Source organism: Massilia sp. MS-15 (assembly GCF_020176695.1).
In the GTDB taxonomy this organism is placed as follows: domain Bacteria; phylum Pseudomonadota; class Gammaproteobacteria; order Burkholderiales; family Burkholderiaceae_D; genus Telluria; species Telluria hydrophila.
The window spans coordinates 171,110-226,506 of the sequence record NZ_JAIWIA010000007.1; the positions used below are offsets into that span (position 1 = coordinate 171,110).

At 68.7% G+C, this 55,397-nt stretch carries 53 protein-coding genes (2 of these 53 running past the window's edge); 33 read left to right on the plus strand and 20 right to left on the minus strand.

The window, feature by feature from the left end; all coding sequences use genetic code 11:
- The 6 genes from LCI23_RS04470 to LCI23_RS04495 all read left to right on the plus strand — a co-directional run.
- Positions 1 to 2,174 carry the 3' portion of a carboxy terminal-processing peptidase gene (locus LCI23_RS04470; protein WP_224944700.1) on the plus strand. Its footprint begins 157 nt before the window's first position, so the window shows 2,174 of its 2,331 coding nt (coding positions 158-2,331); the start codon falls outside the window, past its left edge; the stop codon is at positions 2,172 to 2,174.
- A 270-nt stretch (positions 2,175 to 2,444) separates the two neighbouring features.
- Complete coding sequence (locus LCI23_RS04475) at positions 2,445 to 3,512, plus strand: PEP-CTERM sorting domain-containing protein (RefSeq protein ID WP_224944702.1); 1,068 nt, start codon at positions 2,445 to 2,447, stop codon at positions 3,510 to 3,512.
- 129 nt (positions 3,513 to 3,641) lie between these two features.
- A complete protein-coding gene (locus LCI23_RS04480; protein ID WP_224944705.1) occupies positions 3,642 to 4,844 on the plus strand; it encodes an acyl-CoA dehydrogenase family protein in 1,203 nt (400 codons plus the stop codon).
- 10 nt (positions 4,845 to 4,854) lie between these two features.
- Positions 4,855 to 6,015 (plus strand): acyl-CoA dehydrogenase family protein, encoded by a 1,161-nt coding sequence (locus LCI23_RS04485; protein ID WP_224944707.1) that lies wholly within the window; start codon positions 4,855 to 4,857, stop codon positions 6,013 to 6,015.
- An 11-nt stretch (positions 6,016 to 6,026) separates the two neighbouring features.
- Positions 6,027 to 6,509: a MaoC family dehydratase gene (locus LCI23_RS04490; protein WP_224944710.1), complete on the plus strand. Its 483-nt coding sequence runs from the start codon at positions 6,027 to 6,029 to the stop codon at positions 6,507 to 6,509.
- Positions 6,487 to 6,942: a MaoC family dehydratase gene (locus LCI23_RS04495; RefSeq protein ID WP_224944712.1), complete on the plus strand. Its 456-nt coding sequence runs from the start codon at positions 6,487 to 6,489 to the stop codon at positions 6,940 to 6,942. Before LCI23_RS04490 ends, LCI23_RS04495 begins: the two co-directional genes overlap by 23 nt.
- Positions 6,943 to 7,041: 99 nt before the next feature.
- Here the strand turns inward: LCI23_RS04495 and LCI23_RS04500 are convergent, their stop codons facing one another.
- The 3 genes from LCI23_RS04500 to LCI23_RS04510 form a co-directional block, all read right to left on the minus strand.
- The gene (locus LCI23_RS04500) at positions 7,042 to 8,268 is read right to left on the minus strand and encodes an acyl-CoA dehydrogenase family protein (RefSeq protein ID WP_224944715.1); all 1,227 of its coding nucleotides are present in this window, start codon (positions 8,266 to 8,268) and stop codon (positions 7,042 to 7,044) included.
- Between the two features lie 16 nt (positions 8,269 to 8,284).
- Complete coding sequence (locus LCI23_RS04505; RefSeq protein WP_224944717.1) at positions 8,285 to 9,349, minus strand: phosphotransferase; 1,065 nt, start codon at positions 9,347 to 9,349, stop codon at positions 8,285 to 8,287.
- 65 nt (positions 9,350 to 9,414) lie between these two features.
- Positions 9,415 to 10,149 (minus strand): histidine phosphatase family protein, encoded by a 735-nt coding sequence (locus LCI23_RS04510; RefSeq protein ID WP_224944719.1) that lies wholly within the window; start codon positions 10,147 to 10,149, stop codon positions 9,415 to 9,417.
- Positions 10,150 to 10,309: 160 nt separating this feature from the next.
- Between LCI23_RS04510 and LCI23_RS04515 the strand changes: the two genes are divergently transcribed.
- From LCI23_RS04515 to LCI23_RS04590, 16 genes are all read left to right on the plus strand, one after another.
- A complete protein-coding gene (locus LCI23_RS04515) occupies positions 10,310 to 12,013 on the plus strand; it encodes a GspE/PulE family protein (protein WP_224944721.1) in 1,704 nt (567 codons plus the stop codon).
- Positions 12,013 to 13,248, plus strand: coding sequence for a type II secretion system F family protein (locus LCI23_RS04520; protein ID WP_224944723.1), 1,236 nt, complete (start codon positions 12,013 to 12,015; stop codon positions 13,246 to 13,248). The genes LCI23_RS04515 and LCI23_RS04520 overlap by 1 nt, the downstream gene beginning before the upstream one ends.
- On the plus strand, positions 13,245 to 13,754 hold the full coding sequence (locus tag LCI23_RS04525; RefSeq protein ID WP_224944726.1) for a Tfp pilus assembly protein FimT/FimU: 510 nt from the start codon (positions 13,245 to 13,247) through the stop codon (positions 13,752 to 13,754). Before LCI23_RS04520 ends, LCI23_RS04525 begins: the two co-directional genes overlap by 4 nt.
- 66 nt (positions 13,755 to 13,820) lie before the next feature.
- Complete coding sequence (locus tag LCI23_RS20610; protein ID WP_307727700.1) at positions 13,821 to 14,276, plus strand: type II secretion system protein; 456 nt, start codon at positions 13,821 to 13,823, stop codon at positions 14,274 to 14,276.
- 11 nt (positions 14,277 to 14,287) lie between these two features.
- Complete coding sequence (locus LCI23_RS04535; RefSeq protein ID WP_224944728.1) at positions 14,288 to 14,836, plus strand: prepilin-type N-terminal cleavage/methylation domain-containing protein; 549 nt, start codon at positions 14,288 to 14,290, stop codon at positions 14,834 to 14,836.
- Positions 14,826 to 15,416, plus strand: a complete 591-nt coding sequence (locus LCI23_RS04540) for a prepilin-type N-terminal cleavage/methylation domain-containing protein (protein ID WP_224944730.1) — start codon at positions 14,826 to 14,828, stop codon at positions 15,414 to 15,416. The genes LCI23_RS04535 and LCI23_RS04540 overlap by 11 nt, the downstream gene beginning before the upstream one ends.
- Entirely contained in the window at positions 15,413 to 16,294 is an 882-nt protein-coding gene (locus tag LCI23_RS04545) for a prepilin-type N-terminal cleavage/methylation domain-containing protein (RefSeq protein WP_224944732.1), read from the plus strand. The genes LCI23_RS04540 and LCI23_RS04545 overlap by 4 nt, the downstream gene beginning before the upstream one ends.
- Positions 16,291 to 16,761 carry an agglutinin biogenesis protein MshP gene (locus LCI23_RS04550; RefSeq protein WP_224944739.1) on the plus strand — a complete coding sequence of 157 codons (471 nt, stop codon included), beginning with the start codon at positions 16,291 to 16,293 and terminating at the stop codon, positions 16,759 to 16,761. Before LCI23_RS04545 ends, LCI23_RS04550 begins: the two co-directional genes overlap by 4 nt.
- Positions 16,761 to 19,853 (plus strand): DUF6701 domain-containing protein, encoded by a 3,093-nt coding sequence (locus LCI23_RS04555; protein ID WP_224944741.1) that lies wholly within the window; start codon positions 16,761 to 16,763, stop codon positions 19,851 to 19,853. Before LCI23_RS04550 ends, LCI23_RS04555 begins: the two co-directional genes overlap by 1 nt.
- A 140-nt stretch (positions 19,854 to 19,993) precedes the next feature.
- Positions 19,994 to 20,935 (plus strand): type IV pilus biogenesis protein PilM, encoded by a 942-nt coding sequence (pilM, locus tag LCI23_RS04560; protein ID WP_224944743.1) that lies wholly within the window; start codon positions 19,994 to 19,996, stop codon positions 20,933 to 20,935.
- On the plus strand, positions 20,932 to 21,579 hold the full coding sequence (locus LCI23_RS04565; RefSeq protein WP_224944745.1) for a PilN domain-containing protein: 648 nt from the start codon (positions 20,932 to 20,934) through the stop codon (positions 21,577 to 21,579). Before pilM ends, LCI23_RS04565 begins: the two co-directional genes overlap by 4 nt.
- Positions 21,576 to 22,274: a hypothetical protein gene (locus LCI23_RS04570; protein WP_224944747.1), complete on the plus strand. Its 699-nt coding sequence runs from the start codon at positions 21,576 to 21,578 to the stop codon at positions 22,272 to 22,274. The genes LCI23_RS04565 and LCI23_RS04570 overlap by 4 nt, the downstream gene beginning before the upstream one ends.
- Positions 22,271 to 22,666 carry a hypothetical protein gene (locus LCI23_RS04575; RefSeq protein WP_224944749.1) on the plus strand — a complete coding sequence of 132 codons (396 nt, stop codon included), beginning with the start codon at positions 22,271 to 22,273 and terminating at the stop codon, positions 22,664 to 22,666. The genes LCI23_RS04570 and LCI23_RS04575 overlap by 4 nt, the downstream gene beginning before the upstream one ends.
- Position 22,667: 1 nt before the next feature.
- Positions 22,668 to 24,485 carry a pilus (MSHA type) biogenesis protein MshL gene (gene mshL, locus LCI23_RS04580; protein ID WP_224944750.1) on the plus strand — a complete coding sequence of 606 codons (1,818 nt, stop codon included), beginning with the start codon at positions 22,668 to 22,670 and terminating at the stop codon, positions 24,483 to 24,485.
- A complete protein-coding gene (locus LCI23_RS04585; RefSeq protein WP_224944751.1) occupies positions 24,485 to 25,381 on the plus strand; it encodes an ExeA family protein in 897 nt (298 codons plus the stop codon). Before mshL ends, LCI23_RS04585 begins: the two co-directional genes overlap by 1 nt.
- Positions 25,378 to 26,547: a lipopolysaccharide assembly protein LapB gene (locus LCI23_RS04590; protein WP_224944752.1), complete on the plus strand. Its 1,170-nt coding sequence runs from the start codon at positions 25,378 to 25,380 to the stop codon at positions 26,545 to 26,547. The genes LCI23_RS04585 and LCI23_RS04590 overlap by 4 nt, the downstream gene beginning before the upstream one ends.
- 20 nt (positions 26,548 to 26,567) lie before the next feature.
- Here the strand turns inward: LCI23_RS04590 and LCI23_RS04595 are convergent, their stop codons facing one another.
- Together LCI23_RS04595 and LCI23_RS04600 are read right to left on the minus strand one after the other, a co-directional pair.
- Entirely contained in the window at positions 26,568 to 27,725 is a 1,158-nt protein-coding gene (locus LCI23_RS04595; protein WP_224944753.1) for a pyridoxal phosphate-dependent aminotransferase, read from the minus strand.
- 7 nt (positions 27,726 to 27,732) lie between these two features.
- Positions 27,733 to 28,185, minus strand: coding sequence for a putative toxin-antitoxin system toxin component, PIN family (locus LCI23_RS04600; protein WP_374041141.1), 453 nt, complete (start codon positions 28,183 to 28,185; stop codon positions 27,733 to 27,735).
- Positions 28,186 to 28,265: 80 nt separating this feature from the next.
- On the opposite strand from LCI23_RS04600, the gene yaaA reads away from it, so the two are divergent.
- Positions 28,266 to 29,036, plus strand: coding sequence for a peroxide stress protein YaaA (yaaA, locus tag LCI23_RS04605; protein WP_224944938.1), 771 nt, complete (start codon positions 28,266 to 28,268; stop codon positions 29,034 to 29,036).
- Positions 29,037 to 29,051: 15 nt separating this feature from the next.
- Here yaaA and LCI23_RS04610 read toward each other — a convergent pair whose 3' ends face one another.
- The gene (locus LCI23_RS04610; protein ID WP_224944757.1) at positions 29,052 to 29,891 is read right to left on the minus strand and encodes an outer membrane protein assembly factor BamD; all 840 of its coding nucleotides are present in this window, start codon (positions 29,889 to 29,891) and stop codon (positions 29,052 to 29,054) included.
- 97 nt (positions 29,892 to 29,988) lie between these two features.
- Between LCI23_RS04610 and LCI23_RS04615 the strand changes: the two genes are divergently transcribed.
- Both LCI23_RS04615 and pgeF read left to right on the plus strand, forming a co-directional pair.
- Positions 29,989 to 30,993 carry an RluA family pseudouridine synthase gene (locus LCI23_RS04615; RefSeq protein ID WP_224944759.1) on the plus strand — a complete coding sequence of 335 codons (1,005 nt, stop codon included), beginning with the start codon at positions 29,989 to 29,991 and terminating at the stop codon, positions 30,991 to 30,993.
- A complete protein-coding gene (gene pgeF / locus LCI23_RS04620; RefSeq protein ID WP_224944948.1) occupies positions 30,993 to 31,769 on the plus strand; it encodes a peptidoglycan editing factor PgeF in 777 nt (258 codons plus the stop codon). The genes LCI23_RS04615 and pgeF overlap by 1 nt, the downstream gene beginning before the upstream one ends.
- Positions 31,770 to 31,802: 33 nt before the next feature.
- Here pgeF and LCI23_RS04625 read toward each other — a convergent pair whose 3' ends face one another.
- On the minus strand, positions 31,803 to 32,021 hold the full coding sequence (locus LCI23_RS04625; protein WP_224944761.1) for a hypothetical protein: 219 nt from the start codon (positions 32,019 to 32,021) through the stop codon (positions 31,803 to 31,805).
- Positions 32,022 to 32,067: 46 nt separating this feature from the next.
- On the opposite strand from LCI23_RS04625, the gene phaC reads away from it, so the two are divergent.
- The 4 genes from phaC to LCI23_RS04645 all read left to right on the plus strand — a co-directional run bounded on the left by phaC (position 32,068) and on the right by LCI23_RS04645 (position 37,412).
- Entirely contained in the window at positions 32,068 to 33,819 is a 1,752-nt protein-coding gene (gene phaC / locus LCI23_RS04630) for a class I poly(R)-hydroxyalkanoic acid synthase (RefSeq protein ID WP_224944764.1), read from the plus strand.
- A gap of 248 nt (positions 33,820 to 34,067) precedes the next feature.
- Positions 34,068 to 34,631 carry a polyhydroxyalkanoate synthesis repressor PhaR gene (gene phaR / locus LCI23_RS04635; protein ID WP_224944768.1) on the plus strand — a complete coding sequence of 188 codons (564 nt, stop codon included), beginning with the start codon at positions 34,068 to 34,070 and terminating at the stop codon, positions 34,629 to 34,631.
- A 143-nt stretch (positions 34,632 to 34,774) separates the two neighbouring features.
- Complete coding sequence (gene rimO, locus LCI23_RS04640; RefSeq protein WP_224944777.1) at positions 34,775 to 36,226, plus strand: 30S ribosomal protein S12 methylthiotransferase RimO; 1,452 nt, start codon at positions 34,775 to 34,777, stop codon at positions 36,224 to 36,226.
- A 25-nt stretch (positions 36,227 to 36,251) separates the two neighbouring features.
- Positions 36,252 to 37,412: a cystathionine beta-lyase gene (locus LCI23_RS04645; protein ID WP_224944779.1), complete on the plus strand. Its 1,161-nt coding sequence runs from the start codon at positions 36,252 to 36,254 to the stop codon at positions 37,410 to 37,412.
- Between the two features lie 52 nt (positions 37,413 to 37,464).
- On the opposite strand, the gene LCI23_RS04650 is transcribed toward LCI23_RS04645, so the two are convergent.
- Both LCI23_RS04650 and trxC read right to left on the minus strand, forming a co-directional pair.
- On the minus strand, positions 37,465 to 37,827 hold the full coding sequence (locus LCI23_RS04650; protein WP_224944781.1) for a hypothetical protein: 363 nt from the start codon (positions 37,825 to 37,827) through the stop codon (positions 37,465 to 37,467).
- A gap of 100 nt (positions 37,828 to 37,927) precedes the next feature.
- A complete protein-coding gene (trxC, locus tag LCI23_RS04655; protein ID WP_224944783.1) occupies positions 37,928 to 38,371 on the minus strand; it encodes a thioredoxin TrxC in 444 nt (147 codons plus the stop codon).
- Between the two features lie 134 nt (positions 38,372 to 38,505).
- Here trxC and LCI23_RS04660 point away from each other — a divergent pair, with 134 nt between their 5' ends.
- From LCI23_RS04660 to LCI23_RS04675, 4 genes are all read left to right on the plus strand, one after another.
- Positions 38,506 to 39,348 carry a DUF72 domain-containing protein gene (locus LCI23_RS04660; protein ID WP_224944786.1) on the plus strand — a complete coding sequence of 281 codons (843 nt, stop codon included), beginning with the start codon at positions 38,506 to 38,508 and terminating at the stop codon, positions 39,346 to 39,348.
- Positions 39,342 to 40,157 carry a Mut7-C ubiquitin/RNAse domain-containing protein gene (locus LCI23_RS04665; protein ID WP_224944788.1) on the plus strand — a complete coding sequence of 272 codons (816 nt, stop codon included), beginning with the start codon at positions 39,342 to 39,344 and terminating at the stop codon, positions 40,155 to 40,157. The genes LCI23_RS04660 and LCI23_RS04665 overlap by 7 nt, the downstream gene beginning before the upstream one ends.
- Before the next feature lie 27 nt (positions 40,158 to 40,184).
- Positions 40,185 to 40,622 (plus strand): hypothetical protein, encoded by a 438-nt coding sequence (locus LCI23_RS04670; protein ID WP_224944790.1) that lies wholly within the window; start codon positions 40,185 to 40,187, stop codon positions 40,620 to 40,622.
- An 83-nt stretch (positions 40,623 to 40,705) separates the two neighbouring features.
- The gene (locus LCI23_RS04675; protein WP_224944793.1) at positions 40,706 to 41,095 is read left to right on the plus strand and encodes a cupin domain-containing protein; all 390 of its coding nucleotides are present in this window, start codon (positions 40,706 to 40,708) and stop codon (positions 41,093 to 41,095) included.
- A gap of 70 nt (positions 41,096 to 41,165) precedes the next feature.
- Here the strand turns inward: LCI23_RS04675 and LCI23_RS04680 are convergent, their stop codons facing one another.
- From LCI23_RS04680 to LCI23_RS04730, 11 genes are all read right to left on the minus strand, one after another.
- Complete coding sequence (locus LCI23_RS04680) at positions 41,166 to 41,564, minus strand: hypothetical protein (protein ID WP_224944795.1); 399 nt, start codon at positions 41,562 to 41,564, stop codon at positions 41,166 to 41,168.
- Between the two features lie 309 nt (positions 41,565 to 41,873).
- Positions 41,874 to 43,226 carry an SGNH/GDSL hydrolase family protein gene (locus tag LCI23_RS04685; RefSeq protein ID WP_224944797.1) on the minus strand — a complete coding sequence of 451 codons (1,353 nt, stop codon included), beginning with the start codon at positions 43,224 to 43,226 and terminating at the stop codon, positions 41,874 to 41,876.
- 249 nt (positions 43,227 to 43,475) lie between these two features.
- Complete coding sequence (gene serB, locus LCI23_RS04690; protein WP_224944799.1) at positions 43,476 to 44,324, minus strand: phosphoserine phosphatase SerB; 849 nt, start codon at positions 44,322 to 44,324, stop codon at positions 43,476 to 43,478.
- A gap of 20 nt (positions 44,325 to 44,344) precedes the next feature.
- Complete coding sequence (gene mfd, locus LCI23_RS04695; protein ID WP_224944800.1) at positions 44,345 to 47,791, minus strand: transcription-repair coupling factor; 3,447 nt, start codon at positions 47,789 to 47,791, stop codon at positions 44,345 to 44,347.
- A gap of 116 nt (positions 47,792 to 47,907) precedes the next feature.
- Positions 47,908 to 48,783, minus strand: a complete 876-nt coding sequence (locus tag LCI23_RS04700; protein WP_224944801.1) for an HDOD domain-containing protein — start codon at positions 48,781 to 48,783, stop codon at positions 47,908 to 47,910.
- 225 nt (positions 48,784 to 49,008) lie between these two features.
- On the minus strand, positions 49,009 to 49,212 hold the full coding sequence (locus LCI23_RS04705; protein ID WP_224944802.1) for a hypothetical protein: 204 nt from the start codon (positions 49,210 to 49,212) through the stop codon (positions 49,009 to 49,011).
- A 163-nt stretch (positions 49,213 to 49,375) separates the two neighbouring features.
- On the minus strand, positions 49,376 to 49,651 hold the full coding sequence (locus tag LCI23_RS04710; protein WP_224944803.1) for a hypothetical protein: 276 nt from the start codon (positions 49,649 to 49,651) through the stop codon (positions 49,376 to 49,378).
- Between the two features lie 146 nt (positions 49,652 to 49,797).
- Positions 49,798 to 51,570: a bifunctional diguanylate cyclase/phosphodiesterase gene (locus tag LCI23_RS04715; protein ID WP_224944949.1), complete on the minus strand. Its 1,773-nt coding sequence runs from the start codon at positions 51,568 to 51,570 to the stop codon at positions 49,798 to 49,800.
- Positions 51,560 to 52,930, minus strand: coding sequence for a sensor domain-containing diguanylate cyclase (locus LCI23_RS04720; protein ID WP_224944810.1), 1,371 nt, complete (start codon positions 52,928 to 52,930; stop codon positions 51,560 to 51,562). The genes LCI23_RS04715 and LCI23_RS04720 overlap by 11 nt, the downstream gene beginning before the upstream one ends.
- Positions 52,931 to 52,962: 32 nt before the next feature.
- A complete protein-coding gene (locus LCI23_RS04725) occupies positions 52,963 to 53,355 on the minus strand; it encodes a phosphonate transporter (RefSeq protein WP_224944812.1) in 393 nt (130 codons plus the stop codon).
- Between the two features lie 182 nt (positions 53,356 to 53,537).
- On the minus strand, positions 53,538 to 55,397 hold the 3' portion of the coding sequence (locus tag LCI23_RS04730; protein ID WP_224944950.1) for a penicillin-binding protein 1A. 480 nt of this gene lie beyond the right edge of the window; 1,860 of the gene's 2,340 nt are visible here — the last part of the coding sequence; its start codon lies beyond the right edge, outside the window — the gene reads right to left on this strand; the stop codon is at positions 53,538 to 53,540.

Sequence of the window (55,397 nt, forward strand, 5' to 3'; positions counted from 1 at the left end):
CGGTGGCCGCCTCGCTGCAGCTGAAACCCCTCGCCGAACAGACCCAGGCAGCCCTGTGGGCTTCGCGCGTGCTGGGCCGCTACCATTACAAGGCGATGCCGCTCGACGACGCCATGTCGCAGAAGATCTTCGACAATTTCTTCGAGACCCTCGACAACCAGAAGCTGTACTTCACCCAGGCTGACATGGATGGCTTCGCGCCCATGCGCACCAGGATGGATGACGCGATCAACAACGAGAACCTGTCGGTGCCGTTCGCCATCTACAACCTGTACCAGCAGCGCTTCACCGAGCGCATGAACTACGCGCGCCAGCTGCTCAAGACCCGGCCCGACTTCAGCCTCGATGAATCGTTCGAGCTCGACCGCGAAAAGTCGCCCTGGGCCAAGAGCGAGGATGAAGTGCGCGACCTGTGGCGCAAGCGTGTCAAGAACGACTGGCTGCGCCTGAAGCTGGCGGGCAAGGAAGAAAAAGCGATCCGCGAGACCCTCGACAAGCGCTACGAGAACAACATCACGCGGATTCGCAAGCTGAACAACGAGGATGTGTTCCAGATGTTCATGGACTCGTACGCCACCGCGATCGAGCCGCACACCAACTACCTCGGTCCGCGCTCGGCCGACAACTTCGACATCGCGATGCGGCTGTCGCTGGAAGGCATCGGCGCCGTGCTGCAGACGCGCGACGAGTACACCATCATTCGCGAGATCGTGCCGGGCAGCCCGGCGGCCCTGTCGGGCAAGCTGAAGGTGGGTGACCGCATCGTCGGCGTGGCCCAGGGCAACGGTCCGTTCACGGACGTGCTGGGCTGGCGCATCGACGACGTGGTGCAACTGGTACGCGGCAAGAAAGACTCGACCGTGCGCCTGGACGTGGTGCCCGGCGATGCCGGCCCCGACGCCAAGCATGTCACCGTCACCATGGTGCGCAAGAAGATCAGCATGGAAGAGCAGGCCGCCAAGAAGTCGGTCATCGAGGTCCAGGATGGCGCCGCCAAGCGCCGTGTCGGCGTCATCTCGCTGCCGACCTTCTATCTCGACTTCGAGGCGCGCCGCCGCGGCGACAAGGACTTCCGCAGCGCCACCCGCGACGTGGCCCGCATTCTCGGCGAACTCAAGAAAGAGAAAGTCGACAATGTCCTGATCGACCTGCGTAACAACGGCGGCGGTTCGCTTACCGAAGCGATCGAACTGACCGGCCTGTTCATCGACAAGGGTCCGGTGGTGCAGCAGCGCGATGCCCAGGGCCGCATCGAGGTGGAAGCCGACCAGCAGCCCGGCCTGGCCTGGGACGGCCCGATGGGCGTGCTGATCAACCGCGGCTCGGCGTCGGCTTCCGAGATCTTCGCGGCCGCGATCCAGGATTATGGACGCGGCCTCGTGATCGGCGAACCAAGCTTCGGCAAGGGCACGGTACAGACCCTGGTCGACCTCGACCGCTTCTCGCCGGCCGAGAAAGTGCGCTACGGCGAACTGAAGATGACCATCGCCCAGTTCTTCCGTATCAACGGCGGCACCACCCAGCTGCGCGGCGTGACGCCGGACATCAAGCTGCCGGTGCTGTCGGATGTGGACAGCTTCGGCGAGTCCTCGTATGACAATGCCTTGCCCTGGGTGGCGATCAAGCCGGCCAACTACGTGCCTGCGGGCGACCTGAAGGAGCTGATCGGCCCGCTGCAGCAGCGCCATCAGGCGCGCATTGCCAAGGACAAGGAGTTCCAGTTCCTGCAGGAAGACATCGCCGAAGTGCTGCGCATCCGCAAGGAGAATTCAGTCTCCCTGAACGAAGCGGTGCGCCGCAAGGAATTCGATGCCCAGGATGCACGGGCCAGGATGCGCGAAGCCCGACTGGCCGGCGCCAGCGGCACCAGCAGCGACGAACCGGTTGCCGGTCCGGCCAGCAAGGAAGCGCGCGGCAAGGTGCCGGAGCCGACCAAGCCGGCCAAGGCCGTGACCGCCGTGCGCGGCGCTCCGCGCCAGGACGACGGCCTGCAGTTCGACGAGCGCGATCTGCAGTCGGAACTGGCGGCCGAAAAGGCGGCCAAGGACGCCAAGGACATCCTGCTGCAGGAAGCGGCTCACGTCCTGGCCGACGAAGTCGGCATGCTGCGCACCGATAGCCGCATGGCATCGCGCGCCATGCCCTACATGGCGTCGCCACGCGCCGGAAATTAAGGGCTGGCGCCAAAGGCGCCAATTCCCTACCGGGTCACCGGCTCATGGCCGGGTCTTGCTGATGCGAGACCCGGCCATGTTCGTTTAATGCTGCTTATGTGCGTTATCGCACGTTACAAAAGGAAAGAAATTTCTTCAAATCACGGTTTTTATCGATTTTCATGCCCCGCGCGCGCTTGAGTTCGATCAAACGCTGTCATTTTTACAGCTGTGATAGCATGAATCTACCATTGCAATAGTCATAATTGATCAAGCTTAGGAGTGAACGCCATGAGAATCCGTAGCCTCGTCATTGCCGTACTGCTGGCCAGTGCCGGTACCGCCCACGCAGATACCTTGCCCACCCAGGCCTCGTCATCGAGCTTCGTGACCGGATGGACTACCGGTAACGGTACTAATGTACTTGCTTCCGGTGTCCTGCAAGGCAACCTGAACCTGGTTGGCGGCGTGGCGCACAGCGCCAACGCAAGCCTGATGGACCTCCTGATGGGCAAAGTGGCAGGTACGGTCGGGCAGGTCGATGGCCAGACCAGGCTGTTCTTCCAGCGCGGCATCGAGGCCAACTACCTGCTGGCTTCGGGCCATGGCATCCTCGCTGCGACGCTCGGACCGGGCACCTCGGTGGTCGGCTCGGCCGACGGCGCCATCATCTCGAGCGGCCTGATCCCGCCACCGGCCGGCATGCCCGCCGAAGCCGGACAGGGCGGTGGCTCGGGCGGCAAGCCGGGAGCTGGCGGGTCGAACGGCGGCGCGGGCGGCGGCAAGCCGGCCAACGGCGGCGGCCAGGGCGGTAATGGGAATGGCCAGGCCGGCGGTAGTGGCAGCGGCAACGGCGCGGGCGATCCCAACGCCAACGGCAACCACGGCAACGCCAACGGTATCAACAACGGCACCGCCAGCAATGGCAACGGTAACGGCAACAACGGTAACGGCAATGGGAATGGCGGCAGCAACGGTGCCGGCAGCGGCAATGGCTCCGGTGGCGGCGGCGCCGTCGGCAACGGCAACAACGGCAACAACGGCAACAACGGCAACAACGGCAACAACGGCAACAATGGTAACGGAAGTGGTGGCGGCTCCGGTGGTGGCAACGGCAACGGCAACGGCAACGGCAACGGCAACGGCGGGGAAGCCGGTGGGGGCGATGGGGCCCCGGGCGGCACCGAAGACGATCCGACCGGCGATGTTCCCGGCACGGGCGGCCTGCCGGGCCAAGCCGGTCCCCTCTTGCCAGCGCCAGGGGCCGAGCCGGCCCAGGTGCCCGAACCTTCCAGCATCGCCCTGATGCTGCTTGGCATGGCCGGCGCCGGCGTCTTCGCCCGCCGCCGCAAGGGCTGATCGCGCTTCCAGCGGGATGGCAGCGGCCATCCCGCACCTTTGCAAACTTCCCAACGCAGCGCCAAACCTGTCGGGTACAATCCTCGTGAACGACCGTGCTTTTTAAGGCGGCAAGCACAAGGAGACGACATGGACCTGCACTACACGGACGAGGACCTGGCCTTTCGCGACCAGGTCCGCGCCTTCCTCGATACCCATTTGCCGAGCGAGATACAGGCCAAGGTGCGCAAGCACCTCAGGCTGGGCAAGGATGACTACGTGCGCTGGCACCGACTCCTCGCCAGGCAGGGCTGGGTGGCGCCGGGCTGGCCCGTGGAATTCGGCGGACCCGGATGGACGCCGGTGCAGCGCCACATCTTCGAGGACGAGTGCGCCCGCGCCGGCACCCCGCGCATCATGCCCTTCGGGATCGACATGGTCGCGCCCGTCATCATGGCCTTTGGCAGCCAGCAGCAGAAGGACTACTTCCTGCCGCGCATCCTGTCCTGCGAGGACTGGTGGTGCCAGGGCTACTCGGAGCCGGGCGCGGGCTCGGACCTCGCCTCGCTCAAGACCACGGCCGTGCGCCATGCCGACCCCGGGGGCGACTACTACCTCGTCAATGGCCAGAAGACCTGGACCACGCTGGCCCAGCATGCCGACATGATCTTCTGCCTGGTGCGTACCGATCCTGCCGTGCGCAAGCAGGAAGGCATCTCCTTCCTGCTGATCGACATGCATTCGCCCGGCGTCACGGTGCGGCCGATCATCATGCTCGACGAAGACCATGAAGTGAACGAAGTCTTCTTCGACAACGTCCGGGTACCGGCGGCCAACCTGGTGGGCGAGGAAAACCGCGGCTGGACCTATGCCAAGTACCTGCTGGGCCACGAGCGCACCGGCATCGCGGCGGTCGGGCGCAGCAAGCGCGAGCTGGCTTTCCTGAAGCGCCTCGCGCGGCGCGAGCAGAAGAACGGCCGTCCGCTGCTGGAAGACCCGCTGTTCGGCGCCAAGGTGGCCGAACTCGAGATCGAGCTGATGGCGCTCGAGATGACGGTGCTGCGGGTGCTGGGCAGCAGGCGCCAGGCGCCCGGCCCCGAAGCCTCGCTGCTGAAGGTGCGTGGCACCGACATCCAGCAAAGCCTCACCGAACTGATGCTGGAAGCGGCCGGCCCGATGGCGCTGCCTTTCGATCCGGCCTACCTGGAAGGCGAGCATGAACACAGCGTCGGCGGCGACGACGATGCCGCGCCGCTCGCCTCGTACTACTTCAACTACCGCAAGACCTCCATCTACGGGGGCTCGAACGAAATCCAGCGCAACATCATCACCCAGATGATCCTGGGGCTGTAAGGAGAATCCCATGCACTTCGACTTCAACGAAGAACAGCGCCAGTTCGCCGATGCGCTCAAGCGCTGGATCGGACGCGACTACGGTTTCGAACAGCGCCGCGCGATCATCGGCTCCGAGGCCGGGACCTCGGCCGCGGCCTGGGCCACCCTGGTGGAGCTGGGGATGACGGCGCTGCCGGTGCCCCAAGCCCAGGGCGGCTTCGACGGCGGCGCGCTCGACCTGTTCGTGGTGATGCGCGAACTGGGTCGCGGCCTGGTGGTGGAGCCCTACCTCGCGACCGTGCTGGGCGCGCGCTTCCTGATGCTGGCCGGGGCGGACACGGCCCACGCCACGGCGTTGCTGGAACGCGTCGCTGCCGGCGACCTGAAACTCGCCTGCGCGCTCGGCGAGCGCCAGTCGCGCCACGATCTGCGCGACATCGCCACCCGCGCCGAGCGCGATGGCGCAGGCTGGCGCCTGTCGGGCCGCAAGAGCGCCGTCGTGCATGGCGCCGAGGCGGGCGTGCTGGTGGTCTCGGCGCGCAGCAGCGGCGCGCAGCGCGACGAAGCCGGCATCAGCCTGTTCGCGGTGCCGGCCGATGCGCCGGGGCTGGAGCTGCGTGGCTACCGCACGCTCGATGGCCTGCGCGCCGCCGAGGTGGTGCTGGACGGCGTGCGGCTGCCCGCCGAGGCCCTGCTGGGCGCGCCCGATGCGGGCTGGGAACTGCTCGACGCCGGCGCCGACCATGGCGCCAGCCTGCTGTGCGCCGAAGCGCTGGGTGCGATGGAAGCGCTGTTCGAAGCCACCCTCGACTACCTCAAGACGCGCCAGCAGTTCGGCGTCCCGATCGGCAAGTTCCAGGCGCTGCAGCACCGCATGGCCGACATGTACCTGCACCTGGAACAGGCGCGCTCGATGGCCATGCTGGCCGCCGTCAAGCTCGACACCCTGGGCAGCGCGGACGGTGCCGAGCGCCGGCGCGTGGTGTCCGCCGCCAAATACCGCGTGGGGCAGGCGGCGCGCTTCGTCGGCCAGCAGGCGGTACAGCTGCATGGCGGCATGGGCGTGACCGACGAACTGGCCGCCGCCCACTACTTCAAGCGCCTGTCGATGATCGAGCTGACCCTGGGCGACCGCGACCATCACCTGGCGCGCTTCATGGCGCAGCCGGGCTTCCAGCTCGCCGCATGAACGAGGACGGCATGAAGCAGACCTGGTATTTCGAGGATTTCTTTGCGGGCCAGGAGATCGACCTGGGCGAGCGTTGCGTGAGCGAGGAAGAGATCGTCGCCTTCGCCCGTGCCTACGATCCCCAGCCCTTCCACGTCGACCGCGAGGCGGCTGGCGCGTCGATCTACGGCGGCGTGATCGCCAGCGGCTGGCATACCTGCAGCATGATGATGCGGATGGTGGTCGATGGCCTGATGTGCGCCGCCTCGAGCATGGGTTCGCCCGGCCTGGACGGCGTGCGCTGGCTGCGGCCGGTGCGCGCCGGCGACACGCTGCGGGTGCGCTACCTCACCACCGCCGTCAAGGCCTCGGCTTCGAAGCCCGACCGCGGCGTGGTGTGGTCGAAGTGGACCGCCACCAACCAGCACGGGGAAGAAGTCTGCACCATCGAAGGCATGGGCATGTTCGGACGCCGGCCCGCGGGAGGCGGCGATGCCGGTCACGATCCCGTTTGACGGTTTGCCTGCCCTGGTCGGGACCGAGCTTGGCGTGTCGTCCTGGTTCGAGGTCGGCCAGCAGCGCATCGATACCTTTGCCGAGGCCACCGGGGACCGGCAGTGGATCCATGTGGATCCGCAGCGCTGCGCGCGCGAATCGCCTTTCGGCGGCCCGGTGGCGCACGGCTTCCTGACCCTGTCGCTGCTGCCGGCGATGCTGGAAAGCGCGCTTGCCATCGACGGCATGCGCATGGGCCTGAACTACGGCCTGGACCGGGTACGCTTTCCGGCACCCCTGCCGGCCGGCAGCCGGGTGCGCGGACGCTGGACGCTGGCGGCGTGCGATCCGGTCGACGGTGGCGTGCAGCTGACCTGGAGCGTGACGGTGGAAGCGGAGGGCGGCGGCAAGCCGGTCTGCGTCGCCAGCTTCCTGGTGCGCGCCTTCGCGTAGGGTGGGCGGCTCCACCGGGAGGGGGGAGAGAAGGCTGCGGGTGCGCCGCCCACGCGGTCAGGCAGCGCTAGCGCAGCCGATACGGCGCAGCCACCCATCCTACGGCTGCCCGTACCTGGCCAGCTCCAGCTTGGCGATCGCGTTGCGGTGCACCTCGTCCGGCCCGTCCGCCAGCCGCAGCGCGCGGTTGCCGGCCCACTGGTAGGCCAGCGGGAATTCCTCGGACACGCCGGCCGCGCCATGCGCCTGGATCGCCCAGTCCAGCACGTCCTGCGCCACGTTCGGCGCCAGCACCTTGATCATGGCGATTTCGGCCTGCGCCCCCTTGTTGCCCACCGTGTCCATCATGTAGGCGGTCTTCAGCGTCAGCAGGCGCGCGGTGTCGATGCGGATGCGGCTCTCGGCGATGCGTTCGCGCCAGACGCCCTGTTCCGACAGCTTGCGCCCGAAGGCGATCCGGGTCTCGAGGCGCCGGCACATCAGTTCCAGCGCGCGCTCGGCCACGCCGATGGCGCGCATGCAGTGGTGGATGCGGCCCGGACCCAGGCGCCCCTGGGCGATCTCGAAGCCGCGTCCTTCGCCCAGCAGCATGTTGGCGGCCGGCACCCGCACGTTCTCGAACAGGATCTCGCAGTGCCCGTGCGGCGCGTCGTCATAGCCGAACACGGGCAGCGGGCGCAGGATGCGGATGCCCGGGGTATCGGCCGGCACCACGATCATCGATTGCTGGCGGTGGCGCGCCGCCTGCGGGTCGGTCTTGCCCATCACGATGAAGACCTTGCAGCGCGGATCGCCCGCGCCGGAGATCCACCATTTGTGGCCATTGATGAGGTAGTCGTCGCCATCGCGTTCGATGCGGGTGGCGATGTTGGTCGCGTCGGAAGAGGCGACCTCCGGCTCGGTCATCGCGAAGGCGGAGCGCATCTCGCCGCGCAGCAGGGGTTCCAGCCACTGCGCCTTGATCCCGTCACTGGCATAGCGTTCCAGCGTCTCCATGTTGCCGGTATCCGGGGCCGAACAGTTGAACACCTCGGGCGCCCAGGGCACGCGGCCCATGATCTCGCACAGCGGCGCGTAGTCGAGGTTGGACAAGCCTTCCGGCGCCCGGCTGGAGCTGGGCAGGAACAGGTTCCACAGGCCGGCCGCGCGCGCCAGCGGTTTCAGGCGCTCGATGAGCGCCAAAGGCAGCCAGCGCGTGCCGCGCTCGCGCGCGTTGGCCGCGATCTCCTCGCCGAAGGCGCGTTCGTTGGGATAGATATGCTCGTCCATGAAGGCGAGCAGGCGCGCCTGCAGTTCCTGGCAGCGCGGCGAATAGGCGAAGTCCATGGGTGTCCTTGTCGGTTTATCGGCTGCGGGCCGCGAAGCCCCACGCCATCTCGGCCATCGGGCGCGCGGCCTTGCCGTTCTCCAGGGCCTGGGCGCTGGCGGCGGTACCGTCCACGTAGCGCTTCATGATGCCCTGCATGATGGCGGCCAGGCGGAACATGTTGTAGGCAAGGTAGAAGTCGAAGTCTTCGCTGCGGATGGTCTTGCCAGTGCGTTCGCAGTAGCGCGCCACGTAGGCGTCCAGCGAAGGGATGCCGAGGGCGGCCAGGTCCAGGCCCGCGATGCCGCGGAAGCGCCCGGGGGGGATGTGCCAGCTCATGCAGTGGTAGGAAAAATCGGCGGCCGGGTGGCCGAGCGTCGACAGCTCCCAGTCCAGCACCGCCAGGATGCGCGGCTCGGTCGGGTGGAAGATCATGTTGTCGAGGCGGTAGTCGCCGTGCACGATGCTGGTGTCCTCGCCCGCCGGAATGTGCTGCGGCAGCCACTCGATCAGGCGGTCCATCGCCTCGATCGGTTCGGTGCTGGAAGCCTGGTACTGGCGCGTCCAGCGCTCGATCTGGCGCGCGAAATAATTCCCCGGCTTGCCGTAGTCGCCCAGGCCGAGCGCCGCGTAGTCCGCCGTGTGCAGCAGGGCGATGACGCGGTTCTGCTCGTCGTAGACGGCGGCGCGCTCGGCTGGCGACATGCCTGGCAGCGACTGGTCCCACAGCACCCGGCCCTCGACGCATTCCATCACGTAGAAGGCGCGCCCGATCACGGCTTCGTCCAGGCACAGGGCGTACTGGCGCGGCACCGGGAAGCCGGCGCCGTGCAGCGCGCCCATCACGCGGAACTCGCGGTCGATCGCATGGGCCGACGGCAGCAGCTTCGCGGCCGGGCCCGGCTTGGTGCGCAGCACGTAGCGCATGCCGCCGGCGCTCAGCCTGAAGGTGGGGTTGGACTGGCCGCCGCGGAACTGTTCCACGTCCGGGGCGCCGCCCGGGTAGCCCTCGACATGCTGCGCCATCCAGGCGCCCAGCGCGGCCGCGTCGAAGCGCTGGCGCTCGGACACCGGCTTGGTGCCCATCATTTCCTCGTACATGGGGTCTCCGTTCTTCTGTTTGTCCCGCATTCTAGCCCGTTCCAGAGAAAAAAGGTACGGACGTGCTATTTCCCGGCGGGCGCAGGACGGCGGCTCCTGCGGTACTGGCGGTACAGCAGTTCCATCGTGGTCGCGCGGGCGTCCGGCTGCAGCGGGGCCGGGGGCAGGTAGTTGACCAGGCGTACCACCCAGTCGCGTGGCTCCGCTCCGACGTCGAGCGCATTGATGCAGCCCGCCGACTGGGCCAGGCCGCCCAGGAACAGGCGCTGGCCGGTCAGCGCGAAGGACAGGATGGCGCAGTTCACGCCGCCGTGCAGCACCAGGAGGCTGGTGTCCCAGTCCTCCAGCGCGCGCAGGCGGGCGAGGGCGGGGTGGACCCGGTCCATCAGTTCGCCCACCGATTCCCCGCCCAGGAAGCGCTGCCCTTCGTCGACCACGCCTTCGAAGGCGCCGGTGAAGGCGCGCCGCAGTTCGCCATCAGGGATCTGCGACAGGCGGCCGCCGCGGATCTCGTGCAGCGCCGGCCAGGCCTCGGGCGTGATCGCCTGGCCACTGGCGGCCAGCACCCGCTGCGCCGTTTCCACCGTGCGCGGCAGGCCCGATACGATGACCCGGTCGAAGCGCACGCCGGCGGCGCGGAAGGCCTGCCCGGCCGCATCGGCCTGGTCGCGGCCGTCCGCGTTCAGGGGCACGCTTTCGGGCAGGTAGGGATTGCCGCCCTCGTCGAAGTAGCTGACGCTGCCGTGGCGCATCAGGTAGATGCGGCGCCGCTGGCCGGGTGCGGGGAGGGTGTCGTTCATCGGCTTCCTTGGACTGTCGCTTGGCCTGGCCATCTTACACGCGATGCCGTTCCATCGAGGCGAAACCGCGACATTTTCCCGTTGGCAGCGTTTTTCGGCGGTTTCGGGCCGGGGTTCTGGCATAAAATATTTGCTGCAAGGCATAAATCAAGGAATGTTCATGGCAAGGCCGGAAAAAATTCGACTCGGCGAAGTGCTGATCCAGCAAAAGCTGCTGTCGGAAGAACAGCTCGAACAGGCGCTGGCGGACCAGAAGCGCACCGGGCGCAAGCTGGGACGGGTGTTCGTCGAGAGCGGCTTCGTCACCGAGGACCAGATCTCGAGCGCCCTGGCGCGCCAGCTGAACATTCCCACCATCAACCTCAAGTTCTACAACATCCACCCGGACCTGGTGCGGCTGCTGCCGGAGACGGCCGCGCGGCGCTTCCGCGCGCTGGTGCTGGAAGACCGGCGCGAGAGCGTGCTGGTGGGCGTGTCCGATCCGACCGACCTGTTCGCCTACGACGAGATCGCGCGCCTGCTCAAGCGCGGGGTCGAACTGGCCGTGGTCAATGAGACCGAGGTGCTGGCCGCGATCGACCGCATCTACCGCCGCACCGACCAGATCACCGACTTCGCGCGCGAGGTCGAGCAGGACGTGGGCGACGCCTCGGTCGATTTCGGCGCCCTGGCCGCCAATCCGGGCCTGGAAGAAGCGCCGGTGGTCAAGCTGCTGCAGTCGGTATTCGACGACGCGGCCCAGGTGCGCGCTTCCGATATCCACATCGAGCCGCAGGACGGGCGCCTGCAGATCCGCTTTCGCATCGACGGCGTGCTGCACCTGCAGACCGAGGCCGATATCAAGGTGGCGATGCCGCTGGCCCTGCGCCTCAAGCTGATGGCCGACCTCGACATCTCGGAAAAGCGCCTGCCGCAGGATGGCCGTTTCGCGGTCAAGGTGCGCAACCAGCGCATCGACGTGCGCCTGTCGACCATGCCGACCCAGTACGGCGAATCGGTGGTCATGCGTCTGCTGGGCCAGTCCGGCAACCAGCTGCGCCTGGACGCGATCGGCATGCCGCCGGAGCTGGTGGCGCGCTTCCGCCAGATCGTGCAGCGCCCGAACGGCCTGGTGCTGGTGACGGGCCCCACCGGCAGCGGCAAGACCACTACCCTGTACAGCGCGCTGTCGGAACTGAATTCGGTGGAAAAGAAGCTGATCACGGTGGAAGACCCGATCGAATACCGCCTGCCTGGCATCAACCAGGTGCAGGTGAACGACAAGATCGACCTGGACTTCGCGCGCGTGCTGCGCTCGGCCCTGCGCCAGGATCCGGACATCGTGCTGGTGGGCGAGATGCGCGACCAGGAAACCGCCCAGATCGGCCTGCGCGCCGCGATGACCGGCCACCTGGTGCTGTCCACCCTGCACACCAACGACGCCGCCAGCACGCCGCTGCGCCTGATGGACATGGGGGTGCCGCGCTACATGGTGAGCGGTTCGCTGCAGGCGGTACTGGCGCAGCGCCTGGTGCGCCTGGTGTGCGAGAGCTGCACCACGCCCTACCAGCCGACGCCCACCGAGCACACCTGGCTCAAGGCGGAACTGGGCGAGACGGTCGACGCGCAGCGCTTTTTTTACGGGCGCGGCTGCTCGCACTGCAACGGCACCGGCTACCGTGGCCGCACCGGCGTGTACGAACTGCTGGAGATGACGCGCAAGGTGATCGACGCCGCCAACCACCCCGATCCGGCCCATTTCCTGAAGGCCGCCTATGCCGAGATGGGCGGCAACACGCTGCGCCGCCACGGCGTGGCGCTGGCCGTGCAGGGCCGCACCACCGTGTCGGAAGCGATGCGGGTCAGTAACCAGCACGACGAATAATGCCCTTCTTCGCCTACAAGGGCCGCAACGCGCGCGGCGAACTGATGCAGGGCGTGCTCGAGGGCGCCGACAGCGGCGCCGTGGCCGACCAGCTGTTCGCCACCGGCGTGACCCCGGTCGAGATCAGCGCGACCAGCCGCAAGGTGGCCAGCAGCGGCGCCGAGGGCGGCTGGTGGGCGCGTCTCACCGAACCGAAGATCACTTCCTTCGACGTGCAGCTGTTCAGCCGCCAGATGTACACCCTGCTCAAGTCGGGCGTGCCGATCATGCGCGGCCTGGCCGGCCTGCAGGAATCGGCGATCAACCGCGCCTTCGGGCGCGTGCTGAAGGACTTGCGCGAGTCGCTCGACTCGGGGCGCGAGCTGTCTTCCGCGATGCGCCGCCATCCGGAGGTGTTCAGTTCCTTCTACCTGTCGATGGTGCGGGTGGGCGAGATGACCGGGCGCCTGGAGGAAGTCTTCCTGCGCCTGTTCGAGCACCTGGAATTCGACCGTGACATGCGCGAACGGGTCAAGACGGCGCTGCGCTACCCGAGCTTCGTGGTCATTGCGATGGCGATGGCGATGGTGGTCGTGAACGTGTTCGTGATCCCGCAGTTCGTCAAGGTGTTCGAGTCCTTCGATTCCGAGCTGCCGCTGATGACGCGGATCCTGATCGGCAGCTCCGCGTTCATGGTGCGCTACTGGCCGCTGCTGGCGGCGCTGGCGGCCGGCGCCTTCATGGCGTTTCGGGCCTGGACCGCCACGCCCAGGGGCCGCTACACCTGGGACAGGCACAAGCTGCGCATCCCGATCGCCGGCAAGATCATCCACAAGGCGACCATGGCGCGCTTTGCGCGCAGCTTCGCGCTGTCGCAGCGCAGCGGGGTGCCGGTGGTGCAGGTGCTGACCGTGGTGTCGCAGACCGCCGATAACGCCTACCTGGCGGCGCGCATCGAGCAGATGCGCGACGGCGTCGAGCGCGGCGAAAGCATCCTGCGCACCGCGAGCGCGGCGAATGTCTTCACCCCGATCGTGCTGCAGATGATCGCCGTCGGCGAGGAATCGGGCTCGCTCGACGACCTGATGGACGAGATCGCCTCCATGTACGAGCGCGAGGTCGACTACGAGCTGAAGACACTGTCGAGCCAGATCGAGCCGATCCTGATCGTGTTCCTGGGCGCGATGGTGCTGGTGCTGGCGCTCGGCATCTTCCTGCCGATCTGGGACCTGGGCCGGGCGGCGTTCCAGAAGTGATCGCGCTGACCGACCGGCTGCGCCCGCGCGGCCACACCCTGTTCGAGCTCGGCGTCGTCGCCTGCCTGTTCGCCGCCCTGGTCGGGATCTTCCTCACCTACGTGCCGCGCTACCGGGCCGAGGCGGAAGGGGTGCAGGCCAGGCAGGTGGTGGCCGCCCTGCGCAGCGCGCTGTCCGCGCGCGCGGCCCAGGTGGCCGCGGCGCAGGGCGAAGCGGGCCTGCGGGCGCTGGCCATGCAAAACCCGGTGGAATGGCTGCAGCGGCCTCCGGAAAACTATCTCGGCGAATATTACAGGCCCGATGCCGCTTTGCTCCCGGCCGGGCATTGGTATTTTGACCGGGCTGATAAAATCCTCGTGTATTTCCCCAACAGATATAAAAGTTTTTCGTCAGAATCATCAAAGTTGCTGAGGATCAAGGTAAAATTTCTAAGCTTGCCAAGCTCGGTCGCAAAGCGTGGACGGAGCGTGGAAACCATGGGATTGGCGCTGGAAGAAATCGATTGAGCCATTCCCATTCATTTTTGCAATGCGGTTCCATTTCGGACCATTCTTTTTCGGAGAAGTAAAATAATGAACAGCAACTTCAAACGCAGCGCCCAAGGCGGTTTCACCCTGATCGAGCTGATCGTTGTGATCGTCATCCTGGGTATCCTGGCCGCAACCGCGCTGCCGAAGTTCATCGACCTGGGCAAGGATGCGCGCGAAGCGAGCGTCAAGGGCGTGCGTGGCGCGATGAATTCCGCCTCGGCGCTGGTGCACGGCAAGTGGCTGGTCAAGGCCGAAAATCCGGTGGTGGTCGATGGCGGCAGCATCTCGGTGAACACGGCCGGTTTCCCTGACGGCGCCGGCATCGTGGCCGCCGCCAGCCTGTCGGCCTCCGACTACACGATCACCACCACCGCCACCACCGTGACCGTCTCGCCAAAGGGCCTGACCACGGCGATCGAGACCGCCGGCAGCTGCACCGTGACCTACACCATCGCGACCGGCGTCGCCACCGTGCCCGACACCCTCGTCTGCGGCTGATCTTCCCCACCGTGAACGGCCGCTTCCGCTGCTCCGCGCCAGGCGCGGCCGTCTCACCGCAGCACGGACGCCAGACGGGCTTCACGATGGTCGAGCTGATCATCGTCCTGGTCCTGATCGGCGTCCTCGCCGCCCTCGGCGCCGGCCGCTTCGCCGAGCGCAAGGATGTCGACGCGGCCGGTTTCGCCGAACAGACCCGCAGCATGCTGCGCCATGCGCAGAAACTGGCGATCGCCCAGAACCGCAGCGTCCACGTCCTCATCGAAGCCAGCCGCATCAGCCTGTGCTTCAATGCCGGCGCCTGCACGGCGGCCAGCCGCGTCCCGGCCCCGGCCGGCGGCAACAGCGGCAGCAGCGCCACCCGCGCGGCCTGCGCCTCCACCACCTGGTTCTGCGAAGGCCGCCCTGACGGCGTGACGCTGGCATCGGCCGGCACGCTGCCGGCCAGCCTGTCCTTCGATGCGCTCGGCCGTCCCAGCGCCGGCCTGGCCCTGACGGTGGGCGGCAGCGGCGCCCCGGTCGCGGTCAACGTGGCGCCGGAGACCGGGTATGTCCACTAGGCGGGCGCCGGGCCGCCAACGCGGCCTCACGATGATCGAACTGATCGTCTTCATCGTCGTCATCAGCATCGCGCTGGTGGCCCTGCTGCACGTGCTGGGGCTGACCAGCCGCCACAGCGCCGATCCGCTGCGCCGCAAGCAGGCGCTGATGCTGGCCGAGGCCATGCTCGAAGAAGTGCAGCTGGCCCGCTTCACCTATTGCGATCCGTCCTCCGACAACGCCGATACGGCGGAAAGCAGCGCCGACTGCACGATACCCGAAGCCTTCGGGCGCAACGCGCCGGAGCCGGCCGGCAGCCGTCCCTACGACAACATCAACGACTACGTGGCGGCCGCGGGCACGCCCACGCTGGCCTTCAACAACGCCGCCGGCCGCCTGGCCGACGTCAACGGCACGCCGCTCGACCTGGCCGGCTACACGGTGCGCCTGACGATCACGCCCGCGGCCCTGGGCGGCATCGCCGCTGGCGGCAACAGCGCCGATGCCGAGGTGCTGCGCATCCGCGTCACCGTCGAGTTCGACGGGGACAGCCTGGCGCTGGACGGCTACCGCACGCGCCACGCGCCGAACATGCTATGACCGCCCCGCGCATGTTCCGCCAGCCGCGCGGCTTCACCCTGGTCGAGGCGATCGTCGTGATCGCCGTGATCGGCATCATCGCCGCCATCGTCGCCGCGTTCATCCGCACCCCGGTACAGAACTACATCGATACCGCCACCCGCGCCGAACTCACCGACGAGGCCGACCTGGCCCTGCGCCGCATGGCGCGCGACATCCGCCTGGCGCTGCCCAACAGCGTGCGGGTCAGCGCGGATGGGCGCGCCATCGAATTCCTGCTGACCAAGACCGGCGGGCGCTACCTGGCGCAGGAGGACGGGGTGGCCGACCGCCCGGTGCTCGATTTCACCAACCCGGCCAATACGGGCTTCACGGTGGTCGGCGAACTGCCCGGCGGGAGCCAGCAGATTGAGGCGGGCGACTGGATCGCCGTGTACAACCTCGGTATCGAGCATGCCAACGCCTATCTGGCGAATGCGGCCACGGGCGCGCGCAACATCGCCCGCGTGACGGACGTGGACGCGGCCCGGAAGCTGGTCCAGCTGGCCAGCAATCCCTTCGCCCAGCAGGATCCGCCGCTGGCCTCGCCGACGCGCCGCTTCCAGGTCGTCACCGGCCCGGTTACCTATTTTTGCGGCAACGGCCAGCTGACGCGGCAATCCGGCTATGCGATCAGCGCGGCCCAGGTGGCGCCGCCGGTGGCGGCGGGACCGGGCGAGAACGGCAGCGCCGTCAGCCGCCTGCTGGCCGCACGCGTGGGCGCCTGCCGCTTCGACTATGGCAGCACCGCCAACCAGCGCACCGCGCTGGTGTCCATGACGCTCGAACTGCTGCCGCGCAGCGCCAACCACGCGGGCGTCACGCTGGTGCACCAGATCCACGTGGAGAACACGCCATGACGCGCCGCTCCCTCGGGCTGCCGCGCCGCATCGCCCATGCGGCGGGCATCGGCCTGATCACCGCGATCTTCCTGCTGGTGGTGCTGGCGGCGCTCGGCGTGGTAGCGGTGTCGGTGGCGACCTCGCAGCGCGCCACCGCCACCATGGACGAGCAGGGCGCGCGCGCCTACCAGGCCGCGCGTGCCGGCGTGGAGTGGGGCGCCTTCCAGGTGCTGCGCCTGGCCCAGTGTCCCACCCAGTCGTTCGCGCTGCCCGAAGGCAGCACGCTGGCCGGCTTTACCGTGACGGTGCAGTGCCGCCTGGTGCACGACCTGGAAGCGGCCGACGGCGAGGACCCCACCGCCCTGGACCGCTGGGTGATCACGGCCACCGCGTGCAACATGCCGGCCGCCGGCAGCGGTGCCTGCCCGAACGCGGCCGCCACCAGCGTCGAGTATGTCCAGCGCGTGATCGAAGTGAGGATTTGATGAAGCAAGCCCTACTCACGTTCGGCAAGGCCTGCGCGGCGCTGGCGCTGGCGGCCGCCAGCGGCGCCGTGCTGGCCCAGGCCAGGTACGACGTGCCGCTGCGCGTGACGGAAAAATTCAGCGGCAACGTCAACTTCGTCGGCACCCAGGCCAGCATGCGCACCCAGGCCAACCGCAGCGGCACCACCAATGCCTGCGCGGTGGTCAGCGCATCGACCGAGATCACGGCCAGCCTGCAGGGCGTGCCGGCCAATTCGAGGATTCTCAGCGCCCAGCTGTACTGGGCCGGCTCGGCCGCCACGCCCGACTACGAGGTGACGTTCGAGAACACCACGGTGCGCGCCGCCGACGATCGCCAGTACCGCTCGAACACCACCGGCAGCCACTATTTTTCCGGCGCCGCCGACGTGACGCCGCTGGTGAAGGGCAATGGCACCTACCGCTTCAAGAACCTGAGCATCAATGTGGGCAGCCCCTACTGCGCGCCGGAAGGCGTGCTGGGCGGCTTCGCGCTGCTGGTGGTGTATGAGAACGACAGCGAACCCTATCGCAACCTGAACCTGTACGAGGGCTTCCAGTACATCCACAACCCCGCCGGCAGCGCGAACGTGTCGGTGACCCTGAACCTGAAGGACTTCAAGATCCCCGACCTGAACCGCACCAGGGCCACCGGCCGCCTCGGCCACATCACCTGGGAAGGCGATCCGAACCTGTCCGAAGGCGGTGAGGTCCTGAAGTTCAACAACTACGAGATGAGCGACGCCAGCAACCCGGGCGGCAACCAGTTCAACTCGCTGAGCAGCATGACGCCGGGAATGGCGTCGCACGGGATCGACTTCGACATCTATACGCTGGACCACCCCGTCATCAAGACCGGCCAGACCAGCGCCACCACGGTATACCGCTCCGGACAGGACCTGGTGCTGCTGAGCGCGGAAATCATCGCCGTACCCAACGTGGCGCCGACGGTCGACCTGAAGCTCGACAAGACCCGCACCAGCGAACTGGTGGTCGGACTGGACGCCAGCTACACCTTGAGCGTCACCAACCTCGGCCCCGGTTCGTATAGCGGAGCGAGCATCGTCGACTACCTGCCTTCGGGCCTGCGCTTCCAGTCCGCCGCCGGCACCGGCTGGAGCTGCGTCTACTACATCATCCTGTACTGCGAGTATGCCGGCACACTGGCCCAGGGCCAGGCCGCGCCGCCGCTCACGGTGGTGGCGCGGGTCGAGAAGACCGGTACCCTGACCAACGTGGCAAGCGTGCTGGCGCCGGATACCGATCCGAACACGGCCAACAATACCGACAGCGACAGCGGCGTGGCCGAGCAGCCGAGCGCCGACCTGAGCTTCGTGTTCACCGACCGCGTCTGCACCGCGAACATCGCGATCGGCAACGCCAGCCAGCCCTGCAAGCCCTTCGCCGGCCCCGTCGTGGCGGGGGCCAGCACCCAGGTCTTCGTCACCGCGATCGCCAATGGCGTGCCGGTCAAGCCGGCTTCCACCCTGGCCAAGCCCAGCCTGCGCTTCGGCCTGAGTTGCCTGAATCCCGCGGTCGGCATGCTGGGTTCGAGCTATGGCGTGGCGTTGCCCCAGTGCGCGGCGAGCGGCGCGGTGCCCGCCGCCGGCACCGGCGTCGGCACCTGGGGCGCGGCCCAGACCCTGGACTTCAGCGCCGCACCCTCGGTGGCCCTGAACTTCGTGTACCACGACGTCGGCAAGGTGCAGCTGTACCTGCAGTCCACCGCCACTTCGAAGACGGCGGCCAGCCTGCCCTTCGTGTCGCGTCCGGCGCGCCTGGCCTTCACGCTGATCGAACGCAACCGTGGCAGGTTCGCCAACCCGGGCGCGGCCACCGGTGCCGATCCGATGTTCGCCGTGGCCGGCGAGCCCTTTACCGTGAGCGTGATTGGCGCCACGCTGCAGGGCGCGGCCACGCCGAGCTTCGGCGCCGAAGGCGCGACCGTCACCCTGGGCGTCGGCAAGCCGCTGGCCACTGCGGAGGCGAACGCGATGCGCACCATGCCGGACCTGGGCGGCGAGGCCTGGACCCTGCAGAACGGCGTGTTCACCGCCGCCAGCCTGTCCTGGGGCGAGGTCGGCATCCTGCGCCTGTGGCCGCGCCTGGACGGCGAGGGCGAGTTCGGCAACTACCTCGGCACCGGCCCGGTCGACAGCGTCGACGTGCGCAATGTCGGGCGTTTCGTGCCGGCCTATTTCAAGACGGTGGCCAGCGGCCAGTTCGCTTGCCTGGCGAAGATGGCCTGCGCCGCGCGTGGCGACGGCGCTGTGTACTCCGGCCAGCCGTTCGCGGTGACGGTGGTGCCGATGGCCCAGGATGGCGAGGAGCTGGACAATTTCAGCGGCCCGTTCGCGCGCGAGATCACGCTCAGCGCCTACAACGCGCCGGCTGGTACCACGCTGAACCCGAACGGCGGCAGCCTGGCCCTGGGCGCCGGGGCCAGCGTGGTGGTGCCGAAAACCGGGATCGTGGCGGGCACGCCGATCAGCGTCAAGCCGGGCTACACGTTGCCGAAGCGCTTCAGCTACACCAGACCGAACGCGCTCGACTGGACCGCGCCGACCCCGGTGTTCCTGCGAGCCGTGTCCAAGCAGGAGGGCACCGAAGAGGTCACCACGTCGCTGCGCGCGAGCGCGGCCGCCACTCAGGAGGGCGGTGTCACGGTGCTCAATGGCCGCCTGCGCCTGTCGAACGGCGCCGGCTCGGAACTGCTCAAGCTGCCCGTGACCACCGAGGCCCAGTACTGGACCGGCAGCGCCTGGGCCAACAACACGGCCGACGACAGCAGCGAGGTCAGCTTCGCCCAGGCCGGCAACCTGTCCTTCCTCGGCTGCAAGCGCGCCCTGGCCGACGGCAGCGGCTGCAAGAGCGTGCTGGGGCCGGTGGCCGGGCCGGCCTACCGGCTGAGCGCCGGGCGCGGCGCCTTCGCGATCCGCGCGCCGGGCGCCGGCAATATCGGCAGTGCGCTGCTGGTTGCCAACAACCCGGCCTGGCTGCCCAGCACCCAGACCCTGCTGGCCTTCGGCGGCTTTCACAACAGCCGCCTGATCTTCCTGCGGGAGATGTACTGAGATGCGGGCCCGATGGCATGGCGCCGTGCAGCCACGCTCGTCCCGCATTGCATTTGCATTTAAGCAAAAAAATCTGCGCTTGGATGCAAGCGCTGCATATAATCAACGATTCAGAATTTCCGTCGCTCGAGCAGGATTGCATGCGTCTCTTTAGGAAAGCAAACAAGAAACAGGGCTGGCTGGCGCTCGCCGTTCACCGCGATGGTCTGGTGGGCGCTGCCGTGCGCCGCGCCGGCGGCGGCATGCCAGTAGTGGTGGGCGTCGGTTTCCTGCAGGGCGAGGCCGGCCCCGAGACGCTGGCGCGCCTGGGCGCGGAACTCGATGCGTCCAGCTTCCAGCTCAGCCACCTGCTCGGCAACGGGCACTACCAGCTGCTCACGGTCGATTCGCCCAATGTCGCGCCGGACGAGCTGCGCACCGCGGTGCGCTGGCGCCTGAAGGACATGCTCGACTTCCATGTCGACGACGCCACCATCGACGTGTTCGACATCCCGGTGGACAAGGGGGCCGCGGTGCGCCCCCAGCAGACCATGTTCGCGGTCGCGGCGCGCAACAGCGTGATCGGCGCGCGCCAGCGCCTGTTCGAGGAAGCCAAGCTGGCGCTGGAAGTCATCGACATTCCCGAAATGGCGCAGCGGAATATCTCGGCCCTGCTGGAAACCGAAGGGCGCGGCCTGGCGATGCTGTCGGTCGCCGAGGATGGCGCGCTGCTGACGGTCTCCCATGGCGGCGAGCTCTACCTGGCGCGGCGGATCGACGTCCCGCTCGAGCTGCTGACGCATGCCGACATCGAGCGCCGCCACGGAGGCTTCGACCGCATCGCACTCGAGCTGCAGCGTTCGCTCGACCATTTCGAGCGCCAGTTCTCCTTCGTCAGCGTGGCGCGCCTGCTGCTGGCCCCATCGCCGGCCGATGGCCTCGAAGCGTACCTGTCGAGCAACCTGTACATCGCGGTCGACCAGCTCGACCTGGCCAGCGTGTTCGACCTCGGCGCGGTGCCTGCCCTGGCCGACAAGGGCCTGCAGCACCGCTACTTCCTGGCCCTGGGCGCGGCCCTGCGCCACGAGGAGCTGCTGCCATGAGCCAGCAGATCAACCTGTTCAACCCGGTCTTCCGGAGCCAGAAGAAAATATTCGCGCTTGCCACCATGGCCCAGGCCATGGGCGTGCTGGTGCTGGGCGTGGCCGCACTCGCGTTCTATGGCCAGCTGCAGCTGGCCCAGCTCGAGCGCGAAGCGGCGCTCGGCGCCGGGCGCCTGGCGCGCAAGCAGGCCAGCCTCGGCGCCGTCGCCAACGAATTCGCGCCGCGCAAGAAGAGTGCCGAGCTGGCGGCCGAACTGGCCCAGGCCGAGACCCAGCTGGCCGCCCTGCAGCGCATCTCCGGCGTGCTCGAGCGCGGCGAGCTGGGCGACACCAGCGGCTATTCCGAATACCTGCGTGCGCTGGCGCGCCAGAGCCTGGACGGGCTGTGGCTGACGGGCCTGGGCATCGCGACCGGCGGGCGCGAGATCAGCATCCGTGGCCGCGCCCTCGACCCGGCCCTGGTGCCCACCTATATCGGGCGCCTGACGAGCGAGGCGGCGCTGCGCGGCAAGGCCTTCGCCGGCATGCAGATCAGCGAGGCGGCGCCCTTGCCGCGGCCCGGGGCGGACGGCAGGGACGCGGCGGTGCCCGCGCCCTACGTGGAATTCAGCCTGCAGGCACGGGCGGGCGAGGGCAAGCCATGACGCAAGCCATGAAGCAGACCTGGTTGAAACTGGCGGGGCGCGTGGATGCCCTGAGCCTGCGCGAGCGGGTGCTGGCCTTCGCCGCGGCCGCGGCCACGCTGCTGTTCCTCGCGCACTTCTTCGTGCTGGGTCCCATGTTCGCGCGCCAGGACGAGATGGCGGCGCAGATCGCGCGCCAGCAGAACAACATCACCGGCATCGACACCGAGATCGCGCAGGCCCTGCAGGCCTACCAGCGCGATCCGGATGCGGCCGTGCAGGAACGCCTGAGCGCGGTACGCACCGAGGCGGCGGCACTGGGCGACAGCCTGCGCGCCATGCAGCGCGGCCTGGTGCCGCCGGAACGCATGGCGCCACTGGTGGAATCGATCCTGCGCGCGCATGGCCGCCTGCAGCTGGTCTCGATGCGCACGCTGGCGCCGATGGCGGTCGGCGCCGACGCCGCCGCGCCCGCGCCCGCGGCCAGCCCGGGCGTCCCGCCCGCGCCGCTGCCGGAACTGCTATACCGGCACGGCACCGAAGTCGTGGTGCGCGGTAACTACCTGGACATGATCGCCTACATGGAAGCGCTGGAAGCGATGCCGACCGGCCTGTTCTGGGGAAATGCCGAGCTGGCGGTCGAGACCTGGCCGACGGCGCGCCTGACCCTGACCCTGCATACGCTGAGCCTCGATCCGAAATGGATGACTTTGTGAATTCCTTCGCCCCTATCGCCGTACTCGCGCTGCTGCTGGCGGCACTGCCAGGCCCGGCCCAGGCGGCCAGCCAGCCGCTGCGCGACCCGACCCGTCCGCCGCCCCAGGCGGGCCAGCCTGCCGGCGGATCCGACGCGGCCGGCGCCACCGCCACGCGCGCGCCGCAACTGCAGTCGGTGCTGGTCGGCCGCGGGCGCGACGGCCGCCAGGTGGCCGTGATCGACGGCCAGAGCGTGCGCGTGGGCGACAGTGTCCAGGGGGCGCGCGTGACCCGCATCGATGCCGGCGAGGTCGAACTCGTGCGCGGCAGGGAACGGCAGGTGCTGCGCCTGCATCCTTCCACGCGGCAGGAAGACGTCCGCCGCACCCCCTCCCAGAATGACCGGAACTGATATGCGAACACGACCCTTACGCCTTGCCGCCGTCCTCGCCGCCGCCCTGGCCACGGCCGGACTGGCCGGTTGCCAGAGCGCCCCGCCTTCAAACACCTACGACAAGATCGCGGCCGAGCTACGCCAGGCCGCCGCCCAGCCGCTGCCGGCGGCGCCGATCGAAGGCGCCGTGGCCGACGCCCTGCTGCCACCCGCGCCGGCGCTGGCCAGCCAGCTGCCCAAGGCGCGCCAGGTACTCGAGGAACGCTTCAACGTGGCCTTCACCAACGTGCCGGCGCAGCAGTTCTTCAATTCGATCGTGGTCGGCACCCGCTACAACATCCTGGTCCACCCGCAGGTCAGCGGCACCATCAGCGCCAACCTGAAGGACGTCACGCTGGTCGAGGCGCTGGACGCGGTGCGCGAGATGTACGGCTACGATTACCAGATCGATGGCACCCGGATCAGCATCCGTCCGCTCACCATGCAGACCCGCATGTTCCACATCAACTACCTGGTCGGCAGCCGGCGTGGCAGCTCGAACCTGCGCGTGACCTCGACCTCGGTGTCCGATGCGGGCAACAACTACAACAACCCGAACAATCCGCAAGGCCAGCGTGGCCTGGCGCCGAACGCGCCCAATCAGGGCAACCCGGGCAACGGCAGCAACCAGTACGGCAACGGCGGCGTGCTGCTCGAGAGCACCGACGTCAACACCACCACCAACAACGACTTCTGGGGCGACCTGAAGAGCGCCATCGAAGCCCTGGTCGGCTCGAAGGAAGGTGGCCGCAGCGTGGTGGTGAGCCCGCATTCGGGCGTGCTGGTGGTGCGCGCCATGCCGGACGAATTGCGCAGCGTCGACGCCTACCTGAAGGCGACCCAGATGTCGGTCGACCGCCAGGTGATCCTGGAAGCCAAGATCCTCGAGGTGGAGCTGAACGACAGCTATCAGAGCGGCATCAACTGGGCCAGCTTCGCCTCGCTCAGGAGCTCGCACCCGAACCGGGTATCGGGCGGCTTCCTGCAGCCGGGCGCGGGCCTGGCGCCGCTGCCCTTCACGGGTGGCCAGCCGCCGCTGATCTCGAACGGCAACGGACTCGCGGCCAGCACCGGTTTCTCGCTGTCGAACGCGGCGAACGCGGCCGGCTCCTTGTTCGGCCTGGCCTTCCAGACGAATAACTTCGCCGCCCTGATTTCCTTCCTGGAGTCGCAGGGCACCGTGCACGTGCTGTCCAGCCCGCGCGTGGCGGCGATGAACAACCAGAAGGCGGTGCTGAAGATCGGCACCGACGAGTTCTTCGTCACCGGCGTCACCACCACCACCACCGCCAGCACGGCCGGCAACACGACCACCCCGAGCGTGACCCTGCAGCCCTTCTTCTCCGGCGTGGTGCTGGACGTGACCCCGCAGATCGACGACAAGGGCAACATCCTGCTGCACGTGCATCCGTCGGTCAGCGAGGTCAGCACGATCACCAAGAACGTCGACCTCGGCTCGGCTGGCAACCTGACCCTGCCGCTGGCGGCGTCGTCGACCTCGGAACTGGACAGCATCGTGCGCGGCCAGGACGGCCAGGTGGTCGCGATCGGCGGCCTGATGCGCCAGGCCAGTACCGACGACGTCAACCGCGTGCCGGGCCTAGGCCGGGTGAAGGTGCTGGGCGCGCTGTTCAGCAACAAGAACAAGGTCAACCAGAAGCGCGAGCTGGTGGTGCTGATCAAGCCCACCATCGTCGAAGGCGCCAGCAGCTGGAGCCGCGACCTGCTCGACGCCCGCGACCGGGTCGAGGGGCTCGATCCGCGCGCCCGCCGGCCGGCCGGGCAGGAGCGCCGGTAATGTACGCCGCCCACTTCGGCCTGCGTGAGTTGCCCTTCAGCATCACGCCCGACACCAGCTTCTTCTTCAGCAGCCCGCACGCGCGCGAAGCCCTGAACACGCTGCTGGTGGCGGCGCGCAACGGCGAAGGCTTCATCAAGATCACCGGCGAGGTCGGCACCGGCAAGACCCTGCTGTGCCGCAAGTTCATGGCCGCGCTGGGCGAGGACTTCGTCACCGCCTACCTGCCGAACCCTTACCTGGAACCGCGCACCCTGCTGCTGGCCCTGGCCGACGAGCTGGAAGTGGCCTACGAGCCCGAGCTGGACCAGCACCGCCTGCTGAAGGGCATTACGGCCCGCCTGCTCGACCTGGCGCGTGCGCGCAAGCGCGTCCTGCTGTGCATCGACGAAGCGCAGGCCATGCCGGTCGAGACGCTCGAGGTGCTGCGCCTCCTGACCAACCTGGAAACGGAAAAGCGCAAGCTGCTGCAGATCGTCCTGTTCGGCCAGCCGGAGCTGGACCGCAAGCTGGGGCTGGAGGCGATCCGCCAGCTGGCCCAGCGCATCACCTTCCACTACACGCTCGGCCCCTTGAGCCGCGACGAGCTCGATTTCTACCTGGCGCACCGGCTGCGCGTGGCCGGCTTTGGCGGCGCGCGCCTGTTCACGCCGCGCGCGGTGCGCAGGCTGTACGCGGCCAGCGGCGGCATCCCGCGCCTGATCAACATCCTGGCGCACAAGGCGCTGATGTCCTGCTACGGCGAAGGCAAGCAGGAGGTGGGCGCGGCCCATGTCGCGGCGGCGGCGGGCGACACCCTCGCTGTGCGCAAGCGCCGCGTCTGGCCCTGGCTGGCCGTGGCCGGCGGCACATTCGCGGCGGCGGCCGCCGGACTTGCCTGGGCCTACGCGCGATGAGCCTGATTAACAAGATGCTGCAAGACCTGGAAGCGCGCAACGCGGATGCGGCGGCCACGGTGCCGGCCGGGATCGACGCGCAGCGCGCGCGTCGCCCCCGCCTGCCGCTGCTGGCCGGCGCCGTGGCCGGCGGCGTACTGGTCATCGTGACGGCCACCGCCGTCTACCTGGCCCAGCGCGCCCAGGCGCCGGCCGCGCTGGCGGAGGCTGGCGCTCGCAAGGCACCGGCCGCGCCGGCACCGGCGCCGGCCCAGCCATCGCTGCCGATTCCGCAGGAAGCCATCGACCGCCTGGCCGAGATGGCCGCCGAACAGCGCGTGGCGCAGAAGCAGGAGCAAAAACAGGAGCAGAAACAGGAGCAGGGGCGGGCGCAGGCGACAACGAAGGAGGACGGCGACACGCCGCTGGCGCGTGCGGCCGAACCGCCCGCGCCGCCCGCCAGGCGACACCGCGCCGCTTCGGCCGACGCAGCGCCGCCGGCTGGCACCGGGCGCGCGGCGCCGGCCGTGACGGCGTCGGCGCCTGCGCAAGGGCGTGTCGCCAGCGCAGTCCCGGCCGCGCCGGCGCGCATGGCGCCGCCGGCAGCGGAACGCACGGGCGCCGCGCCGCAGCGGGCCGAGGGCGCCTACCGGCGCGCGCTGGCCCACCTGGGCGAGGGCCGCATCGTCGAGGCCACGGCCGAGCTGCGCGCGGCGCTGCAGGCCGATCCGCGCCATGACGGCGCGCGCCAGACCCTGGTCGGCCTGCTGGTCGAAGCCGGCCGCAAGGACGAGGCGATGCGCGAGCTGGAGCAAGCCCTGGCGCTCGACCCGCGCCAGCCGGCCATGGCGATGCTGCTGGCGCGCATGCAGATCGACAGCGGCGCGAGCGGCGTCGAGACCCTGCAGCGCAGCCTGCCGCACGCGATGGGCAATGGCGAATACCGGGCCTTCCTGGCCGGCGCGCTGGCGCGCGCGGGCCGCCAGCGCGAAGCGGCGACGCACTACGAGGCGGCGCTGCGCACGGCGCCGCAGAACGGGGTGTGGTGGATGGGCCTGGGCCTGGCGCTGCAGGGCGACCGGCGCGAACCCGAAGCCGCCGCCGCGTTCCAGAAAGCGCTCGACAGCGGCAGCCTGACGGCCCAGCTGCAGGACTTCGTGGCGGGCAAGCTCAGGCAGATGCGCTAGGATCGGCGCCGCCGCCATTGTCAGAGGCGGCGCAGGCGCTCGAGTGCCGCTTCCAGCGTGGTGTCGGTCTTGGCAAAGCAGAAGCGCACGATGCCCGATTCGGTCGGCGCGCTGTGGAAAGCCGAGACCGGAATCGCGGCCACTCCGGCCTCGACCGTCAGCCACTGCGCGAACGCGGCCTCCGGCAAGCCGGAGATGGCGCCGTAGCGCACGCACTGGAAGTAGGTGCCGTCGGCCGGCAGGGGGTCGAAGCGCGTGCCGCCCAGGCCGGCGCGGAACAGGTCGCGCTTGCGCTGGTAGAAGGCGGGCAGGCCGAGATAGGGCGCCGGATCCGCCATGTAGGCCGCGAGCGCGTGCTGCATCGGCGCGTTCACGCAGAACACGTTGTACTGGTGGACCTTGCGGAATTCCGCCATCAGCGCGGCCGGCGCGGCCACGTAGCCGACTTTCCAGCCGGTGACGTGGAAGGTCTTGCCGAAGCTCGATACCAGGAAGGCACGTTCGGCCAGCACCGGGTGGCGCGCCACCGAGGCGTGTTCGGCGCCGTCGAACACCATGTGCTCGTAGACCTCGTCCGACAGTACCAGGATCTGCGTGCCCGCCACGATCGCGGCCAGCGCATCGAGGTCGGCCGCGCGCAGGATCGCCCCGGTCGGATTGTGCGGCGAGTTCACGACGATCATCCGGGTGCGTGGCGTGACCGCGGCCGCGACCCGGTCCCAGGGCACGCTGTAGCCATCGGCGCCGAGGCGCATCGCCACCGGCACCGTGACGCCGCCCGCCAGCGCCACCGCCGGCGCATAGCAGTCGTAGGCGGGCTCGATGATGATCACTTCCTCGCCCGGATGCACGCTGCACAGGATCGCCGACTGGATCGCCTGCGAGGCGCCGGCGGTCACGGTGATCTCGCCGTCCACGTCGTAGGCGCGGCCGTACAGGCGCGCCAGCTTGGCCCCGATGGCGGCGCGCAGCGCGGGCACACCAGCCATCGGCGGATACTGGTTGTGGCCGGCGCGCATGGCCTCGGTGACCAGTTCCACCAGGCGCGGATCAGGGTCGAAATCCGGAAAGCCCTGGCCGAGGTTGATCGCGCCGTGCGCGGCGGCGAGCTGGGACATCCGGGTGAAGACGGTGGTGCCGACGGCGGGCAGGCGGGTGCGCAGGGCAGGGGTGCTCATGGTGTCGTCAGGCTTGCGTGGGGGAAGCGGCGGCCTCGGCCTGGGCCTTCACCCAGGCTTCCGGCAGCATGATCTTGAACAGGCCTTCGCGGGCGGTGCGGCGGCCCAGCTTGAGCAGGGCCTTGTCCTTGGTGATCAGGACCGCGGCGCCGGCGTCGCGCGCCAGTTCCAGGAATTTCTGGTCGTCGCGGTCGGTGCAGACCGGCAGGCGCAGGTGCACGGCGTCGGGCGCGACCACCCGCAGCAGGGCGTCAAAGCGCTGCACGGCGTGGGCCCGGCTGTCCTCGTCGAGCGGCAGGTGCGGGTACTTGAGCACCGCCAGGTATTCGTCGCGGCAGTCGGCGCGGGTCACCGCCACGGCCTGGCCCGATTCCAGCGCGTCCACCAGCGACGCCCAGCGTGGATCGCGGAACACGAACAGGTCGAGGCAGACGTTGGTATCGATGACGATCGGTTTCATGGGCATGGGCAATGGTGGAAGGGAAAGGCGAGTATCATGATGGAAATTTTTATGTCTTCTTGCAAAAGCTGTCCACACCGATGCTGATTGTCCTGTCGCCCGCCAAATCCCTCGATCTCGACACACCCGCCACCACCAGCCACCATAGTACCCCGCAGTTCATCGAGCAGGCCGCCTTGCTGGTCGCGCTGCTGCGCGGCTATTCACCGGCCGCGATCGCCGAGCTGATGGACCTGTCCGATCCGCTGGCCATGCTCAATGTGGCGCGCTATGCGCACTGGAGCGAGGACCACGCCGAGGCGCGCCAGGCGCTGATGTCCTTCAACGGGGACGTCTATGCCGGCCTCGACGCGCGCACGCTGGCGGCGGACGGGATCGCGTACCTGCAGCGCCACCTGCGCATCCTGTCCGGGCTGTACGGCCTGCTGCGCCCGCTCGACCGCATGCATCCCTACCGCCTCGAGATGGGCACGCGCCTGCCCAATCCGCGCGGCGCCAGCCTGTATGCCTTCTGGGGCGAGGCGATCACGGAAGCGATCAAGGCGGAGCTGGGCAATACCGGGGCGCCCGCCCTGGTCAACCTGGCATCGGAAGAATACTTCAAGGCGGTCAAGCCGAAGCTGCTGGACGTGCCGGTGATCACGCCCGTGTTCGAGGACTGGAAGAACGGCAAATACAAGATCATCTCGTTCTTCGCCAAGCGCGCGCGCGGCCTGATGGCGCGCTACGCGGCGCAGCACGGCATTACCGAGCCGGAAGCCTTGAAGGCCTTCGATGCCGACGGCTATGCCTACGAGCCGGCGGCCTCCAGCGGGCAGCACTGGGTATTCCGGCGCCGCCTGCAGGACTGAGGCGCCGGTACTTTCTTACTTCGCCGCGTCCGACGGCGACGGACGCGGCGCCGCCTTCGACCAGAACTGCCACCACGGCGCCTCGGCGCGCGCGTTCGGGTTCAGGAAACGGCTGTTCGGGTAGTTCAGGGTCAGCACGCGCTGGGTGTCGTCGCGCAGCACCGGCATGCCCAGTTTGTCGTAGGAGCGCATCATGATGAACAGCGCTTCCTCGCGCGCCGGGGCGTCCGTGTATTCCTGCACCGCGAGCTGGGCGCGGTTGGCCGCGGCCAGGTAGGCGCCGCGGCGGTAGTAATAGTTGGCGACGTGGACCTCGTACTGCGCCATCGCGTTCACCAGGTAGCTCATGCGCGCGATCGCATCCGGCGCATATTTACTGTTCGGGAACTTGTCCACCAGGACCTTGAAGGCGGCGAAGGCTTCGCGCGTGGCTTTCGGGTCGCGTTCGGTCGGGTCCTGCGAATAGATGAAGCTCAGGAAGCCCAGCTGGTCGTTGAAGTTGATCAGGCCGCGCAGGTAGTACATGTAGTCCACCTGCGGATGGTTCGGGTGCAGCTTGATGAAACGCTCGACCGCGGCCAGCGCCTCGGCCTGGTCCTGGGCCTTGTAGTGGGCGTACGCAATTTCCATCTGCGCCTGGTTGGCATAGGTGCCGAACGGGTAGTTCGACTCCAGCCGCTCGAACAGCTTGATGGCCGACTCGTAGTGGCCGCCGTTCATTTCTTCGCGTGCCTCAGCGTATAATTTCTCCGCTGACCAATTTTTGGTATCGTCGCTGCGTTCCGGCAGCATGCTGCAAGCGGACAGACCGACGAGGGCGCAAGCGGCGACCAACACAGACAATTTTTTTTGCATAGCTCTTTGCAAGAAAGTTTTACCTAGATTCAACGAACGGCTGATTATAGCCGATGGGACTCACGTGATATTAACTCCTGCGCCGAATTCGGCGGAAATGCCTTTGGATGCTGACCTGGACGACGAGGCCGGTTTCGAACTCCCCACTGGGCCGGACCTGTCTCCAATTACCCTCCAGCTCACCCCGGAGGTCTGCGGCCAGCGCCTCGACAAAGTGGTCGCCAGCCTGGTGCCGCAATTCTCGCGCAGCCGCCTGCAGCTGTGGTTCGAGGGCGGCTTCGTCACCGTGGACGGCAAGCCGGCGCGCGGCAAGGACACCGCCTACGGCGACGAAAGCGTGTGCATCGCCCCCCAGGCCGCGCCCGAGGACACGGCCTTCGCGCCGGAGCCGCTCGCGCTCGACATCGTGCACGAGGACGAGGACATCATCGTCATCAACAAGCCGGCCGGGCTGGTGGTCCACCCGGGCGCCGGCAACTGGTCGGGCACCCTGCTCAACGGCCTGCTGCACCATTGCCCGCAACTGGTGGGTGTGCCGCGCGCCGGCATCGTGCACCGCCTCGACAAGGATACGAGCGGCCTGATGGTGGTCGGCAAGACCCTGGCCGCCCAGACCGACCTGGTGCGCCAGCTGCAGGCGCGCAGTGTCAAGCGCGAATACTTTGCCCTGGTGTGGGGCACGCCCCAGCTGTCGGGCACGGTCAATGCCTCGATGGGCCGCCATCCGCGCGACCGCGTCAAGATGGCGGTGTCTACCGGCATGTTCGGCAAGCCGGCGATCACCCACTACCAGCGCGTCGCCGAAGGCAGCCTGGACCGCCGCCCGGTGTCGCTGGTGCGCTGCAGCCTGGAGACTGGCCGCACCCACCAGATCCGCGTGCACATGCAGCACCTCGGCTTCGCGCTGGTGGGCGACGCGGTCTACGGCAAGCAGCACCTGGTGCCGGTGTTCCACCGCCAGGCGCTGCAGGCGCGCCGCCTCGGCCTGGTCCATCCGGGCACCGGAGAGGCCTGCGAATGGACGGTGCCGCTGGCGCCGGACTTCGCCGAGCTCATCGCCAGGGCCGGCATCGCCGAGCCGGGCGACGACGGCGCGGCATGATGCTGGAAGACGCACTGGTCCGGCCCGACTGGCCCGACCTGCCCGCCACCGTGGGTGCGCTGGCGACCAGCCGCGGCGGCGGCGTCAGCACGGGACCCTACGACGACGGCAAGGGTGGCGGGGGGCTGAATCTGGGCCTGCATTGCGGCGACGATCCGCAGGCGGTGCAGGCCAACCGCGCGCGCCTGCAGGCCCTGCTGCCGGGGCGCCCGGCCTGGATCGCCCAGGTGCACGGCGCCGAGGTGGTCGACGCCGTCACGGTCGGCCCTGGCCAGCCGGTACGGACCGGCGACGCCAGTATCGCGGCCGCGCCCGGCCTCGTATGCGCGATCCTCACCGCCGACTGCCTGCCCGTGCTGTTCGCCAGCCTGGACGGCAAGGTGGTGGGCGCAGCCCATGCCGGCTGGCGCGGGCTGGCCGGGGGCGTGCTGGGCGCCACGGTGCGCGCGATGCGCACGGCGGGCGCGGATGAAATCACGGCCTGGCTGGGGCCGGCGATTGGGCCACAGGCCTTCGAGGTCGGCCCGGAGGTGCGCGCCGCCTTCCTGGCGGCCTTGCCCGGAGCCGAGACGGAAGCGGCTTTCCGGCCGGTTTTTGACCAACCGGTAAAATTCCTGGCCGATATCTATGCACTGGCGCGGCGGATGCTGGCGCACGAGGGCATCACCCGCGTGCACGGCGGCGGCCTGTGCACGGTTTCCGCGCCGCAGCGCTTCTATTCCTACCGGCGCGACCGGGTCACCGGCCGCCAGGGCAGCCTGATCTGGATCAAGTAAGCGATCAAGTAAGCGATGCGCTCGTCGGCATGCTCAGCCGTCGCCGCGTGTCTCGTCCTGTGCCGCCCGGACTGCCTCGGCCGCCTGGCGGCTGCGCCGGGCCCGGCGCCGTTTTGCCCCGGTGAGATAGAAAACAAGGGATAATGGCAGGGCGCAATAGAACAGGAACGTCATCACGCCATGCACGATGGACGCTTCGGTCGCCGCCATCAGGGCGACCACATAAATCCAGGCAACGGCGACGATCCACATGCATTTCTCCCAAGGTAATACCCGATTCTAACCATTGGACGCCGACATGAACATGCCCGACCCTCACGCCATTGCCGCCTCCTGGATGAGCTCCTTCACCGATCCCAGCCTGTGGCAGGGCTGGATGAACATGCCCGCGATGACGCCGCCCGCCGGCGCTAACCCGCTGGCCGGCCTGCTGAAGGACTTCGGCGCCGGCATCGCGCCGGCCAGGCTGGAAAGCCTGCGCGGCGACTACCTGGCGAAGGCGGGCCGGCTGTGGCAGGATTTCATGAGCGGCAAGTCGCCCGAACTGCACGACCGCCGTTTTGCCGCAGCCGAATGGCGCGAACATCCGCTGTCGGCCTTCTCGGCCGCCTCCTACCTGCTGAATGCGGAATTCATGCTGGCCCTGGCCGACGCGGTCGAGGCGCCCGCGCGCGAAAAGCAGAAGATCCGCTTCGCGGTCCAGCAGATGGTCGATGCCATGTCGCCGGCCAATTTCTTTGCCACGAATCCGGAAGCGCAAAAAAAGCTGATCGAGACCAAGGGCGAGAGCCTGGGCAAGGGCCTGGCGAACATGCTGGGCGACCTGCAGAAGGGCCGCATCTCGCAGTCCGACGAATCGGCGTTCGAGGTCGGACGCAACGTCGGCACCGCGCCGGGCAAGGTCGTGTTCGAGAATGAACTGTTCCAGCTGATCCAGTACGCGCCGGCCACGCCGAACGTGAAGGCGGTGCCCCTGTTGATGATTCCGCCTTGCATCAACAAATTCTACATCCTCGACTTGCAGCCGGAAAATTCGCTGGTGCGCTATGTGGTGGAGCAGGGCAATACCGTGTTCATGGTGTCCTGGCGTAACCCGGACCGCAGCATGGGCACGACCACCTGGGACGACTATGTCGAGACCGGCGCTATCAAGGCGATCGAGGTGGCGCGCGAACTTGCACGCGACATCGGTGCCCAGGACAAGGTCCATGTGTTCGGCTTCTGCGTCGGCGGCACCATCGCCGCCACCGCGCTGGCCGTCCTGGCCGCGCGCGGCCAGCAACCGGCGGCCAGCCTGTCGCTGCTGACCACGCTGCTCGATTTCAGCGAGACCGGCGTACTCGAGGTCTTCGTGGACGAAACCCAGGTCGCGCTGCGCGAGCAGAGCCTGGGCAAGGGCGGCCTGATGCCGGGACGCGACCTGGCCACCACCTTCTCGGCCCTGCGCCCGAACGACCTGGTATGGAACTACGTGCAGCAGAACTACCTGAAGGGCAAGGAACCGCCGGCCTTCGACCTGCTGTACTGGAACGCCGACAGCACCAACCTGCCAGGCCCGATGTTCTGCTGGTACCTGCGCAATACCTACCTCGAGAACCGCCTGAAGCAGCCGGGCGCGCTCACCGTATGCGGGGCGCCGGTGGACCTGGGCAGGATCGACTGCCCGGTATTCGTGTATGGCTCGAAGGAAGACCATATCGTCCCCTGGGAGGCGGCCTATGCCTCGATGGACCTGCTGAACCCGAAGAATCCGAAGGCCAAGCGCTTCGTGCTGGGCGCCTCGGGACACATCGCCGGGGTGATCAATCCGGCCTCGAAGAACAAGCGCAGCTACTGGACCAACGACAAGGCCGGCAAGGCCCGCCCCAGGACCGCCGGGGACTGGTTCGCCGGTGCGACCGAGCACAAGGGCAGTTGGTGGCCAGAATGGGCGCAGTTCCTGGCGCAGTACGGCGGCGCCGAGGTGGCGGCCCCGGCGGCGTTCGGCAACGCCCGCTACCAGCCGACCGAGGCGGCGCCAGGCCGCTACGTCAAGGCAAGAGCGGACTGAGCCTAGGTACACGGCGCCGGACTGCCCGCCCGCCGAGGCCGGCGCCGCCATATCAAAAACACCACGGAAGTTTGTAGTCTAATAATTGCTGCACCTGCGCGCGGCTCATGGTATGGTGTTGCCTTGTCCATCCGCAAGACAACAGGGCCGCGACGCGTCAGCGGCCGACCAGCCCGTGACGCGATAAGCAATCCATAACATATAGCCTGCGGCGAACGTTGCCGCAGCGCGCAACGACGAGACATGAGATGAGCAGTGCAAAGAAGAATGCCGAGCGCCTGATCAAGAAGTATCCGAACCGCCGTCTGTACGACACGCAGACCAGTTCCTACATCACCCTGGCCGACGTGAAGCAGCTGGTACTCGACGCGGACGAGTTCACCGTGGTCGACGCCAAGTCCAACGAAGACCTGACCCGCAGCATCTTGCTCCAGATTATCCTTGAAGAGGAGGCCAACGGCGTGCCGATGTTCTCCAGTTCGGTGCTGGCCCAGATCATCCGCTACTACGGCCATGCGATGCAGGGCATGATGGGTTCTTACCTGGAGAAGAACGTCCAGGCCTTCACTGACATCCAGAACAAGTTCACCAGCAGCGCCGCCGGCGCCCTGGAAGGCAAGCCCTTCAGCCCGGAAATGTGGACCCAGTTCATGAATGTCCAGGGACCGATGATGCAGGGCATGATGAACAACTACATCGACCAGTCGAAGAACCTGTTCCTGCAGATGCAGGAACAGATGCAAAGCCAGAGCAAGGCCATGTTCGGCGCCTTTCCCTTCCCGGGCATGACGCCGCCGAACGACAAGAAGTAGGCAAGTCAACAAGCCGTCGCCGATTGGCGACACCTGCCGGCCCGCGGCGTCCTGCCCGGGGCCGGCAAAGCATCCTGCCGGTAGCACCCATCTACCCGCTTACGGTACAATCGCGGATTGCCCAGATTCCCTGTCGTCCGCCCATGACCGAACTCCGTCGTATTCCCTCCGCCTCCGCCAACAGCGCCGCCATCGCCGAGCCGGCCGCGCCTGCGCTCGTCATCCCGAGCCCGGCCGCAGGCAGCGCCGCGCCCAAGGTCGGCTTCGTGTCGCTCGGCTGCCCGAAGGCGCTGGTCGATTCCGAGCAGATCCTGACCCAGCTGCGCGCGGAAGGCTACCAGACCGCCAAGTCCTACGACGGCGCCGACCTGGTGATCGTCAACACCTGCGGCTTCATCGACGCCGCGGTGCAGGAGTCGCTGGACGCGATCGGCGAGGCCCTGGCCGAGAACGGCAAGGTGATCGTCACCGGCTGCCTGGGCGCCAAGAAGGACGCGGATGGTGCGGACATCATCACCAAGGTGCACCCGAAGGTGCTGGCCGTGACCGGCCCGCACGCCGTGGCCGAGGTGATGGAATCGGTGCACCTGCATTTACCGAAGCCGCACGACCCCTTCGTCGACCTGGTGCCGGACCACGGCGTCAAGCTGACCCCGAAGCACTATGCCTACCTGAAGATTTCGGAAGGATGCAACCACCGCTGCAGCTTCTGCATCATCCCTTCGATGCGCGGCGACCTGGTCTCGCGCCCGATCCACGAGGTGCTGCAGGAAGCCGAGAACCTGTTCAAGGCCGGCGTCAAGGAACTCCTGGTGATCTCGCAGGACACCAGCGCCTACGGCGTGGACGTCAAGTTCCGCCTGGGTTTCTGGAACGGCCGACCGGTCAGGACCCACATGACCCAGCTCACCGAGGAACTGGGCAAGCTGGCGCGCCAGCACGGCGCCTGGGTGCGCATGCATTACGTCTATCCGTACCCGCACGTCGACGGGGTGATCCCGCTGATGGGCGACGGCCACATCCTGCCTTACCTCGACATCCCGATGCAGCATGCGCACCCGGATGTCCTGAAGCGCATGAAGCGCCCGGCCAGCGGCGAGAAGAACCTCGACCGCATCCTGGCATGGCGCAGGATGAATCCGGACCTGACCATCCGCTCGACCTTCATCGCCGGCTTCCCGGGCGAAACCGAAGAAGAGTTCGAATACCTGCTGGACTTCCTGCGCGAAGCGCAGATCGACCGCCTCGGTTGCTTCGCCTATTCTCCGGTGGAGGGTGCGACCGCCAACGAGCTGGCCAACCCGGTGCCGGAAGCCGTGCGCGAAGAGCGCCGCGCCCGCGTGATGCTGCTGCAGGAAGAGATCTCGCTCAAGCGCATGCAGGCCAAGGTCGGCAAGACCCTGCGCGTGCTGGTCGACGAAGTCGGCGCGCGCGAAGCGATCGGCCGCAGCGCCGCCGATGCGCCGGAAATCGACGGCGTGGTGCATATCAAGCGCGCCCTGGCGCCGGGCAAGGCCAAGCCCCAGGTGGGCCAGTTCATCGACGTGGTGGTCACCAGGGCCGACGCCCACGACCTGTGGGCCACCGTCGCCTGACCAACGCAGCCGGCCGCGAAGACGCATGAAGAAGACCATCCAGACCGCCCTGGTCCACAGCGACTACCGGCCGCCGGCCGGCTTCGACGCCTTCCCGCCGGGCGTGCACCGCGCCTCGACCGTGCTGTTCGAGAACGTGGCGGCGATGCGCTCCGGCCAGTGGAAGGACAAGAGCGCCTACACCTACGGCTTGCACGGCACCCCGACCACCTTCACGCTGGAAGCGCGCCTGGCCGCGATCGAGGGCGGCAGCCACTGCCTGCTGGCGCCGTCGGGCCTGTCCGCGATCGCGATGGTCAACTTCGCCTTGCTGAAAAGCGGCGACGATGTGCTGCTGCCCGAGAACGTCTACAACCCGAACCGCGAACTGGGCCGCTGGCTGTCCGAGGACTTCGGCGTCAGCGCGCGCTTCTACGATCCGATGCTCGGCGCCGGCATCGCCGCCCTGATCCAGCCGAACACGCGCCTGGTCTGGGCCGAGGCGCCGGGCTCGGTGTCGATGGAGGTGCCGGACCTGCCGGCCATCTGCGCGGCCGCGCATGCGCGCGGCGTGCCGGTCGCGCTCGACAATACCTGGTCGGCCGGCCTGGCGCTGCGCGGCTTCGACGTCGGCGCCGACATCGTCATGCACGCGCTCACCAAATACCAGTCGGGCGGGGCCGACCTCCTGATGGGGGCCGTCATCACGCGCGAGGGCGCGCTCAACGAGCGCCTGGCCCAGGCCCACATGCGGCTCGGCCTGGGCGTGGGGGCGGACGACGCCTACCTGGTCCTGCGCGGCCTGCCGAGCATGAAGCTGCGCTTCGAGGCGCACGACGCGGCGGCGCGCCAGGTCGCGGCCTGGCTCGGGGCGCGTCCGGAAATCGCCAAGGTGCTGCACCCGGCCTTTCCGGATTGTCCGGGGCACGCGCACTGGCAGCGCGACTTCCAGGGCGCGGGCGGGCTGTTCTCGGTGCTGTTCGACCCGCGTTATACGGAACAGCAGACCGACCGCTTCGTCGACGCCCTGAGGCTGTTCGGCCTCGGCTACAGCTGGGGCGGCCCGAACAGCCTGGTGATGCCTTACCGGATCCGCGCGCTGCGCAGCCGCTGGGACGACGCGGGCGTGCTGGTGCGCTTCAACGTCGGCCTGGAAGACCCGGCCGACCTCATCGCCGACATCGAGCAGGCGCTGGCCCGGCTCTGACGCCCGCCGGCGGCGGGCGTTTCACCGGTAGCCGGGCGGGCAGGGCAGGCGGTCAGCCCGGCATCGCGCGGTTGCTGTTCAGGTCGAGGAAACCGCGGATGATGCGGTAGGCCGCCCACAGCCACGCCGCGCCCCAGACCACGACGGCAATCGGGATGCCGATGATGGTGGCGGCCAGCACCCAGGCCACGATCGACCAGACCAGGTACCACCAGAAGGAGCGGATCATCCAGCTGTGGTGCGAGTAGACGATGGTGCCCTGGGTTTCCGGGCGCTTCACATAGTTCACGATCAGCACCAGGATCGACAGCAAACCTGCCGAAAACAGGAAGGTCAGGGCGTGTGCGACGTACAGGATGCGGGCGAACTGCTTGGCGTCCTCGGTTCCGCGATCCATTACCAGGTCTTGCGACATCAGCTTTCTCCTCAGTGGGACACCGGAAACGCCCGGCACGCGAGGCATTGTAGCAGTGCGTGCTGCCTCTTTGCCAACATGAGGGCCATGGCGGCCTTCTTCAAGACCGTCCCAGCTGGGCTTGCACCCAGGCCACCAGCCGGCCGGCATCCATCGCGCCGGCCTGGCGCGCCACTTCGCGCCCGCCGCGGAACAGGGCCAGCGTGGGAATGCTGCGGATCGCGAAGCGCGCCGCCACGTCCTGGCTGCGCTCGGTGTCCAGCTTCAGCAGGCGCAAGCCCGGCTCGAGTTGCCGCGCGGCCTGTGCGAAATGGGGCGCCATCATCTTGCAGGGACCGCACCAGGCGGCCCAGAAGTCGACCAGCACCGGGATGTCGTTGCGCGCGATGTGGCGCTCGAAGCCGGCACTGTCGACATCCAGCGGCTGGCCGGTGAACAGGGGATGCGCGCATTTGCCGCAGTCGGGGCCGTCGCGCAGGCGCGCCGGCGCCAGCCGGTTGACGGCGGCGCAGGACGGGCACACGACGTGGATCGGTTCGTTCATTGGATTCTCCTCGGTTCGCTTGCATTCGGATGCAGGCCTTCATTGTAGGTCCTGGCCCATGCTTGGTGCGCAGCCATGCGCCGCGCGGCAGGCGTATTTCGTAGAATCCGTGCATTGCACCCGATGCCGAGCCGATGACCGATCACACCGCTCCCACCGCCTCCGCCGAACCTGCCAGCCATGCCGGCCACCCCGCGCATGCGCGCACCCCCGGCCGCCTGCTGCCCGGCTGCGCCGGCTGGAGCCTGCCCAAGTCGGAAGGCGCCTTCTTTCCAGTCGGCGGCAGCCACCTGGAACGCTATGCGGCGGTGTTTCCCGCGGTGGAGATCAACTCGTCGTTCTACCGGCCGCACCGTCCCGCGACCTATGCGAAGTGGGCGGCCTGCGTACCGGAAGACTTCCGCTTTTCGGTGAAGCTGCCGCGCGCCATCACCCACGATGCGCGCATGCGCGAGGTCGAGCCACTGCTGGTGCAGTTCGCGGCCGAGGCGGGCGCGCTGGGCGACAAGCTCGGCTGCGTGCTGGTCCAGCTGCCGCCGAAGTTCGGTTTCGTCGATGCGCCGGCGCGCGAGCTGTTTCGCCGGCTGCACGAACTGTTCGGCTGCACGCTGGCTTTCGAAGCGCGCCATCCGGGCTGGTTTTCGGAGGCGGCCACCGCGCTGCTGCGGGAAAGCCGCGTGGTGCGTGTGATCGCCGACCCGGCCGCGGGCCAGCCCGGCCCGCACGTGCCGACCAGCGACGAGGCCATGTACGTCCGCCTGCACGGCAGCCCGCGTATCTATTACTCGCGCTATCCGGCGGAGTTCGTGGAAGGGGTGCGGCGGGTGCTGGTGCAAGAGCAGGCGGCGGGGCGCGAGTGCTGGTGCATCTTCGATAACACGGCCGCCTTCGAGGCGGTGCCGAATGCCCTGCAGCTGCTGCACGGCGCGCAGGGACTGGCGCTCGACGAGGCGGCGATTCCGGCGGCGCCATGGTGAACCCGCCGGTGACTGTGCGCTTTCGCTTCCACGGCGCGCTGGCGGACTTCCTGCCGCGCGCGCGGCGCGGCACGGAGTTCGGCGCGGCATGCGCGCGCGACGCCACCGTCAAGCACATGGTCGAGGCGCTCGGCGTGCCGCATACCGAGGTCGGACTGCTCCTGCTCAATGGCGCGCCGGGCAGCCTCGGCGCGCTGCTGCGTGACGGCGACCGGGTGGACGTCCATCCCGCCTCCAGCCTTCCCGCCGGGGTCGCATGCGCACCCGGCGGCCGCCCGCGCTTCGTGGCCGACGCCCACCTGGGCGGGCTGGCGCGGCTGCTGCGGATGGCGGGCTACGACACGCTCTACGACAACGGCTACCGCGACGAGGAGATCGCGCGCATCGCGCACGAGGAGGGACGGTTGCTGCTCACGCGCGACCGCGCGCTGCTCAAGCGCCGCAGCGTGGGCTGCGGCTGCTATCTGCACGCGACCGCGCCGGAACGGCAGCTGCGCGAACTGTATGCGCGCCTGGACCTGGCGCCGCGCATGCGGCCATTCTCGCTTTGCCTGCACTGCAATGCGCCGCTGCGTCCCGTGCCGAAGGATGCCGTGCTGGCGCGTCTGCCGCCGCGCGTGGCCGAGGCGCACGACGCGTTCACGACCTGCGATGCCTGCCGCCGGGTGTACTGGGCGGGCTCGCATCACGCCCGCATGTGCGTCCTGCTGGCGGAACTGGCGGACGTGGCACTGGCATCCGCTGCGGTAGAATGGGCGCCGGCACGCGCACCATCCGCGTCCGATCCGCAGCAGTCTTCCCAGCGATGATGTCCCGGCCCCGATGATGCGCGCAGCGTGAGCGAACACCCGATACCGCCTTCCTTCCCGATCCGCACCGAGTGCCCGCCCGGCGCCTGCGTGTGCGAGCACGCGCGCGTGCTGGCCGATCCCGCGGCCGACCAGCGTCCGCTGGCACTGACCCGCCAGCAGGAACTTCGGCTGCTCGAGCGCATCGCGCGCATTGACAGCTACGCCGATCTGCAGCACGTGCAGGCCCTGGTGCGCCAGAACCTCGGCGCTGAGCTGCGCATCGCGCCGGGGCCGAACGAGGTGCGCACCGTGCGCGGCATCATCGTCGTGCTCGAGGAAAAGCCTGGCCTGTGCAAGAAGGCGCGCCAGTCGGTGCCGGCGGCCGTGCGGCGGCGCCTGGCGGAACGGCCCGAGATCGCCTACGCGCTGCTCGATGCGCACGATCTGTTCGGCACGCTTCCCGGCTCGCTTCCGCCAGCCTGAGCGGCGGCGCACGCTTGGCGCTTGGCTCTTATACAATAGTGACCTTGCGGCAATGGTTAGCCGTCACTTCAGGAGAACAGCACATGTCTGGCTATAGCATCAACATCGAAGAAAAAACCCTCGCTGGGAACAATTTCCGCGAAGTGCTGTACACCACGGCGCGCAGCCAGCTGGTGATCATGACCTTGCAGCCGGGCGAAGAAATCGGCGTCGAGCGGCACGAAGGCCACGACCAGTTCATCCGCGTGGAAGCGGGCAAGGGGGTGGCGGTCCTGGATGGCGAGGAGCATCGCCTGGAAGACGGGGTGGCGGTCGTGATCCCGGCCGGCACCGAGCACAATGTCATCAATACCTCGCCGTCCGAAGCGATGCGCCTGTACACGTTGTATACCCCGCCCGAGCACCCGGACGGCATCGTCCACGCCACCAAGGCGGAAGCGGACGAGTACGAACGCCAGCACCACGGCCACTGATCCGCGCCGCGCGCGGCGTGCATGAAAAAAGCCGGCATCGCTGCCGGCTTTGCGTTACCGCCGCCCGGATTCAGTGGCGGTAGGGGAAGCGCGTCCCGATATGCCCGCCCCAGCCGCGGTGATGTCCCCAGCCGCGTCCGAAATTGAAGCCCAGACCGATCGAGACGGGCGGGTAGTAATAACGCGGCTGGTACACCGGTTCCGGCACGTAGACCGGTTGCGGTACCGGTTGCGTCACATACACCGGCTGCCGCACGACCACCGGTGCGCTGCTGTAGGTGGTGATGCCGGTTTCGCCGTTGGCGGCGGCGCGTGCACCGGTACCGAGCGGCACTGGCGTGACCGAGACGACTTGCCAGCCGTCCGGACCCACCGCGCGCGGATAGGCCTGGCCATAGCCGTCCGGACCGGGCGCGGCGCAACCGGCGAGCAGGGCAAGCGAAGCACTGAGAATGATGAGATTTTTCATGGCGGTTCTCCTGATCCTTCCATGATAGGAAATTCGGGCGGGGCTGCCGCCGGCAATTACAGCTTGTTACACTCGCAGCTTTCCCGGCTAATGCCGTTCAGTTAAGAGGGCGTAGCGTGGGCGGCTACGCCGCCCACGCGGTGATAGTTAGCCGATGGAAAGCCGTACGCGATGATTTCGCAGCTGGTTGACCGCGTGGGCGGGAATCCAGTCCACTGGACTAGATTCCCCCGCCCACCATACAAAAACTCCCAGCACTGCTTAACTGAACATCATTAAGCCTTCCCGGCAGCTTTCCCTTTCTGCACTTCAGGCTAGCAGGGCGCTCAGCGTCGCCAGCGGTACCGCCGCGGCCAGCGCCTGGTAGCCCGCATCGTTCGGATGCAGCCAGTCGCGGCTGTTATAGGCGCTGCGCAGGCGGGTCGGCGCGGCCGGATCGCGCAGCACCGCATCCCAGTCCACCAACGCATCGAATTCGCCCGACGCGCGCAGCCAGGCGTTGACCTGCTGGCGCGCCGCCTCGCGCGCCGCCGTGTAGTAGACGAAGCCCAGCATCGGCGGCAGGGTGGCGCCCAGCACCGCCAGCCCGCGTGCGTGCGCGCGTGCCAGTAGCTGGCGGTAGCCTGCGACCAGCTCGGCCGGCATGCCGGCCAGCGCCGTGCCCGAGGCGTAGACGATGTCGTTGATCCCGATCGCGACGATGAGCGCACGCACGCCGGACGTGGCCAGCACGTCGCGGTCGAAGCGCTCCAGCACGTCGCGGCCGGCCAGCAGCGCGCTGGCGTCGTCCAGCAGCAGGCGGTTGCCGGCGATGCCGCGGTTGACCACGCCGATCCGTCCGGCCGCGCCCAGCTCGGCCTGCAGGCGGCGCGCCAGGTAGTCGGGCCAGCGCCGGTTCTGGTTCGCCGTGCTGCCCTGGCCGTCCGTCAGCGAGTCGCCGATCGCGACCACGCAGGGCGCGCCACCATCCACATCCACCTCGGTGACGAAGGGCCAGGCACTCAGGGTACGCGCGACGTTGAACGTGCTATTGGCGGCAAAATTGCCTGGCGTGGAAACATAGCCGGTCTGCCAGGCGTCGCGGTGCAGCGTGGTGGCGCTCGCGCCGGCCGGAAAATACAGGCTGATGGCGAGGTCGGCGAAGGGCGGCAGCTGGAAGAACACCGGGTCGGACAGTGCCGGCGCGCCGGGCTGGATGGTAAACGCGCTGCGCCCGCCGACGCGCAAGGGATGGCCCGACCCCGCCACCACCGCCTGCCCGCCGGCGGACAGGGCGACCTGGGCTGCGCCGATCACCAGCGGGCTGCTGCCCATCTCGTTCGAGAGCCGCACCCGCAGCCGGCTGCCGCCGGTGCTGGCGCGCACGATCAGGCGCAGCGTCTGGCCGCCCAAGCTGGTGGTGGAGGCGGCGGGCGGCGGTCCGGCCGGCGCGCAGCCCCAGGTGGCGGACCAGCCTTCGCCGCGCCAGGACTGGGCGCGGGCATCGCGCGGCGCCAGCGCCAGCGTGCCGGCCAGGGTGGACGCCCCGAGCAGCAGGCGGCGCCGCTTGCGGTCGGGCCGCGCGCCGGGGCGGGAGATGTCCGGTTGCGCCTGCGGCTGCGGTGTGGAAGGTAGACTGAGGAAAGTCGCGCTGGATGGCGCGCGCAAGGCCGGATCGGGCATCGCAGGCTCCTGTTCAAGGGCGCGGCCACGGCGCGGCCGCAACACCAACATAGTCCAGCGGCGCGGCCGATCCAAGCCTGTGCGACACGCGTGTTGCGGCGCCTCGGATCTGGGTGCGAAACAGGGATGGGGACGAAACTAAGCTGAATGCAAATGGTTCGGCCAAGCTGCCATGCGATGGCGGAGGCCGCACCCGGGCCGCTGCTGCGCACGCGTGGACTGGACCCCGCCTGGATGTCGCCCGGCGTTCTAGGCCAGGATGTTCAGCAGGCCGTCGAGACCGGAAAAGTTCAGTGCGACGCTGGCCTGGGCGCGCACCACCGGCTTGGCGCGGAAGGCCACGGAGAGGCCGGCGACGCCCATCATCTGCAGGTCGTTGGCGCCGTCGCCCATCACGATGGCCTGCCGCGGCGTGATGCCCAGTCCGGCGCAGACGCGCTGGACGGTGCGCATCTTTTCCTGCGCATCGACGATGCCGCCCAGCACCCGCCCGGTCAGCCTGCCGTCCTCGACCTCGAGCAGGTTGGCATGGGTGTGGTCGAGCCCCAGCCTGTCCTTCAGGCGGTCGGTGAAGAAGGTGAAGCCGCCCGACACCAGCAGGGTCTTCAGGCCGGCCGCGCGCACCGCCGCCAGCATCGCTTCGCCGCCCGGCGAGATGCGCAGGCGTTCGTCGTAGACGCGCTGCAGGGCCGAGGCTTCCAGTCCTTCCAGCAGGGCCACGCGGCGCGCCAGGCTGGCGGCGAAATCGAGCTCGCCGCGCATGGCGGTCTCGGTGATCGCGGCCACCTGGGGCTTCAGGCCCTGCATGTCGGCGATCTCGTCGATGCACTCGATGGTGATCAGGGTCGAGTCCATGTCCATCGCGACCAGGCCGAAGTCGGCCAGCCTGCGGCCCGCCTCGATGAAACAGGCATCGACCCCGGCCTCGAAGGCGGCGGCCTCGACCTGTTCCCGCAGCGCTGCCGCAAAGGCAAGGTCTTCGCAGCGCAGCGCATGTTCGCCGAGGCGTGTGATACGCGCCGGCCGGGCCAGCGCGGCCAGGCGTTCGAGCGTCTCGGAAGAGGCCTGCGGCCCCTGCAGCACCAGGTTCATCGTCATCGTGATTCCCTATCCGGTTTTCAAGCGAGCAGTTGCTTGATGGTCTGTTTCACCTGCGTCACGCGGGCCGCCAGGTCGGGCATGCTGGCCGTGATGCGCAGCTTGTCCTGGCCGGCCAGCTTGATGTGGCGGTTCTTCTGGATCAGGGTGATGATCCTGACCGGATCGATCGGCGGCTGTTCCATGAACTGCAGGTTGGCGGCTTCTCCGTGGACGTCGATCTTGACGATGCCCACCGCTTTGGCGGCGATGCGCAGGCGGTGCGTCTCGATCAGCGCCTTGACCGGCTCGGGCAGCTTGCCGAAGCGGTCGATCAGCTCTTCCTGCATGGCGTCGATCCGGTCCTGGCTCTCGCAGTTGGCCAGGCGCTTGTAGATCGACAGGCGCTCATGCACGTCGCCGCAGTAGCCCGATGGCAGCAGGGCCGGCACGTGCAGGTTGATCTCGGTGGTGGAGGACAGCGGCGCGGCCAGGTCCGGCTCCTTGCCGGCTTTCAGCGAGCGTACCGCCTCGTTCAGCATGTCGGAATACAGCTGGAAGCCGACCTCCAGCATCTCGCCCGACTGGCTCTCTCCCAGCACCTCGCCGGCGCCACGGATCTCCAGGTCGTGCATGGCGAGATAGAAGCCGCTGCCCAGTTCTTCCATCGCCTGGATCGCATCGAGGCGGCGCTGCGCCTGCTTGGTCAGGCCACCCACGTCGCTCACCAGCAGGTAGGCATAGGCCTGGTGGTGCGAACGGCCGACCCGTCCGCGCAGCTGGTGCAGCTGGGCCAGGCCGAAGCGGTCGGCGCGGTGCATGATGATGGTGTTCGCGGTCGGCACGTCGATGCCGGTTTCGATGATGGTCGTGCACAGCAGGATGTTGAAGCGCTGGGCGACGAAGTCGCGCATCACCTTTTCCAGGTCGCGCTCGTGCATCTGGCCGTGCGCCACGCCGATGCGCGCCTCCGGCAACAGCTCCTGGAGCATGGACCGGCGGTTTTCAATGGTCTCGACCTCGTTGTGCAGGAAGTAGATCTGGCCGCCGCGCTTCAGTTCGCGCAGGCAGGCTTCGCGGATGATCGAACCGTCCTCGCTGCGCACGAAGGTCTTGATCGCCAGGCGCTTCTGCGGCGCGGTGGCGATGATCGAGAAGTCGCGCAGTCCCTCCAAGGCCATGCCGAGCGTGCGCGGGATCGGGGTCGCGGTCAGGGTCAGCACGTCGACCTCGGCGCGCAGCGCCTTCAGCGCTTCTTTCTGGCGTACGCCGAAGCGGTGTTCCTCGTCGATGATCACCAGGCCCAGGCGGGTGAACTTCACGTCGGGCGAGAGCAGCTTGTGGGTGCCGATCACGATGTCGAGGGTGCCGTCGGCCATGCCCTTGATCGCATTGTTGATTTCCTTGCCGGTACGGAAGCGCGACAACTCGGCAATCCTGACCGGCCAGTCGGCGAAGCGGTCGGCGAAGGTCTGCGCATGCTGCTCGGCCAGCAGGGTGGTGGGCGCCAGGATCGCGACCTGCTTGCCGCCCATGACGGCGATGAAGGCCGCGCGCAGCGCGACCTCGGTCTTGCCGAAGCCGACGTCGCCGCACACCAGGCGGTCCATCGGGCGGCCCGAAGTCATGTCCTTGATCACGTTGTGGATGGCTTCGGCCTGGTCGGGCGTTTCGTCGAAGCCGAAGCTGGCCGCGAAGTTCTCGTAGTCGGTGCTCGAATACTCGAAGGCGTGGCCCTGGCGCGCCGCGCGCCGCGCGTACAGGTTGAGCAGCTCGGCGGCCGTGTCGCGCACCTGCTCGGCAGCCTTTCTCTTTGCCTTGTCCCACTGTCCCGAACCGAGGCTGTGCAGCGGCGCGTCCTCGGGCGAGGTGCCGGAGTAGCGCGAGATCACGTGCAGCTGCGAGACCGGCACATACAGCTTGGTTTCCTTGGCGTATTCCAGGTGCAGGAACTCGGTCTCGCCTTCGCCAAGATCCATGCTCATCAAGCCCATGTAGCGCCCGATGCCGTGGTTGATGTGCACCACCGGGTCGCCGATCTTCAGCTCGGACAGGTCGCGCACCATCGACTCGACCTGGCTGGTGGCTTCCTGCTTCTTCTTGCCGGCGCGCCGTCCCGAGCCCGCGTACAGCTCGGTCTCGGTGATGAACACCAGGCGCCCGGCCGCGTCTTCGTTCAGTTCGAAGCCGGCCTGCAGCGGCGCCACGCCGAGCGCCAGCGGGCCGCTGGCGGCGCGCAAGCCCGCGAAGCCGTCCACCGGCACCGGATCCAGTCCGTATTCGTGGAAGTACTGCTGCAGGGTCTCGCGGCGGCCGGCCGAATCGGCCACGATCATCACGCGCGCGTCCTGGCGCGCCAGGTAGGCGCGCAGGCTCGACAGCGGATCGTCGAGGCGGCGGTTGACCGCCACGTCGGGGATCGGCGCGGACAGTTCGGACGCTTGGGCGGACGGGTCGCGGCCGATGGTCCAGCGGCCGTGCGGCTTGGCGCACGTGAAGAACTGTTCGGCGCCCAGGAACAGTTCGCGCGGTTCCAGGATCGGCCGCTCACGGTCGCTTTTCAGGAACTTGTAGCGCGACTCGGTATCGCGCCAGAAGCGCCCGATCGCGGCCTCGATGTCGCCCACCAGGGCCAGGGTGGCGTCCTCGGGGAGGTAGTCGAACAGGGTCGCGGTCTCATCGAAAAACAGTGGCAGGTAGTATTCGATGCCGGCCGAGGCGATGCCGTTGCCGATGTCGCGGTAGATCGGCGAGCGCGAAGGATCGCCCTCGAAGCGCTCGCGCCAGCGGCCGCGGAAGGCGCTGCGCGCCGCCTCGTCCATCGGGAATTCGCGGCCAGGCAGCAGGCGCACTTCCTTCACCGGGTACAGCGAGCGCTGGGTGTCGGCATCGAAGGTACGGATCGACTCGACCTCGTCGCCGAACAGATCGAGCCGGTAGGGCAGGGCGGAGCCCATCGGGAACAGGTCGATCAGGCCGCCGCGCACCGAATATTCGCCGGGCGACATCACCTGCGCCACGTGGGTATAACCCGCAAGGGTCAGCTGGGCCTTGAGCCTGGCTTCGTCCAGGCGTTCGCCCTGGCGGAAGAAGAAGGTGTAGGCTGCCAGGAAGGACGGCGGGGCCAGCCGCACCAGCGCGGTGGTGGCCGGCACCACCAGTACGTCGCACTGGCCGTTGCGGATCTCGTGCAGCGTGGCGAGACGCTCCGACACCAGGTCCTGGTGCGGCGAGAAAGCGTCGTAAGGCAGGGTTTCCCAGTCCGGTAGCAGGTGGCAGGACAATGCGCCGTCCGCGAACCAGGGAATCTCCTCGAGCAGGCGCTGGCCGTCGCTGGCGTTTGCCACGATGACGGTGAGGATCTGCCCCCTGGCCTTGAGCGCCAGCGCGGCGCTGGCGAGCGCATAGGCGTCGCTTGAACCATGCAGGGCAGGCAGGGCAAATCGGGAGGCTGGCTTGGGCAGGTTTTTCTTGAGATCGAAAGGCATTGAGCGCGCAGTGACGTTCGCAACAGGGGCTGTCCATTATAGACGAACGGCCAGTCCAACGCCGGGCCACCAGGGCCCGTCGCGGCTGGGTCGCCTATGCCCAGGGCCGCGCCGCCTTATTCCTCATCGCTGCGCAGGCGCCCGTAGATGCCGGCCTCGGGCGCGGGCAGGGCGGCGGCCAGCGCCACGGCTTCCCCGACGCCGGCCTCGGCCAGCACCCGCAGCTTGGCCAGGCGCTCGCCTGCGTGCAGGGCCTGGGCCAGCGGCCCGGCTTCGGCACGGCCGGCGTGCAGGATCGCCGCGCCCACCGGCGGCGGAAATTCCCAGGAGGCCGCGATGCGCGCCGACAGGGTGCGCGCGTGCTCGAGCAGCGCGCCCGCGAAGCGTTCGGATTGCGGCAGCGCCGCGCTGCCGGCCAGCTGGTCCACCAGGCGCAGCGCCACCACCAGCCCCACGTTCTGCATCAGCCCCGCCAGGTAGGCCTCGAAGGGATTGGCCTTGAGGGCGGGCGCGGCCAGTGCGGCCGCCTGCGCGCACTTCTCGGACTGGCTCCACAGGCGGGGCGCGGCCTGGCGCGCCAGGCGTCCGGTCTGGGCGCTGATCACCGGTCGGAAAGCGACCCGCGCCAGCAGCATGCGCAGGCCATTCTGGCCCAGCAGCATGAGCGCGCCCTCGATGTTGGTGACGCGGGTCGTGGCGCGGTAATAGGGGCTGTTGACTTCGCGGATGACTTCGGCCACCAGGGTCACGTCCTGGCCTACCTGGCGCGCCAGCTCGCCGGCCGACATTGCCTCGTCGCGCAGGCTGCGCAGCAGTTGCGGGACGACGGCGGGCACGCGCGGCACCAGGTCGGCGGCGGCTTCCGGCTGGCGCGCCAGCCGCGCCAGCTCGTCGAGAACCAGCTCCTCCGGCATGCTGCCGGCGTGGGCCACGCCCGCGGTCAGCCAGCGGTAGCAGGCCAGGTCGAGGTCGAAGGGAGCGACTTCGGGCATGGCCGCAGGCGCGGGCACGGCGTGCGCGTCGCCGGCTGCGGCCGGGGACTGTAGGGCGCAGGGCGCCTCGTCGGGATGCGCATTTCCGCCGAACAGGCGGGCAAGCCAATTTTTCATGGTGGGCAGAAGTCGAGCCAGGGCAGGCCGATTCTACCCCATGTGCCGCGCCGTCCCGCCGGCGCAACGATGGTCAGCGCGTGGGCGGGATCCCACGCCGCGCCTGGCTCAACTGCCGCCAGCCGGCGTCGTGCTTGGAGGCGGCGTGGTGGTCGGCGTGGTGACCGATTCGTTGGTGGTCGGCGTCGCAGTCCCGCTCTGGCCGGACGGGCTGGCGCTGCTGCCGGATGTGGTGCCGCTGCCGGTCGTGGTGCAGGCGGCCAGCGCCAGGCTGGCCAGGACGCCCAGCAATGCGGTGTTCAATTTGTTCATGCGGATCTCCTCGTCGTGGATGGGTCAGGCCATCATGCGAGGCGCGCGGCAGGCGTGAAATAGGCGCAGCGCTCCAGTCAATGTAGGAAGCAGCGTACATACAGGCGCCATCGGCAGGCCCGTCCGGCGTGGCGCGCGGGCCTGCTGGCGGGCGCTACGGCGGTCAGCGGTTGGTGCTGGTTGCGGTGTTGGTCGCCGGGTTGGTGGTGGTGTTCGACACGTTGGTGCCGGCCTGGCCCGCCGAGGAGGGTACGCCGTTGCCGGTGGTGCTGTCGCGTACCACGCCGTTGTTGGTGCCGCCGATGCCGGTGGCCGTGGTGGCACCCGGCGTGGTCGAGCCGGAGGTGGTAGTGGTCGCGTCGCTGCCGGTCGAGCTGCAGGCGGCCAGCGACATGGCCAGGATGCCGCCCAGCAGGGCGCCTTGGAAGGACTTGTTCATGCGCTATCTCCTCGTCTAATTGGGTTTGCCAATCATGCGAGCAGGCGCGGGCGCGTGAAATAGGAACAGGTCGCCAGTGCGTGTAGGAGCGTACGCACAAGCTTGCGCAAGAGGGTCGGGCGAGCGCTGGCCGCCCGTGCCCTCGTTCAGGCCGCCATGGGCTGCTGCCCGGCCAGCCAGGCCAGCAGTTCCGGCGCCGGCAGTGGCCGGCTATAGAAATAGCCCTGTCCCTTGGCGCAGCACTGGGCCCGCACCACCTCCGCCTGGGACGCGGTCTCGATGCCTTCGGCCACCGTCTTCATGCCCAGGCTCTGCGCCACCTTGACCGTGGCTTCGATCAGCACCCGGTGGTGGTGGCTGGTATCGGCCTGGCTCACGAAGGAGCGGTCGATCTTGACCGTGTCCACCGGCAGCAGGTGCAGGCTGGACAGCGAGGAATAGCCGGTGCCAAAGTCGTCCAGCGCGAGCTGGATGCCGAGCGCCTTCAGCTCGTGCAGGCGCTGCTGGATGTCCTGGTCCTGGGCCGCCAGGCTTTCGGTGACTTCCAGCTGCAGCTGGCCGGGCGGCATGCCGGTGGCCTGCAGCACGCGCCGCACGCCGTCGATCCACCCTGGCTGGCCGAGCTGGGCGCGCGACAGGTTGACCGCGATCACGCGCGGCGCGGCGCCGCCCAGGCGCGCCTGCCAGTCCATGAAATCGCGGCAGGAGCGCTCCAGCACGAAGTCGCCCACCGCGCCGATCAGGCCGCACTCCTCGGCGACGCCGATGAACTCGATCGGCGGCACGATGCCGCGCTGCGGATGGCGCCAGCGCACCAGGGCCTCGACCCCGGCGGCATGGTCGGTGCCGCCGTCGGGCAGCAGGCCGACCACGGGCTGGTACACCACGAACAGCTGCTCCTCGACCAGCGCCTGGCGCAGTTCGGCCTCAATGTCGGCGCGGCGCGCGGCGCGTTCGCGCATGCTGCTGTCGAACACCACCTGGCGCGCGCCGCCGGCGCGCTTGGCTTCGACCATGGCGATGCCGGCATCGCGCAGGATCTCGTCGGCGTCGCGCAGGCCGCCATGCAGGGCGTCGGCGCCCCAGGTCAGGCCCAGGCTGATGTTGCACACGACGTCGTGGCCTTGCACACGGTAGGACCGTCCCAGCGCGTCGAGGAGGCGCGCCGCGACCCGCTCGGCGTCTTCACGCGCGCGCAGGCCGTCGAGCACCACCACGAATTCGTCGCCGCCGACGCGCGCGGCCAGCTGGCTGCTGGCAGTGCCGGCGGCGGGGCCGATGCGGTCGCTCGGCGGACGCAGCGCGCCGCGGATGCGGTCGGCCACCTGCACCAGCAGGGCGTCGCCCACCGCCTGGCCGAGGTTGTCGTTGACCTGGCGGAAGCGGTCGCAGTTCATGAACAGCACCGCGAAGTCGGAGGTCGCATGCGGCCCCGCCACCAGGTGCTGGAGCTGCTCGCGCACCGCTTCGCGATTCGGCATCCGGGTCAGCGCGTCGGTGCGCGCGGCATTGCGCAGGCGGCGCAGCAGGGTCTCCTGCTCGCGCTGCACCTCGAGCGTGGCGTCGCCGACCACCGCCATCAGGCGCTGGGCGTCCAGCTTCATCAGGCTGATACCGAGTACCTGCGGACTGCCGGGCGCGGTCAGCGCCGGCGGCAGCGGTGCGCGCAGGCCTTCGCAGATCACGCCGGAACTGTCGGCGAAACCGGCCGCCAGCTGCGGCAACTGGGGCGCGACCGGGGCCAGCACGGCGTACAGGTTCTCGAGACCGGTATCGCAGGCGAGCGGCATCAGGAGGCTGGAAGCCATCGGGTTGAGCATCTCGACCGTGCCATCGGGCGCGATCTGCGCCAGGCCGATCGGTGCGCGGTACAGGAATTGCACCAGCGTTTCGTAGGCATCGCTCGGGTCAGGCAACATGCTCGGCACCTTCGTTTCCTTCGGACTGGTGGACGGGGGCGCCGGCAAGTGCCGGGCGCCAGCTTTCTACCCGATTGCGGCCGCCGCGCTTGGCCGCGTACAGGGCTTGGTCGGCGCGCTTGAGCAGCAGGTCGATGCCGCCTTCGCCATCGTCCAGGCAGGCCACGCCGGCGCTGACCGTGCAGGCGATACGCACGCCGTCGACCTCGGCTGCCTGGGCCGCCACCGCGTCGCGCAGGCGTTCCGCCACCAGCGCCGCTTGCGCCAGCCCGGTGGACGGCAGCAGCACCGCGAATTCCTCGCCGCCGACGCGGGCCACCACGTCCACTTCGCGGAAGGTGCTCAGCAGCAGCCCGGCCAGGTGGCGCAGCACGGCGTCGCCGGCCGGATGGCCGTGGCGGTCGTTGATGGTTTTGAAATGGTCGGCGTCGAAGGCGATCACCGCGGTCGGGCGCGCCAGGGCGCAGCTGCGTTCCAGTTCGCGCCCGGCCGCCTCGAAGAAGGCGCGCCGGTTCGCGAGGCCGGTGAGGTGGTCGGCGAAGGCTTCCTGGCGCCGCTGTTCGCTGGCGCCGCGCTGCTCGCTGATGTCGCGCAGGATGAGGCAATAGGCCGGGCCTTCCGGCACCGCGCCGCTGGGCGGCTCGCGTTCCGGCAGCGGCGCGATCAGGGCGCTGCCCCAGAAGGCGCTGCCATCGGCGCGCACGCGCCGCCCTTCGTCCAGGCTCCAGCCGTCGCGTCCGGCTTCGCGCAGGCGGTCGAGCAGGTGTTCGGGCGTCATGCCATCGGGGGGATAGAAGATCGAATACGGGCGTCCCACCGCGTCCTGGCCGTGACCCGTGACGCGCGCGATACTGGGGTTCCACGCGGCGATCGCGCCCTGGGCGTCGAGGCCGACCAGGGCATAGTCGGCGATGCCGGTCAGGATCGCGTTCAGCCAGGCCTCGTTCTGGCGCAGCTGGCGCTCGCGCCGCACCTGCAGCGTGACGTCCTCCAGCACCGCCATCAGGCGCCCGGCGTCGAGCTTGAGCAGGGTGAGGGACAGGATCTGCGGCTGTTTCCGGGCGTTGCCGCCGGCATGCAGGTGCAGGTGCAGGCCGTCGCAGATCTTGCCGGCCGGGCGCTCGTAGCGCGCACACAGGTGGCGCAGATCGGGCGCCACGTCCTGCAGCAGGGTCAGCAGGTTGTCGAGGCCGCCGTCGCGCGAGAGCGGCATCAGGAGCTGGGCCGCGATCGGGTTGATCATGCCGATGGCGCCGTCGGCGTCGGCCTGCACCAGGCCAACCGGCGCCAGGTACAGGAACTGGATCAGCGCTTCGTGCTCGGCGCGCAGCTCGGCGAAGTCCTCGGGCGGGTGGCGCATGCGGGTCCCTGGCAGTGGATCGGTGCCGCGGTTCAGCGCGGCTGGCGCTGCACCAGCACGTAGCGGAACACGCCGCCCGGCGCGGCCAGCAGGCGCAGGGCCACCTTGACAGGGCGCATGCGCAGGGTCAGCACATAGTCGATGGTGGCATCCAGCATGCTGCCGTCTTCCTGGGCATCCTCGAAACGCTGGGCCACCATGAAGTTGTTCATGCATGGCGCCACATTGGTAAACAGGGGCTGGCCCAGCACCCGCTGCGGCGACAGGCCGGCCGCCTGCGATTCGAAGGCGTTGTAGCGCTGCACCATCGTATCGGCGTCGAAGGCGATCACGCCGAAGTCTAGCCCGTCGAGCTGTTCCGGCGAACAGCGGTCCAGCTCCTCGGCCAGGTCGGGGCGCGAGAAGCTCAGCGTAGATACATTCATGACAGGCGGGCGCGACTTTTCGCGACAGTTGATTTGAGGAAATTGATGTTGACACGCCGCCAGCAGGTTTGTCAATTGTGCGCAGCGTCCGAGTGACGTCGATGCACACCCGCTCATGCAGCCTGGGCAGGCGCGGCCGGCAACGCCGCGGGCGCCCTACCCGGCCCAGGAGCCGCAGGGTCTCAGGCTTCGCCGGCGGACGCCGCTGACGGCTCTTCTTCTTCTTCTTCCTCCGCGCCCTCGTCGTCTTCCTGCGGCGCCAGGTCTTCCGGCGCGATATCGATGGCGCGCAGTCCCGGGTCGCCGGCGAATTCCTCGAATACCCAATCGTCGTGGTCGCGCACCAGGCCTTCCGGGGGCGGCGGCTGCGCGGCATCGGGCGGCTGGGGCCGGGCGCCCAGCGCCACGCGCATGTAGTCGATCCAGATCGGCAGCGCCAGCGTGGCGCCGAACTCGCGCCCGCCGAGCGAGCGCGGTTCGTCGTAGCCCATCCAGGCCACCGCCACCACCTTGCCGCCATAGCCGGCGAACCAGCCGTCGATGGCGTCGCTGGTGGTGCCGGTCTTGCCGGCGAGGTCGGCGCGGCCCAGCTGGCGCACGGCGGCGGCGCCGGTACCGTAGCGGGTGACGTCGCGCAGCATGGAATCGGCAACGAAGGCCGTGCGCGCGTCGAGCACGCGCGCGCCTTCCTGGCGCGCTGGCGGGCGGTTGTCCTGCAGGATGCTGCCGTCGCCGTCGCGAATCTGGGCGATCAGGTAGGGCTTGATGCGGTAGCCGCCGTTGGCGAACACGGCGTAGGCGCCCGCCATCTGCAGCGGCGTCATGGCGCCGGTGCCGAGGGCCAGGGTCAGGTTCTTCGGGTGGCGCGCCAGGTCCAGGCCGAAGCGCCCCAGGTAGTCGTGGGCCTGGTCGACGCCGAGCGCACGCAGCAGGCGCACGGTGGTCACGTTCTTCGAATGCGCCAGCGAGTAACGCATCGTGATCGGCCCGTCGAACACGCCGTCGTCGTTCTGCGGCGACCAGGTCGCGCCGGCGTTCTCGCCCGGCATCTCGAGCGGCGCGTCGAGGATCAGGGTGCCCGGGCCGTAGCCCTTGTCGAGCGCCGCCGCGTAGACCAGCGGCTTGATCGCGGAACCAGGCTGGCGCCAGGCCTGGGTCACGTGGTTGAACTTCTGCAGGTTGTAGTCGAAGCCGCCCACCAGCGCGTGGTAGGCGCCGGTGTCGGCGTCGAGCGCGACAAAGGCGGCCGCCACCTGCGGCACCTGGGCGATCGCCCAGCCCTCGTCCTTGTCCCTCGCCTTGTCTTTCCCGGGACGCTGGCTGACGCGCACCACCGCGCCCGGCGCGATGCGCAGGCTGTTCCTGGCGCCGGCGGCCAGGCCGCGCGCGGCGAACTTCAGGCCGGCGCCCCCGATCGACAGGCGCTCGCCGCTGAGCAGCTCGACCTCCACCCGCTGGCTCGAGGCGGCCAGCACCACGGCCGGCAGCAGGCCTTCGCTCTGCGGGCGCTTCTGCAGCGCCTCGATGATCGCTTCCTCGCGTTCGTCCGGGTCATGCGGCAGGTCGATGCGCGCTTCCGGGCCACGGTAGCCGTGCCGCTGGTCGTAGTCGAGCACGTTGCGGCGCACGGATTCGTAGGCCGCGTCCTGCTCGGCCTTGAGGATGGTGGTGGTGACCACGATGCCGCGCTCGTAGGCGGCGTCGCCGAACTGGGCGTACACGGCCTGGCGCGCCAGCTCGGCCACGTAGTCGGCGCGGGTGTCGAAGACCTGGCCGCCGCGGTGGATGCGCAGCGGCTCGGCCAGGGCCTGGCGGTAGGCCGCCTCGTCGATCCGGTCCAGTTCGTATAGACGCTTGAGCACGGCGTGCTGGCGCTGCTGCGCGCGCTTCGGGTTGGCGATCGGGTTGTGGCGCGAGGGGTTCTGCGGCAGGCCGGCCAGCATCGCGGTCTCGGCCAGGCTCAGCTCCTCGAGCGGCTTGCCGAAGTAGGCGCGGGCCGCACTGGAGAAGCCATAGGCGCGGTTGCCGAGGAAGACCTGGTT

Excerpts from the sequence above, each read along its gene's own strand:
- LCI23_RS04475 (WP_224944702.1), top strand. The coding sequence starts at position 2,445 with ATGAGAATCCGTAGCCTCGTCATTGCCGTACTGCTGGCCAGTGCCGGT.
- LCI23_RS04480 (WP_224944705.1), top strand. The coding sequence starts at position 3,642 with ATGGACCTGCACTACACGGACGAGGACCTGGCCTTTCGCGACCAGGTC.
- LCI23_RS04485 (WP_224944707.1), top strand. The coding sequence starts at position 4,855 with ATGCACTTCGACTTCAACGAAGAACAGCGCCAGTTCGCCGATGCGCTC.
- LCI23_RS04490 (WP_224944710.1), top strand. The coding sequence starts at position 6,027 with ATGAAGCAGACCTGGTATTTCGAGGATTTCTTTGCGGGCCAGGAGATC.
- LCI23_RS04495 (WP_224944712.1), top strand. The coding sequence starts at position 6,487 with ATGCCGGTCACGATCCCGTTTGACGGTTTGCCTGCCCTGGTCGGGACC.
- LCI23_RS04500 (WP_224944715.1), bottom strand. The coding sequence starts at position 8,268 with ATGGACTTCGCCTATTCGCCGCGCTGCCAGGAACTGCAGGCGCGCCTG.
- LCI23_RS04505 (WP_224944717.1), bottom strand. The coding sequence starts at position 9,349 with ATGTACGAGGAAATGATGGGCACCAAGCCGGTGTCCGAGCGCCAGCGC.
- LCI23_RS04510 (WP_224944719.1), bottom strand. The coding sequence starts at position 10,149 with ATGAACGACACCCTCCCCGCACCCGGCCAGCGGCGCCGCATCTACCTG.
- LCI23_RS04515 (WP_224944721.1), top strand. The coding sequence starts at position 10,310 with ATGGCAAGGCCGGAAAAAATTCGACTCGGCGAAGTGCTGATCCAGCAA.
- LCI23_RS04520 (WP_224944723.1), top strand. The coding sequence starts at position 12,013 with ATGCCCTTCTTCGCCTACAAGGGCCGCAACGCGCGCGGCGAACTGATG.
- LCI23_RS20610 (WP_307727700.1), top strand. The coding sequence starts at position 13,821 with ATGAACAGCAACTTCAAACGCAGCGCCCAAGGCGGTTTCACCCTGATC.
- LCI23_RS04540 (WP_224944730.1), top strand. The coding sequence starts at position 14,826 with ATGTCCACTAGGCGGGCGCCGGGCCGCCAACGCGGCCTCACGATGATC.
- LCI23_RS04545 (WP_224944732.1), top strand. The coding sequence starts at position 15,413 with ATGACCGCCCCGCGCATGTTCCGCCAGCCGCGCGGCTTCACCCTGGTC.
- LCI23_RS04550 (WP_224944739.1), top strand. The coding sequence starts at position 16,291 with ATGACGCGCCGCTCCCTCGGGCTGCCGCGCCGCATCGCCCATGCGGCG.
- LCI23_RS04555 (WP_224944741.1), top strand. The coding sequence starts at position 16,761 with ATGAAGCAAGCCCTACTCACGTTCGGCAAGGCCTGCGCGGCGCTGGCG.
- pilM (WP_224944743.1), top strand. The coding sequence starts at position 19,994 with ATGCGTCTCTTTAGGAAAGCAAACAAGAAACAGGGCTGGCTGGCGCTC.
- LCI23_RS04565 (WP_224944745.1), top strand. The coding sequence starts at position 20,932 with ATGAGCCAGCAGATCAACCTGTTCAACCCGGTCTTCCGGAGCCAGAAG.
- LCI23_RS04570 (WP_224944747.1), top strand. The coding sequence starts at position 21,576 with ATGACGCAAGCCATGAAGCAGACCTGGTTGAAACTGGCGGGGCGCGTG.
- mshL (WP_224944750.1), top strand. The coding sequence starts at position 22,668 with ATGCGAACACGACCCTTACGCCTTGCCGCCGTCCTCGCCGCCGCCCTG.
- LCI23_RS04585 (WP_224944751.1), top strand. The coding sequence starts at position 24,485 with ATGTACGCCGCCCACTTCGGCCTGCGTGAGTTGCCCTTCAGCATCACG.
- LCI23_RS04590 (WP_224944752.1), top strand. The coding sequence starts at position 25,378 with ATGAGCCTGATTAACAAGATGCTGCAAGACCTGGAAGCGCGCAACGCG.
- LCI23_RS04595 (WP_224944753.1), bottom strand. The coding sequence starts at position 27,725 with ATGAGCACCCCTGCCCTGCGCACCCGCCTGCCCGCCGTCGGCACCACC.
- LCI23_RS04600 (WP_374041141.1), bottom strand. The coding sequence starts at position 28,185 with ATGAAACCGATCGTCATCGATACCAACGTCTGCCTCGACCTGTTCGTG.
- yaaA (WP_224944938.1), top strand. The coding sequence starts at position 28,266 with ATGCTGATTGTCCTGTCGCCCGCCAAATCCCTCGATCTCGACACACCC.
- LCI23_RS04610 (WP_224944757.1), bottom strand. The coding sequence starts at position 29,891 with ATGCAAAAAAAATTGTCTGTGTTGGTCGCCGCTTGCGCCCTCGTCGGT.
- LCI23_RS04615 (WP_224944759.1), top strand. The coding sequence starts at position 29,989 with ATGCCTTTGGATGCTGACCTGGACGACGAGGCCGGTTTCGAACTCCCC.
- pgeF (WP_224944948.1), top strand. The coding sequence starts at position 30,993 with ATGCTGGAAGACGCACTGGTCCGGCCCGACTGGCCCGACCTGCCCGCC.
- LCI23_RS04625 (WP_224944761.1), bottom strand. The coding sequence starts at position 32,021 with ATGTGGATCGTCGCCGTTGCCTGGATTTATGTGGTCGCCCTGATGGCG.
- phaC (WP_224944764.1), top strand. The coding sequence starts at position 32,068 with ATGAACATGCCCGACCCTCACGCCATTGCCGCCTCCTGGATGAGCTCC.
- phaR (WP_224944768.1), top strand. The coding sequence starts at position 34,068 with ATGAGCAGTGCAAAGAAGAATGCCGAGCGCCTGATCAAGAAGTATCCG.
- rimO (WP_224944777.1), top strand. The coding sequence starts at position 34,775 with ATGACCGAACTCCGTCGTATTCCCTCCGCCTCCGCCAACAGCGCCGCC.
- LCI23_RS04645 (WP_224944779.1), top strand. The coding sequence starts at position 36,252 with ATGAAGAAGACCATCCAGACCGCCCTGGTCCACAGCGACTACCGGCCG.
- LCI23_RS04650 (WP_224944781.1), bottom strand. The coding sequence starts at position 37,827 with ATGTCGCAAGACCTGGTAATGGATCGCGGAACCGAGGACGCCAAGCAG.
- trxC (WP_224944783.1), bottom strand. The coding sequence starts at position 38,371 with ATGAACGAACCGATCCACGTCGTGTGCCCGTCCTGCGCCGCCGTCAAC.
- LCI23_RS04660 (WP_224944786.1), top strand. The coding sequence starts at position 38,506 with ATGACCGATCACACCGCTCCCACCGCCTCCGCCGAACCTGCCAGCCAT.
- LCI23_RS04665 (WP_224944788.1), top strand. The coding sequence starts at position 39,342 with ATGGTGAACCCGCCGGTGACTGTGCGCTTTCGCTTCCACGGCGCGCTG.
- LCI23_RS04675 (WP_224944793.1), top strand. The coding sequence starts at position 40,706 with ATGTCTGGCTATAGCATCAACATCGAAGAAAAAACCCTCGCTGGGAAC.
- LCI23_RS04680 (WP_224944795.1), bottom strand. The coding sequence starts at position 41,564 with ATGAAAAATCTCATCATTCTCAGTGCTTCGCTTGCCCTGCTCGCCGGT.
- LCI23_RS04685 (WP_224944797.1), bottom strand. The coding sequence starts at position 43,226 with ATGCCCGATCCGGCCTTGCGCGCGCCATCCAGCGCGACTTTCCTCAGT.
- serB (WP_224944799.1), bottom strand. The coding sequence starts at position 44,324 with ATGACGATGAACCTGGTGCTGCAGGGGCCGCAGGCCTCTTCCGAGACG.
- mfd (WP_224944800.1), bottom strand. The coding sequence starts at position 47,791 with ATGCCTTTCGATCTCAAGAAAAACCTGCCCAAGCCAGCCTCCCGATTT.
- LCI23_RS04700 (WP_224944801.1), bottom strand. The coding sequence starts at position 48,783 with ATGCCCGAAGTCGCTCCCTTCGACCTCGACCTGGCCTGCTACCGCTGG.
- LCI23_RS04705 (WP_224944802.1), bottom strand. The coding sequence starts at position 49,212 with ATGAACAAATTGAACACCGCATTGCTGGGCGTCCTGGCCAGCCTGGCG.
- LCI23_RS04710 (WP_224944803.1), bottom strand. The coding sequence starts at position 49,651 with ATGAACAAGTCCTTCCAAGGCGCCCTGCTGGGCGGCATCCTGGCCATG.
- LCI23_RS04715 (WP_224944949.1), bottom strand. The coding sequence starts at position 51,570 with ATGTTGCCTGACCCGAGCGATGCCTACGAAACGCTGGTGCAATTCCTG.
- LCI23_RS04720 (WP_224944810.1), bottom strand. The coding sequence starts at position 52,930 with ATGCGCCACCCGCCCGAGGACTTCGCCGAGCTGCGCGCCGAGCACGAA.
- LCI23_RS04725 (WP_224944812.1), bottom strand. The coding sequence starts at position 53,355 with ATGAATGTATCTACGCTGAGCTTCTCGCGCCCCGACCTGGCCGAGGAG.